This window comes from Streptomyces sp. NBC_00386 (genome assembly GCF_036063235.1).
GTDB lineage: Bacteria > Actinomycetota > Actinomycetes > Streptomycetales > Streptomycetaceae > Streptomyces.
Genome location: NZ_CP107950.1, coordinates 4,717,223 through 4,774,426, shown reverse-complemented (window position 1 = coordinate 4,774,426; position 57,204 = coordinate 4,717,223). Strand labels below are relative to the sequence as shown.

Annotated in this window: 48 protein-coding genes and 2 pseudogenes (2 of these 50 only partly in view); 29 read left to right on the top strand and 21 right to left on the bottom strand. The window is 70.8% G+C overall.

What is annotated here, in order from left to right; translation table 11 throughout:
* A protein-coding gene (locus OG780_RS20975) for a 3-hydroxyacyl-CoA dehydrogenase (protein ID WP_328450402.1) crosses the window boundary here: on the top strand, window positions 1-457 show its final stretch. The gene continues 1,058 nt to the left of window position 1, outside the view; 457 of the gene's 1,515 nt are visible here — the last part of the coding sequence; the start codon falls outside the window, past its left edge; it ends in the stop codon at window positions 455-457.
* Entirely contained in the window at window positions 454-1,044 is a 591-nt protein-coding gene (locus tag OG780_RS20970; protein WP_328450400.1) for a TetR/AcrR family transcriptional regulator, read from the top strand. The genes OG780_RS20975 and OG780_RS20970 overlap by 4 nt, the downstream gene beginning before the upstream one ends.
* A 23-nt stretch (window positions 1,045-1,067) precedes the next feature.
* On the opposite strand, the gene OG780_RS20965 is transcribed toward OG780_RS20970, so the two are convergent.
* A complete protein-coding gene (locus tag OG780_RS20965) occupies window positions 1,068-1,577 on the bottom strand; it encodes an Lrp/AsnC family transcriptional regulator (protein ID WP_443062186.1) in 510 nt (169 codons plus the stop codon).
* A gap of 174 nt (window positions 1,578-1,751) precedes the next feature.
* Here OG780_RS20965 and pdhA (OG780_RS20960) point away from each other — a divergent pair, with 174 nt between their 5' ends.
* From pdhA (OG780_RS20960) to OG780_RS20930, 7 genes are all read left to right on the top strand, one after another.
* On the top strand, window positions 1,752-2,921 hold the full coding sequence (gene pdhA, locus OG780_RS20960; RefSeq protein WP_328450398.1) for a pyruvate dehydrogenase (acetyl-transferring) E1 component subunit alpha: 1,170 nt from the start codon (window positions 1,752-1,754) through the stop codon (window positions 2,919-2,921).
* Complete coding sequence (locus OG780_RS20955; RefSeq protein ID WP_328450396.1) at window positions 2,918-3,922, top strand: alpha-ketoacid dehydrogenase subunit beta; 1,005 nt, start codon at window positions 2,918-2,920, stop codon at window positions 3,920-3,922. The genes pdhA (OG780_RS20960) and OG780_RS20955 overlap by 4 nt, the downstream gene beginning before the upstream one ends.
* Entirely contained in the window at window positions 3,922-5,457 is a 1,536-nt protein-coding gene (locus tag OG780_RS20950) for a dihydrolipoamide acetyltransferase family protein (RefSeq protein ID WP_328458275.1), read from the top strand. Before OG780_RS20955 ends, OG780_RS20950 begins: the two co-directional genes overlap by 1 nt.
* Before the next feature lie 79 nt (window positions 5,458-5,536).
* Window positions 5,537-6,739 (top strand): NTP transferase domain-containing protein, encoded by a 1,203-nt coding sequence (locus OG780_RS20945; RefSeq protein WP_443062185.1) that lies wholly within the window; start codon window positions 5,537-5,539, stop codon window positions 6,737-6,739.
* Complete coding sequence (locus OG780_RS20940; protein WP_328450394.1) at window positions 6,736-8,193, top strand: molybdopterin molybdotransferase MoeA; 1,458 nt, start codon at window positions 6,736-6,738, stop codon at window positions 8,191-8,193. Before OG780_RS20945 ends, OG780_RS20940 begins: the two co-directional genes overlap by 4 nt.
* 40 nt (window positions 8,194-8,233) lie before the next feature.
* Window positions 8,234-9,334, top strand: a complete 1,101-nt coding sequence (locus OG780_RS20935; protein WP_328450392.1) for a potassium channel family protein — start codon at window positions 8,234-8,236, stop codon at window positions 9,332-9,334.
* A gap of 36 nt (window positions 9,335-9,370) precedes the next feature.
* Window positions 9,371-10,351 carry an NAD(P)H-quinone oxidoreductase gene (locus tag OG780_RS20930; protein WP_328450390.1) on the top strand — a complete coding sequence of 327 codons (981 nt, stop codon included), beginning with the start codon at window positions 9,371-9,373 and terminating at the stop codon, window positions 10,349-10,351.
* A 113-nt stretch (window positions 10,352-10,464) separates the two neighbouring features.
* Here the strand turns inward: OG780_RS20930 and OG780_RS20925 are convergent, their stop codons facing one another.
* The gene (locus tag OG780_RS20925; protein ID WP_328450388.1) at window positions 10,465-11,199 is read right to left on the bottom strand and encodes a hypothetical protein; all 735 of its coding nucleotides are present in this window, start codon (window positions 11,197-11,199) and stop codon (window positions 10,465-10,467) included.
* Between the two features lie 228 nt (window positions 11,200-11,427).
* On the opposite strand from OG780_RS20925, the gene OG780_RS20920 reads away from it, so the two are divergent.
* Entirely contained in the window at window positions 11,428-11,970 is a 543-nt protein-coding gene (locus tag OG780_RS20920; RefSeq protein WP_326786689.1) for a bacterial proteasome activator family protein, read from the top strand.
* A 146-nt stretch (window positions 11,971-12,116) separates the two neighbouring features.
* Here the strand turns inward: OG780_RS20920 and OG780_RS20915 are convergent, their stop codons facing one another.
* The gene (locus OG780_RS20915) at window positions 12,117-13,724 is read right to left on the bottom strand and encodes a protein kinase domain-containing protein (protein ID WP_328450385.1); all 1,608 of its coding nucleotides are present in this window, start codon (window positions 13,722-13,724) and stop codon (window positions 12,117-12,119) included.
* A gap of 301 nt (window positions 13,725-14,025) precedes the next feature.
* Here OG780_RS20915 and OG780_RS20910 point away from each other — a divergent pair, with 301 nt between their 5' ends.
* Entirely contained in the window at window positions 14,026-15,582 is a 1,557-nt protein-coding gene (locus OG780_RS20910) for a protein kinase domain-containing protein (RefSeq protein WP_328450383.1), read from the top strand.
* An 84-nt stretch (window positions 15,583-15,666) separates the two neighbouring features.
* On the opposite strand, the gene OG780_RS20905 is transcribed toward OG780_RS20910, so the two are convergent.
* On the bottom strand, window positions 15,667-16,332 hold the full coding sequence (locus OG780_RS20905; RefSeq protein ID WP_328450381.1) for a response regulator transcription factor: 666 nt from the start codon (window positions 16,330-16,332) through the stop codon (window positions 15,667-15,669).
* Window positions 16,333-16,744: 412 nt separating this feature from the next.
* Here OG780_RS20905 and pdhA (OG780_RS20900) point away from each other — a divergent pair, with 412 nt between their 5' ends.
* The 3 genes from pdhA (OG780_RS20900) to OG780_RS20890 are packed head-to-tail and all read left to right on the top strand — an operon-like array spanning window position 16,745 to window position 20,424.
* Window positions 16,745-17,974 carry a pyruvate dehydrogenase (acetyl-transferring) E1 component subunit alpha gene (pdhA, locus tag OG780_RS20900; RefSeq protein WP_328450379.1) on the top strand — a complete coding sequence of 410 codons (1,230 nt, stop codon included), beginning with the start codon at window positions 16,745-16,747 and terminating at the stop codon, window positions 17,972-17,974.
* A 2-nt stretch (window positions 17,975-17,976) separates the two neighbouring features.
* Window positions 17,977-18,957 carry an alpha-ketoacid dehydrogenase subunit beta gene (locus tag OG780_RS20895; protein ID WP_328450377.1) on the top strand — a complete coding sequence of 327 codons (981 nt, stop codon included), beginning with the start codon at window positions 17,977-17,979 and terminating at the stop codon, window positions 18,955-18,957.
* Window positions 18,958-18,966: 9 nt separating this feature from the next.
* Window positions 18,967-20,424: a dihydrolipoamide acetyltransferase family protein gene (locus tag OG780_RS20890; protein ID WP_328450375.1), complete on the top strand. Its 1,458-nt coding sequence runs from the start codon at window positions 18,967-18,969 to the stop codon at window positions 20,422-20,424.
* A 102-nt stretch (window positions 20,425-20,526) separates the two neighbouring features.
* Here OG780_RS20890 and OG780_RS20885 read toward each other — a convergent pair whose 3' ends face one another.
* Window positions 20,527-21,426 (bottom strand): D-alanyl-D-alanine carboxypeptidase family protein, encoded by a 900-nt coding sequence (locus tag OG780_RS20885; RefSeq protein WP_328450373.1) that lies wholly within the window; start codon window positions 21,424-21,426, stop codon window positions 20,527-20,529.
* A gap of 202 nt (window positions 21,427-21,628) precedes the next feature.
* Between OG780_RS20885 and OG780_RS20880 the strand changes: the two genes are divergently transcribed.
* Together OG780_RS20880 and OG780_RS20875 are read left to right on the top strand one after the other, a co-directional pair.
* Window positions 21,629-22,303 (top strand): GntR family transcriptional regulator, encoded by a 675-nt coding sequence (locus OG780_RS20880; protein ID WP_328450371.1) that lies wholly within the window; start codon window positions 21,629-21,631, stop codon window positions 22,301-22,303.
* Complete coding sequence (locus OG780_RS20875; RefSeq protein ID WP_328450369.1) at window positions 22,300-23,598, top strand: MFS transporter; 1,299 nt, start codon at window positions 22,300-22,302, stop codon at window positions 23,596-23,598. The genes OG780_RS20880 and OG780_RS20875 overlap by 4 nt, the downstream gene beginning before the upstream one ends.
* Before the next feature lie 163 nt (window positions 23,599-23,761).
* Here OG780_RS20875 and OG780_RS20870 read toward each other — a convergent pair whose 3' ends face one another.
* On the bottom strand, window positions 23,762-24,586 hold the full coding sequence (locus OG780_RS20870) for a maleylpyruvate isomerase family mycothiol-dependent enzyme (protein WP_328450367.1): 825 nt from the start codon (window positions 24,584-24,586) through the stop codon (window positions 23,762-23,764).
* Window positions 24,587-24,740: 154 nt separating this feature from the next.
* Between OG780_RS20870 and OG780_RS20865 the strand changes: the two genes are divergently transcribed.
* A complete protein-coding gene (locus tag OG780_RS20865) occupies window positions 24,741-25,556 on the top strand; it encodes a carbon-nitrogen family hydrolase (RefSeq protein WP_328450365.1) in 816 nt (271 codons plus the stop codon).
* A gap of 186 nt (window positions 25,557-25,742) precedes the next feature.
* Here OG780_RS20865 and OG780_RS20860 read toward each other — a convergent pair whose 3' ends face one another.
* On the bottom strand, window positions 25,743-26,237 hold the full coding sequence (locus OG780_RS20860) for an LURP-one-related/scramblase family protein (protein WP_328450363.1): 495 nt from the start codon (window positions 26,235-26,237) through the stop codon (window positions 25,743-25,745).
* Complete coding sequence (locus tag OG780_RS20855; RefSeq protein ID WP_328450361.1) at window positions 26,234-27,289, bottom strand: GlxA family transcriptional regulator; 1,056 nt, start codon at window positions 27,287-27,289, stop codon at window positions 26,234-26,236. The genes OG780_RS20860 and OG780_RS20855 overlap by 4 nt, the downstream gene beginning before the upstream one ends.
* A gap of 51 nt (window positions 27,290-27,340) precedes the next feature.
* Here OG780_RS20855 and OG780_RS20850 point away from each other — a divergent pair, with 51 nt between their 5' ends.
* From OG780_RS20850 to OG780_RS20840, 3 genes and pseudogenes are all read left to right on the top strand, one after another.
* The gene (locus OG780_RS20850) at window positions 27,341-27,751 is read left to right on the top strand and encodes a cupin domain-containing protein (protein ID WP_328450360.1); all 411 of its coding nucleotides are present in this window, start codon (window positions 27,341-27,343) and stop codon (window positions 27,749-27,751) included.
* Window positions 27,752-27,825: 74 nt separating this feature from the next.
* The gene (locus OG780_RS20845) at window positions 27,826-29,361 is read left to right on the top strand and encodes a recombinase family protein (protein ID WP_328450359.1); all 1,536 of its coding nucleotides are present in this window, start codon (window positions 27,826-27,828) and stop codon (window positions 29,359-29,361) included.
* 108 nt (window positions 29,362-29,469) lie between these two features.
* Window positions 29,470-30,096: pseudogene (locus OG780_RS20840) on the top strand (alkyl hydroperoxide reductase); the annotation flags it as partial.
* 6 nt (window positions 30,097-30,102) lie between these two features.
* Here OG780_RS20840 and OG780_RS20835 read toward each other — a convergent pair.
* From OG780_RS20835 to OG780_RS20820, 4 genes are all read right to left on the bottom strand, one after another.
* Window positions 30,103-30,348: a DUF6458 family protein gene (locus tag OG780_RS20835; protein ID WP_328450358.1), complete on the bottom strand. Its 246-nt coding sequence runs from the start codon at window positions 30,346-30,348 to the stop codon at window positions 30,103-30,105.
* 127 nt (window positions 30,349-30,475) lie between these two features.
* A complete protein-coding gene (locus tag OG780_RS20830) occupies window positions 30,476-32,116 on the bottom strand; it encodes a hypothetical protein (RefSeq protein ID WP_328450357.1) in 1,641 nt (546 codons plus the stop codon).
* Between the two features lie 121 nt (window positions 32,117-32,237).
* Complete coding sequence (locus OG780_RS20825; RefSeq protein WP_328450355.1) at window positions 32,238-33,533, bottom strand: M18 family aminopeptidase; 1,296 nt, start codon at window positions 33,531-33,533, stop codon at window positions 32,238-32,240.
* A gap of 152 nt (window positions 33,534-33,685) precedes the next feature.
* Window positions 33,686-35,512, bottom strand: coding sequence for an acyl-CoA dehydrogenase (locus tag OG780_RS20820; RefSeq protein WP_326786671.1), 1,827 nt, complete (start codon window positions 35,510-35,512; stop codon window positions 33,686-33,688).
* A 142-nt stretch (window positions 35,513-35,654) separates the two neighbouring features.
* Here OG780_RS20820 and OG780_RS20815 point away from each other — a divergent pair, with 142 nt between their 5' ends.
* The 3 genes and pseudogenes from OG780_RS20815 to OG780_RS20805 all read left to right on the top strand — a co-directional run.
* On the top strand, window positions 35,655-36,146 hold the full coding sequence (locus tag OG780_RS20815; protein ID WP_328450353.1) for an SseB family protein: 492 nt from the start codon (window positions 35,655-35,657) through the stop codon (window positions 36,144-36,146).
* Window positions 36,147-36,323: 177 nt separating this feature from the next.
* Window positions 36,324-37,295 (top strand): pirin family protein, encoded by a 972-nt coding sequence (locus OG780_RS20810; protein WP_328450351.1) that lies wholly within the window; start codon window positions 36,324-36,326, stop codon window positions 37,293-37,295.
* A 152-nt stretch (window positions 37,296-37,447) separates the two neighbouring features.
* Window positions 37,448-38,512, top strand: a pseudogene (locus OG780_RS20805) (AI-2E family transporter); the annotation flags it as partial.
* Here the strand turns inward: OG780_RS20805 and OG780_RS20800 are convergent.
* A complete protein-coding gene (locus OG780_RS20800) occupies window positions 38,464-40,950 on the bottom strand; it encodes a SpoIIE family protein phosphatase (protein ID WP_328450349.1) in 2,487 nt (828 codons plus the stop codon). The pseudogene OG780_RS20805 and the gene OG780_RS20800 sit on opposite strands and share 49 nt — an antisense overlap.
* Before the next feature lie 168 nt (window positions 40,951-41,118).
* Here OG780_RS20800 and aspS point away from each other — a divergent pair, with 168 nt between their 5' ends.
* The 3 genes from aspS to OG780_RS20785 all read left to right on the top strand — a co-directional run bounded on the left by aspS (window position 41,119) and on the right by OG780_RS20785 (window position 45,379).
* Window positions 41,119-42,882 carry an aspartate--tRNA ligase gene (gene aspS / locus OG780_RS20795; protein WP_328450347.1) on the top strand — a complete coding sequence of 588 codons (1,764 nt, stop codon included), beginning with the start codon at window positions 41,119-41,121 and terminating at the stop codon, window positions 42,880-42,882.
* Between the two features lie 179 nt (window positions 42,883-43,061).
* Window positions 43,062-44,024, top strand: coding sequence for an intradiol ring-cleavage dioxygenase (locus OG780_RS20790; protein ID WP_328450345.1), 963 nt, complete (start codon window positions 43,062-43,064; stop codon window positions 44,022-44,024).
* A 359-nt stretch (window positions 44,025-44,383) separates the two neighbouring features.
* On the top strand, window positions 44,384-45,379 hold the full coding sequence (locus OG780_RS20785) for an intradiol ring-cleavage dioxygenase (RefSeq protein ID WP_328450343.1): 996 nt from the start codon (window positions 44,384-44,386) through the stop codon (window positions 45,377-45,379).
* An 81-nt stretch (window positions 45,380-45,460) separates the two neighbouring features.
* Here the strand turns inward: OG780_RS20785 and OG780_RS20780 are convergent, their stop codons facing one another.
* The 7 genes from OG780_RS20780 to OG780_RS20750 all read right to left on the bottom strand — a co-directional run bounded on the left by OG780_RS20780 (window position 45,461) and on the right by OG780_RS20750 (window position 54,564).
* The gene (locus OG780_RS20780) at window positions 45,461-46,210 is read right to left on the bottom strand and encodes a hypothetical protein (protein WP_328450341.1); all 750 of its coding nucleotides are present in this window, start codon (window positions 46,208-46,210) and stop codon (window positions 45,461-45,463) included.
* Between the two features lie 94 nt (window positions 46,211-46,304).
* Window positions 46,305-46,781: a hypothetical protein gene (locus tag OG780_RS20775; RefSeq protein ID WP_328450339.1), complete on the bottom strand. Its 477-nt coding sequence runs from the start codon at window positions 46,779-46,781 to the stop codon at window positions 46,305-46,307.
* Between the two features lie 243 nt (window positions 46,782-47,024).
* Entirely contained in the window at window positions 47,025-47,345 is a 321-nt protein-coding gene (locus OG780_RS20770; protein WP_328450337.1) for an FG-GAP repeat domain-containing protein, read from the bottom strand.
* 397 nt (window positions 47,346-47,742) lie between these two features.
* Entirely contained in the window at window positions 47,743-49,467 is a 1,725-nt protein-coding gene (metG, locus tag OG780_RS20765) for a methionine--tRNA ligase (protein WP_328450335.1), read from the bottom strand.
* A 172-nt stretch (window positions 49,468-49,639) separates the two neighbouring features.
* On the bottom strand, window positions 49,640-51,427 hold the full coding sequence (locus OG780_RS20760; RefSeq protein ID WP_328450333.1) for a VWA domain-containing protein: 1,788 nt from the start codon (window positions 51,425-51,427) through the stop codon (window positions 49,640-49,642).
* A 243-nt stretch (window positions 51,428-51,670) separates the two neighbouring features.
* A complete protein-coding gene (locus OG780_RS20755) occupies window positions 51,671-53,605 on the bottom strand; it encodes an FUSC family protein (RefSeq protein ID WP_328450331.1) in 1,935 nt (644 codons plus the stop codon).
* 59 nt (window positions 53,606-53,664) lie between these two features.
* Window positions 53,665-54,564 carry a hypothetical protein gene (locus OG780_RS20750; RefSeq protein WP_328450329.1) on the bottom strand — a complete coding sequence of 300 codons (900 nt, stop codon included), beginning with the start codon at window positions 54,562-54,564 and terminating at the stop codon, window positions 53,665-53,667.
* Window positions 54,565-54,881: 317 nt separating this feature from the next.
* Here OG780_RS20750 and OG780_RS20745 point away from each other — a divergent pair, with 317 nt between their 5' ends.
* Window positions 54,882-55,433 carry an SH3 domain-containing protein gene (locus OG780_RS20745; protein ID WP_328450327.1) on the top strand — a complete coding sequence of 184 codons (552 nt, stop codon included), beginning with the start codon at window positions 54,882-54,884 and terminating at the stop codon, window positions 55,431-55,433.
* Window positions 55,434-55,497: 64 nt separating this feature from the next.
* Here OG780_RS20745 and OG780_RS20740 read toward each other — a convergent pair whose 3' ends face one another.
* Window positions 55,498-55,950: a hypothetical protein gene (locus OG780_RS20740; RefSeq protein ID WP_328450325.1), complete on the bottom strand. Its 453-nt coding sequence runs from the start codon at window positions 55,948-55,950 to the stop codon at window positions 55,498-55,500.
* A gap of 169 nt (window positions 55,951-56,119) precedes the next feature.
* Between OG780_RS20740 and OG780_RS20735 the strand changes: the two genes are divergently transcribed.
* Both OG780_RS20735 and OG780_RS20730 read left to right on the top strand, forming a co-directional pair.
* Window positions 56,120-56,758, top strand: a complete 639-nt coding sequence (locus OG780_RS20735) for an NAD(P)-dependent oxidoreductase (protein ID WP_328450323.1) — start codon at window positions 56,120-56,122, stop codon at window positions 56,756-56,758.
* Window positions 56,759-56,828: 70 nt separating this feature from the next.
* A protein-coding gene (locus OG780_RS20730) for a PP2C family protein-serine/threonine phosphatase (protein WP_443062323.1) crosses the window boundary here: on the top strand, window positions 56,829-57,204 show its start. 776 nt of this gene lie beyond the right edge of the window; 376 of the gene's 1,152 nt are visible here — the first part of the coding sequence; it begins with the start codon at window positions 56,829-56,831; the stop codon falls past the right edge of the window.

The following is a 57,204-nucleotide window of genomic DNA, read 5'->3' as shown; positions in this document are numbered from 1 at the left end:
CGACGGCCAGACCTCGGTCGAGTTCCGCGACGTCGTCTACTTCGACCTCGCGCTCGACTACCGCAAGGCCACCCGGATCGCCCTGTCGGCGTCCCAGGACACCGCTCCCCAGACGCTCTCCGAGGCCATCGGGCTCTTCCAGGCGCTGGGCAAGGACGTCAGTGTGATCGGGGACTGCCCCGGCATGATCGTCGCCCGCACGGTGGCCCGGATCGTCGACCTCGCGTACGACGCGGTGGCCAAGGGCGTGGCCACCGAGGAGGACATCGACACCGCGATGCGCCTCGGCGTCAACTACCCCCTCGGCCCCTTCGAGTGGAGCCGCAGGCTCGGCGTGAACTGGTCGTACGACGTCCTGGACGAACTGCACGTGCGCGACCCCTCCGGCCGCTACGCCCCGTCGCTCGCGCTCTACCGCCACGCGTACGCCAGCGAGAAGCGGGAGGGCACCCAGTGACCACCGCCAAACGGGACACGTACACGCCCGAGACGCTGCTCTCCGTCGCTGTCCAGGTCTTCAATGAACGCGGCTACGACGGCACCTCCATGGAGCACCTCTCCAAGGCGGCCGGCATCTCCAAGTCGTCGATATACCACCATGTCTCGGGCAAGGAGGAGCTGCTGCGGCGCGCGGTGAGCCGGGCGCTGGACGGCCTCTTCGAGATCCTCGACGAGGAGCACGCGTGCGTGGGACGTGCCGTGCATCGCCTGGAGTACGTGGTGCGGCGCATGGTCGAGGTGCTCACCTCGGAGCTGCCCTACGTGACACTGCTCCTGCGGGTGCGCGGCAACACGGACACCGAGCGGTGGGCCCTGGAACGGCGCCGCGACTTCGACCACAGGGTCGCCGAGCTCCTGAAGGCCGCGGCCGCCGACGGGGACGTACGCGGCGACGTGGAGGTCCGGCTCGCGACCCGGCTGGTCTTCGGAATGATCAACTCGCTCGTGGAGTGGTACCGCCCCGACGCGCGGGGCATGGGCGCGCGGGAAGTGGCCGACGCCGTGGTGGTGCTGGTCTTCGGAGGGCTCCGGCAGGAGCCCTGAGGGCACCCGAAGGGCCGGTGGCGTCAGGCCTCCGGCTCCAGGTCCTCCTCCTCGAAGACCAGCAGTGTCCTGCTGCTGAGTACCTCCGGGATGGCCTGGAGCCGGGTGAGCACCAGTTCGCGCAGCGCCCGGTTGTCCGGCGTGTGCACCAGCAGAAGCACGTCGAAGTCGCCGCCCACCAGGGCGATGTGCGAGGCCCCGGGCAGCACCCTCAGCCGCTCCCGCACCGTGCGCCAGGAGTTCTGCACGATCTTGAGGGTGATGTACGCCGAGGTGCCCTGTCCCGCGCGTTCGTGGTCGACGCGCGCCCCGAAGCCGCGGATCACACCGTCCTCGATGAGCCGGTTGATCCGCGCGTAGGCGTTGGCCCGCGAGACATGGACCCGCTCGGCCACGGAACGTATGGAGGCACGGCCGTCCGCCTGCAGCATGTGCAGGATGTCCTGGTCGATCGCGTCGAGCGGACGGGCGGGCGGCACGGGCGGCGCGGAGGGTCCGGCCTCCGGCGGCTCGGCCATTTGTTCAGGTGCCATGTCCCCCCGCCTCCCTACCATGGACGTACTGCATCCATCTCAGGCTGCGCAGAACCGTTTGTCCACAGCCTGGCGGCGCCTGTAGCCAAAATGTGCCGACGACCGAACAATCGGTAGGTGAGGCGCATCACATCCGTGACGCGCCTGAAGCCGCTCCCACGAGGAGGTGCCGTCATGACGGTCATGGAGCAGCGAGGGGCCTACCGGCCCACGCCGCCGCCCGCCTGGCAGCCCCGCACCGACCCCGCGCCGTTGCTGCCCGACGCGCTGCCCCACCGCGTCCTCGGCACCGACGCGGCCGCCAAGGTCGATCCGGCCCTGCTGCGCCGTCTGCACACGGAACTGGTGCGTGGCCGCCGGTACAACGTCCAGGCCACCGCGCTCACCAAGCAGGGCCGTCTCGCCGTGTACCCGTCCAGCACCGGACAGGAGGCCTGCGAGGTCGCCGCCGCGCTCGTGCTGGAGGAGCGGGACTGGCTCTTCCCCAGCTACCGCGACACCCTCGCCGCCGTCGCCCGCGGCCTCGACCCCGTCCAGGCCCTCACCCTCCTGCGTGGCGACTGGCACACCGGCTACGACCCGCACGAGCACCGCATCGCGCCCCTGTCCACCCCCCTGGCGACCCAGCTCCCGCACGCCGTGGGTCTCGCGCACGCCGCCCGCCTCAAGGGCGACGACGTGGTCGCGCTCGCCCTGGTCGGTGACGGCGGCACCAGCGAGGGCGACTTCCACGAAGCGCTGAACTTCGCCGCCGTGTGGCAGGCGCCCGTCGTCTTCCTCGTGCAGAACAACGGCTTCGCCATCTCCGTCCCGCTCGCCAAGCAGACCGCCGCCCCGTCGCTGGCCCACAAGGCCGTCGGCTACGGGATGCCGGGCCGTCTGGTCGACGGCAACGACGCGGTGGCCGTGCACCAGGTCCTGAGCGAGGCCATCGCCCACGCGCGGGCGGGCGGCGGTCCCACCCTCGTCGAGGCCGTGACGTACCGCATCGACGCGCACACCAACGCCGACGACGCCACCCGCTACCGGGGCGACGCCGAGGTCGAGACCTGGCGCGGCCACGACCCCGTCGCGCTGGTCGAGCGCGAGCTGACCGAGCGCGGTCTGCTCGACGAGGCAGCTCTCCAGGCGGTGCGCGACGACGCCGAGGCGATGGCCGCGGACCTGCGTGAGCGCATGAACCAGGACCCGGTGCTCGACCCCATGGATCTGTTCGCCCATGTGTATGCACAACCCACTCCTCAACTGCTTGAGCAGCAGAGCCAGCTGAGAGCGGAGCTGGACGCCGAGGCGGACGGCACGCTCGGAGCGGGCCCGCACGGCCCGGAAGGAGCCGGGCGATGACCACGGTTGCCCTCAAACCGGCCACCATGGCGCAGGCGCTCGGGCGCGCCCTGCGCGACGCCATGGCCGCCGACCCGGCCGTCCATGTCCTGGGCGAGGACGTCGGCACCCTCGGCGGCGTCTTCCGGGTCACCGACGGGCTCGCCAAGGAGTTCGGCGACGACCGCTGCACGGACACCCCGCTCGCCGAGGCGGGCATCCTCGGCGCGGCGGTCGGCATGGCCATGTACGGCCTGCGGCCGGTCGTGGAGATGCAGTTCGACGCGTTCGCCTACCCGGCGTTCGAGCAGCTGATCTCGCACGTGGCGAAGATGCGCAACCGCACACGGGGTGCCATGCCCCTGCCCATCACGATCCGCGTCCCCTACGGCGGCGGCATCGGCGGCGTCGAGCACCACAGCGACTCCTCCGAGGCGTACTACATGGCGACCCCGGGCCTGCACGTCGTCATGCCCGCGACCGTGTCCGACGCCTACGGACTGCTGCGGGAGGCCATCGCCTCGGACGACCCGGTGGTCTTCCTGGAGCCCAAGAGGCTGTACTGGTCGAAGGATTCCTGGAACCCGGACGAGCCGCCGGCCGTTGAGCCGATAGGCCGTGCGGTGGTGCGGCGCTCGGGCCGGAGCGCCACGCTGATCACCTACGGGCCGTCCGTGCCCGTCTGCCTCGAAGCCGCCGAGGCGGCGCGGGCCGAGGGCTGGGACCTCGAAGTCGTCGACCTGCGCTCGCTGGTGCCGTTCGACGACGAGACGGTCGCGGCATCGGTGCGGCGGACCGGACGAGCGGTCGTCGTGCACGAGTCGGGCGGGTTCGGAGGACCGGGCGGGGAGATCGCGGCCCGCGTCACGGAGCGCTGCTTCCACCACCTGGAGGCGCCGGTGCTGCGCGTCGCCGGGTTCGACATCCCGTATCCGCCGCCGATGCTGGAGCGGCACCACCTGCCCGGCGTCGACCGGATCCTGGACGCCGTGGGACGTCTGCAATGGGAGGCACAGAGCTGATGGCACAGGTGCTGGAGTTCAAGCTCCCCGACCTCGGGGAGGGACTCACCGAGGCGGAGATCGTCCGCTGGCTGGTGGAGGTCGGTGACGTCGTCGCCGTCGACCAGCTCGTCGTCGAGGTCGAGACGGCCAAGGCGATGGTCGAGGTCCCCTGTCCCTACGGTGGTGTGGTCACGGCCCGCTTCGGCGAGGAGGGCACGGAACTGCCCGTCGGGGCACCGCTGCTGACCGTCGCCGTGGGCGCCCCTGCCGAGGACGGCGCGATTGGCGAGGACGAGCGGAGCGACGAGGGCTCCGGGAATGTGCTGGTGGGATACGGCACGGGAGCGCCCCCGGCGCGGCGCAGGAGGGTGCGCCCCTCCGGCGGCGCCGCCGGAGGACCGGCCGGGGCACCGTCCCCGGCGGGCACGGGTGCCTCGCCCGCCCGGTCCGCGCAGGGCCGCCCCGAACCCGTCGCCGCCGTACCGCCGGACACGGCGGGCATAGCGGGCATGGGGCGGACCGCTCGCAACGGCGTCACCCCCTCGCGGGGCGACGGCCCGGTGCCGGTCATATCGCCCCTCGTGCGACGGCTCGCCCGGGAGAACGGCGTGGACCTGCGGGAGCTGGAGGGCTCCGGTCCCGAGGGACTCATCCTGCGGGCGGACGTCGAGTACGCGCTGCGCGCGGCGGCGACCGGACGGCTGAGGTCGTCCGCCACGCCGGAGTCGCGCCCCGCGGCGGCCGGACCCGGTGCTCCCGTCACGGAGCCCGCGTACGAGGGCCTGCCCGGCCAGATGACCTCCTACGCGGACATCGCGTCGGTGGTGCCCGGTGGGTCCGGCGTCTCCCGGGGAACGTCCCCGGGGGGTGTCCGCGTGCCTCTCCGGGGTGTCCGCGGCGCCGTCGCCGACAAGCTCTCGCGCAGCCGGCGCGAGATCCCGGACGCGACCTGCTGGGTGGACGCCGACGCGACGGAGCTCATGCAGGCACGCAGGGCGATGAACGCGGCAGGCGGCCCGAAGATCTCCCTGCTGGCACTGCTGGCCCGGATCTGCACCGCGGCGCTGGCCCGTTTCCCCGAGCTCAACTCGACGGTCGACATGGACGCCCGCGAGATCGTCCGGCTCGGCCAGGTGCACCTGGGCTTCGCGGCCCAGACCGAGCGCGGGCTCGTCGTCCCCGTCGTGCGGGACGCGCACGCACGGGACGCGGAAGGGCTGAGCGCGGAGTTCGGCCGGCTGACCGAGGCGGCCCGGACCGGGACGCTGACGCCCGCGGACCTCACGGGCGGCACCTTCACGCTGAACAACTACGGCGTGTTCGGTGTCGACGGCTCCACGCCGATCATCAACCACCCCGAGGCGGCCATGCTCGGCGTCGGCCGCATCATCCCCAAGCCCTGGGTCCACCAAGGCGAGCTGGCGGTGCGTCAGGTCGTCCAGCTCTCGCTCTCCTTCGACCACCGGGTCTGCGACGGCGGTACGGCGGGCGGCTTCCTGCGGTATGTGGCGGACTGCGTGGAGCAGCCGGCGGTGCTGCTGCGGACTCTGTAGGACAGGCGGCCCGGTCGGCCCGGTACCTGCGCCGTGCCCCGGGGGTGGCGCCGATTCCTCGGACGCCCATACTCGGGGCATGACCGCGTACGAGCCCGAGGGCGCGACCGGGCGGCCCGGCGGCGCCGACCAGCGAGGCACCCCCGGTGCCGATGCCGGGTACGACGCCGTCGTGCTCGCGGGCGGTGCCGCCCGGCGGCTCGGCGGCGAGGACAAGCCCGGCGTGCGGGTGGGCGGCCGGACCCTGCTGGACAGGGTCCTGGCCGCGTGTGCCGATGCCACCCGCACGGTGGTCGTGGCCCGGCCCAGGCCCACGGCGCGTCCCGTGGAGTGGGTCCGCGAGGACCCGCCGGGCGGGGGACCGCTCGCCGCGCTGGACGCCGGGCTGCGTCACACCAGGGCGCCGTACGTCCTCGTGCTCTCCGCCGACCTGCCGTTCCTGGAGGAGAAGACGGTCCGGCGCCTGCTGGACACCCTTCGCGCCGGCACCCCACACGAGATCCCCGGGGCTTCCCGCCCGGCCCGGGACGGGCATGCCACCCGCATCGAGGGGCCTGGCGCCCGTCACGACGGGCATGACATCCGCGCCGACGGGCTTGACACCTGTCACGACGGACCCGGCACCCGTGCCGAGGTACCCGGCGCCCGTGCCGAGGTACCCGGTGCCCGTCACGGCGACCCCGGCAGCCGAGCCGACGGCCCCGGCACCCGTTTGGACGGTGTTCTTCTCACCGACCCCGACGGGCGGGATCAGCCCCTTGTGGCTGTCTACCGCGCTGACGCGCTGCGCCGCGAGCTGGGTGTGCTCGCCGCCGCGCACGGGAGCCTCTCCGGGCTGCCGCTCCGACGGCTCGTCGCCGCCCTCGACCTCACCCGCATCACCGACCCCGTCGCGTCCTTCGACTGCGACACCTGGGACGACATCGCCGCCGCTCGAGCGCGCATCAGGGAGCATGGGCACGTGCTGGATGAATGGATTTCCGCAGTCAAGGACGAACTGGGCATCGACCTGGACGTCGACACCGGAGTGCTGCTCGACCTGGCCCGCGACGCCGCGCACGGCGTCGCCAGACCGGCCGCGCCGCTGACCACGTTCCTCGTCGGATACGCGGCCGCGCGGGCCGGCGGAGGACCGGAAGCGGTCGCCGAAGCCGCCCGCAAGGCGGCCGCGCTCGCGCTCCGCTGGGCCGACGAGGACACTCCCGAAGTCCGGCCGGACAACGGGTCGCCCGCCGCCCCGGCCACGCCCGCCACGCCCGCCACCGAGCCGGACGCCGGATGACCGCCGCCCGCTCCACCCGGGACAGCCAGGACGGCCAGGACACGGACGACTTCGACGTCGAGGAGGCGCTCGCCCTGGTCAAGGGCGCGGGTGCCCGTCCGTCCGGCGAGCCCGGCGGAGCGGAGCGTGCCGTCCCGGGCCCCCAGGGAACCGACCCGGCAGCGGTCCCCTCGCCCGGCGCCCGGAACAGCGGCGAGGGCAAGCCCACCCGTCACCGGTCCACCCCGTGGCCGGAGGCCCGGGCCGTCGCCGAGCGGGCCGCCCGTTCCCTGTCCCGCCGTACCCCCGTCCCGGTCCCCCTCGACGCCTCCCTCGGCCTCGTCCTCGCCGCCCCCCTGACCGCGCTCACCGACCTTCCCTCCTTCGACACCTCCGCCATGGACGGCTGGGCGGTCGCCGGACCCGGGCCCTGGGAGGTGCGGGAGGACGGCGTGCTCGCCGGGCACGCGGAACCGGAGCGGCTCAGCGACGGCGAGGCGGTCCGGATCGCCACCGGGGCGCGGGTCCCGCGGGACGCGACCGCCGTCCTGCGCAGCGAGCACGGGCGCCTCGACGACAAGGGGCGGCTGCACGCGGGCGTCGGGCAGGAGCCGGGTTCCGCCCGGTCCCGGGGAATCCTGGCGCTCACTCACGGGCAGGACATCCGCCCGCGCGGCCAGGAATGCCGCAGCGGTGACCAGTTGCTGCCGCTCGGAGCCCTGGTCACCCCCGCCGTGATGGGCCTCGCGGCGGCCGCCGGGTACGACACGCTCGCCGTCGTCCCCCGCCCGCGCGCCGAAGTTCTCATCCTCGGCGATGAGCTGCTCACCGAGGGACTTCCCCGGGAAGGGCTCATCCGGGACGCGCTCGGCCCCATGCTGCCGCCGTGGCTGCGGGCGCTGGGCGCCGAGGTCGTCGCGGTGCGCCGGATCGGCGACGATGCCAAGGCGCTGCACAAAGCGATCACCGGCTCCCGGGCCGATCTGATCGTCACCACCGGCGGCACCGCCGCCGGCCCCGTCGACCATGTCCACCCCACCCTGCGCCGGATCGGCGCCGAACTGCTGGTGGACGGCGTCAAGGTGCGGCCGGGGCATCCGATGCTGCTGGCCCGTATCCAGGAGAACCAGCACCTCGTAGGGCTGCCCGGCAACCCCCTCGCGGCCGTCTCCGGACTGCTCACGCTCGCCGAGCCGATGCTGCGCACGCTGGCCGGGCGCATGGCCCCGGAGTCGTACACCCTGCCCCTCGGGGAAGCCGTGCAGGGGCATCCGTACGACACCCGGCTCATCCCCGTCTCGCTGCGGGGCGAGCGGGCCGCGCCGCTGCACTACAACGGCCCGGCGATGCTGCGGGGCATCGCCGCCGCCGACGCGCTCGCGGTCGTACCGCCGGGCGGTGCGCGCGCCGGGCAGGAGCTGGAACTCATCGATCTGCCGTGGGCCGTCGCGGGGATCGACGCGTGCTTCGTCTGAGCAGGTCCGAGGGCATGGTCGGCATGGATCCGAGCGGGGAGTGTTTCACGTGAAACTTCCGGGCGACGACACGATCGCCCGCCAGGCGGACGAACATCTGATGACTCACCAGGTGAAACTGCCGCAGAAGGTAGTACAGCGTCCGATTCGGCAGGTGGCGAAGCGGCTGTCGATGGCGCTGCTGCTGCTTGTGTTCACCGCGCTCATCGTCTGGTTCGACCGCGGTGGCTACACCGACAACTCCGACGGCAGCGTCGACCTGCTCGACGCCTTCTACTACGCGACGGTCACCCTCTCCACCACCGGATACGGCGACATCACCCCGACCAGTGACGTCGCCCGGCTCATCAACATCCTGGTCATCACGCCCCTGCGGGTGCTGTTCCTGATCATCCTGGTCGGTACCACCCTGGAGGTCCTCACGGAACGCACCCGGGAGGAGTGGCGACTGAACCGCTGGAGGGCGACCTTGAGGGAGCACACCGTCGTTGTCGGCTTCGGGACCAAGGGACGGTCGGCCGTCGAGACCGTCTGCGCGACCGGGCTCAAGAAGGAACAGGTCGTGGTCGTCGACCCGAGTTCCCGGGTGGTCGACGCGGCGACGGCCGAGGGGTACGCGGGAGTGATCGGGGACGCCACGCGCAGCGATGTGCTGATGCGCGCCGAGCTCCACAAGGCGCGGCAGATCATCGTCGCCACCCAGCGGGACGACACCGCGGTCCTGGTCACCCTGACCGCGCGGCAGCTCAACCGCGGGGCGAAGATCGTCGCCGCCGTCCGCGAGGAGGAGAACGCGCCGCTGCTCCGGCAGTCCGGCGCCGACGCGGTCATCACCAGCGCCAGCGCGGCCGGCCGGCTGCTCGGCCTCTCCGTGCTCAGCCCCGCCGCGGGCATGGTGATGGAGGACCTGATCCATCAGGGCAGCGGGCTCGACATCGTGGATCGGCCCGTCACGAAGGCCGAGGTCGGTATGAGTGCCCGGGACACCACCGACCTCGTGGTCAGCGTCGTACGGGGGCATCGCGTGCTCGGATACGACGAACCGGACGTCGGCACACTGCAGTTGACGGACCGGCTGATCACGATCGTCCGGGTCACCCCGAGCACCCGGACGGCGCCGGACATCCGGCACCTGCCGTAGGAACAGGCGACACCGCGCAGGAGTAGCGTCCACCTCATGTACGCGATCACGATTCCCGAACCTGGTGGGCCCGAGGCGCTGGTGTGGGACGAGGTTCCCGATCCGGTGCCGGCCGAGGGCGAAGTGCTGGTCGAGGTGGTGGCCAGCGCCGTCAACCGCGCCGATCTGCTGCAGCGGCAGGGTTTGTACAACCCGCCGCCGGGAGCCTCCCGCTACCCCGGACTCGAATGCTCGGGGCACATCACCGCGATCGGTCCGGGCGTCCTCGGCTGGTCGGTCGGCGACGAGGTGTGCGCGCTGCTCGCGGGCGGCGGATACGCTCAGAAGGTCGTCGTCCCCGCCGGGCAGCTGCTCCCCGTTCCCGCGGGCCTGGACGTCCTGCGGGCGGCGGCGCTGCCCGAGGTGACGTGCACGGTCTGGTCGAACGTCTTCATGGTCGCCCATCTGCGCCCTGGCGAGACCCTGCTCGTGCACGGCGGCTCCAGCGGCATCGGCACCATGGCGATCCAGCTCGCGAAGGCCGTCGGTGCGAAGGTCGCGGTCACGGCGGGCACCAAGGAGAAGCTCGATTTCTGCGCGGAGCTGGGCGCGGACATCCTGATCAACTACCGCGAACAGGACTTCGTCGAGGAGATCGAGCGGGCCACCTCAGGGGCGGGCGCCGACGTCATTCTCGACAACATGGGGGCCAAGTACCTCGACCGGAACGTGCGCGCCCTCGCCGTCAACGGACGGCTCGCCATCATCGGCATGCAGGGCGGCATCAAGGCGGAGCTGAACATCGCCGCGCTCCTGAACAAGCGTGCTGCCGTCAGCGCCACCTCGCTGCGGGCCCGGCCGCTCAGCGAGAAGGCGGCGATCGTGGCGGCCGTGCGGGAACACGTGTGGCCGCTGATCGACTCCGGTCATGTCCGTCCTGTCGTCGACCGCGAGCTGCCCATGAGCGACGCGGCGGGTGCGCACCGGGTGCTGGAGGAGAGCAGCCACATCGGAAAGGTGCTGCTCGTCGCCCCCTAGCGGCCGACCAGCCTGCGGTGGCCGATCCGCCCCCTGGGGGATCGGCCACCGCACATCGCAGCTTCCTGTGGGGTGGCTCGGCCGCGGCACGTCGGCGCTTCCTGAGGGTGGGCTCAGCCGCGGCGTACCCGCAGGCCCAGGAAGGCCAGGGCCAGGCCCAGACCGACGAGGATCAGGCCGCTGCCCAGCGGCAGGAGCGCCAGGTCACCGCCGGGCGTGGAGCCGGGGCCCACGACGCTCTGCTGGACGGGGGCCGCGTTGTCGCGTGAGGGGGCGGGGGTTTCGCTCGGCTCCGTGATCCCGGTGTCCGCGGCGGGGGCCGTGTCCTGGAGGTCCGGGGTGTCCTGGCTGCCGGGGTCCTGGCTGTCCTGGCCGTCCGGCGCCGTGCGGCCGGGACGTTCACGTCCCTCCCCCGCGTAGCTGCCCGCACGGGACGGGTCCGCCGTAGGGGTGGGGCGGGCCGGATCGGAGGCCGTGGGGCCGGCCGCGTCCGAGGCGCTGGGCCCGTGCGCGGACGGGCCGGGCGGGTTGGACCGTCCGGGGGACGGAAGCGGTGAGCCGGCCCCCGAGGTGGACGGGGCGGGCGTGGTGGTCCCTCCCGGGGAGGGGGCGGAGGGAGTGGGCGAACCGGGCGGGCTGGTGCTCTGGGCGGGCGGAGCCGGTGAGGCGGTGGCTCGGGCGGACGGAACCCATGAGGCGGTGTACGAGAGGCCTCCGGAGCGGGCCGGGGCGGGGGGAGCGAGGGCGCCCGGGCCCGTCGGCGCGGCGATCGCGAGCGGGCCGGGGCCGTTCAGCAGGGCGGCCGCGAGGAGTCCGGCCGTGGGCAGGGTGCGCAGCCATGGAGTCACGTCGGTGACCCCCTCCCGGAACGGTTCGCCAAGACGGGTGCCGTGATCGACGCAACCAGCCTCACATGACGCCGTGATCCCGGCATCTCGACCGAAAGTGGCGTCATTCGCGCACTTCAGAGGCTGTGGAACCCCTTCCTGTCGCCAACTGGGCCGACGGAGGTGGTGGATCACTGTGTATGGGGGGCACCACCGTGATGGAGTACGTGGGTGCGAGAGAATGGCGGCATGGAGATGCCGAGGAACGAACGGTCGCCGGAGAACCCTCAGATCCTGGTCGTGGGCCAGGACGGAATGGCTCTCGGCGGCACCGGGGACGAGGACTCCCGCGAGATCCCGGTGACGGAGATGGTGGAACAGCCGGCCAAGGTGATGCGCATCGGCAGCATGATCAAGCAGCTGCTGGAGGAAGTGCGCGCGGCACCCCTGGACGAGGCCAGCAGGGTCCGCCTCAAGGAGATCCACGCGAGTTCCGTCAAGGAACTGGAGGACGGTCTCGCTCCGGAGCTGGTGGAGGAGCTGGAGCGGCTCTCGTTGCCCTTCACGGACGAGGGGACTCCCAGCGACGCCGAACTGCGGATCGCGCAGGCTCAGTTGGTGGGCTGGCTGGAAGGGCTCTTCCACGGGATCCAGACGACCCTGTTCGCCCAGCAGATGGCGGCCAGGGCGCAGCTGGAGCAGATGCGCCGTGCCCTTCCGCCGGGTGTCGGCGGTCTGGAGGGCGACGAGGACCTCCGTACGGGAGGCCGTTCGGGCGGACCGTACCTGTAACCACGCGGGGTCGGGCCACCGCCTCCGTCACCCGGCGACACGCGGTCACCCCGACGGGAAGGGGCCCGGCACTCACGTGCCGGGCCCCTTCCCGATTCCGCTGCCGGAGCGTCCGCGGTCACTCCCGTCCGGAGCGTCCGAGGATGCTAGGAGGGGTCGCCCGAGGACACCTTGAGCTCGATCTGGGGCATGTCCTTGGGGTCGACGTCTTCACCGGCGGAGGGGAACTGGTCCATGACCGTGTCCTCGCCGTACGTGTTCTCGTCCACGCGCGTGACCTTCATCTGCCAGCCGGCGGCCTGGAAGCAGGACTTCACCGAGCTGAGGTTCTTGAAGTGGAAGTCGGGGACCTCGATCTTCTTCGGGTCGTTGTACGACTCCGTCGGGTCCGTGCACTTCTCGGTGTCGATCTTCTTCGACGTGTCCGGACCCTTGTGCCCCGTGACCGCGGTGGGCGACGAGCCGGCGGTGCTGTCGCCGCCGCCCTTGTTGTCGTCGCCGGTCCCGCCGTTCAGGACCAGCGCCGTGATCAGGCCGCCGACCGCCAGGAGCGAGACCAGGACCGCGCCGATCACGACCGACTTGCTGCCCCGCCCGCCGCCGGCGGGCTGGGGCGAGAGGTTGTACGGGGGAGGCGTGGAGGTGCCGTGCTGCCCGGCGTACGCGGCGGTCTGCGGCGGAGTCGGGTAGCCGCCCTGCTGCGGGTAGCCGTACGCCGGGGCGGGGGTCGGCGTGCCGTACGGGCCGGGCTGGTACGGCGTCTGCACGGGGCCGGGCGCCGGGGTGCCCTGGTCGACCGGCGGGAACACGGCGGAGCCGACGCCCGAACCGCTGGGTGTCTGGGCGCCCGGCACGATGTTCGGCGCGGCGGGCTGGAACGACTGCGCGACCCGGAGGCACTCGTCGCGCATGATTTCGGCGCTCGGGAAGCGTTCGTTCGGGTTCTTCTTCAGCGCGCGGGCGATCAGCGCGTCCACCGCCGGGGGCAGCGAGCGGTTGACCGAGGAGGACGCGACCGGCTCCTCCTGGACGTGCGCGTAGGCGATGGCCAGCGGGGAGTCCGCCTCGAAGGGCAGCCGTCCGGTGACCAGCTGGAACAGCATGATGCCGACCGAGTACAGGTCGGACCGGGCGTCGACGCCCCGGCCGAGGGCCTGCTCCGGGGAGAGGTACTGCGGGGTGCCGACGACCATGCCGGTCTGGGTCATGGAGGTGACGCCGGACTGCATGGCACGGGCGATGCCGAAGTCCATGACCTTGACGACGTTGCGCTTGGTCATCATCACGTTGCCCGGCTTGATGTCCCGGTGGACCAGGCCCATCTCGTGGCTGATCTCCAGGGCCGCCAGCACGTCCGCGGTGATCTTCAGGGCCTTGTCGGCGGGCATCGCGCCGTACTGCTGGATGTCCGCGTCGAGGACCGAGCCGAGCGGCTTGCCCTCGATGTACTCCATGACGATGTACGGCGTCGTCATGCCGTCGAGGTCGTCCTCGCCGGTGTCGAACACCGAGACGATGTTCGTGTGGGTGAGCTTGGCCACCGACTGAGCCTCGCGGCGGAAGCGCTCGCGGAAGGCTTGCTCCCGGCCGAGTTCGGTGTGCAGTGTCTTGATCGCGACCTGGCGGTCGAGCACCGAGTCGTACGCGAGGTGGACCGAGGCCATGCCACCCTCGCCGAGCAGATCGCGCAGCTGGTAGCGGCCGCTGGCGACCGCACGCCCCGCGTACCGGCCCTGTGCGCCGTCCTGGCTCATCTTCTGCGTCCCCCGCGGCCGTGATCGATTGGCTTATTCCGGGCCAAGTCTGCCCGAGGGCACGGACACGTCAAGCTCGGTGCCCGTTCCGTGACCGTCTGAGAAAGAAGCGTCGCGGAAGCGTTACAGGTGACGTACGGCCGGTACACGGAAATTGCACCGACGGCACTCCGACGGGTTGGATGGCCGGTCCACTCACGCTCATCCCGGACCGGCGTCCCGCGCGAAGCCTGTAGCGTGGCCCGACGGAGACCGTAACAACCACCGCGCAGACCGCGGGCAGAAACGACGGCGAGGACTGATGGCACAGCAGCAGCGCGCTCAGGGCCCGTCCGACCCCGAGGCGACTGGCGGCGGTATGTCAGATGCGCCGGAGATGTGGGGTAACGGCGGGCTGGTCGGCGACGGCCGATATCGGCTGACACACAGGCTCGGCCGGGGCGGCATGGCCGAGGTGTTCGCCGCCGAGGACGTGCGCCTCGGGCGGACCGTGGCGGTCAAGCTGCTCCGTGCCGACCTGGCCGAGGACCCCGTGTCCAAGGCCCGTTTCACACGCGAGGCACAGTCGGTCGCGGGGCTCAACCACCACGCGGTCGTGGCCGTGTACGACTCCGGCGAGGACGTCGTCGGGCACGGGGTCGTCCCGTACATCGTCATGGAGATCGTCGAGGGTCACACGATCCGCGATCTGCTGATCAACGCCGAGGCCCCCGGGCCCGAGCAGGCGCTGATCATCGTCTCCGGTGTCCTGGAGGCGCTGGCCTACTCGCACCAGCACGGGATCGTGCACCGGGACATCAAGCCGGCGAACGTGATCATCACGGAGACCGGCGCGGTCAAGGTGATGGACTTCGGCATCGCGCGTGCCCTGCACGGCGCGCAGTCGACGATGACCCAGACCGGCATGGTCATGGGCACCCCGCAGTACCTCTCCCCGGAGCAGGCGCTCGGCAAGGCCGTCGACCACCGCTCCGACCTGTACGCGACCGGCTGTCTGCTCTACGAGCTTCTCGCGCTGCGGCCCCCGTTCACCGGCGAGACGCCGCTGTCGGTGGTCTACCAGCACGTCCAGGACATCCCGATGCCTCCCTCGGAGGTCTCGGGCGAGGTGCCGCCGGAGCTCGACGGGCTCGTCATGCGCGCCCTCGCGAAGGATCCGGACGACCGGTTCCAGACCGCCGAGGAGATGCGCGGACTCGTCCAGTACGCGCTCCAGATGCTGTACGACCAGGGCAGCCACACCGGCACCTGGAACACCGGCCCGGTCACCATGCACGAGGGGTCGCACGGGCCCGGTTTCGCGGGTACGGCCGCGCTGCCGCACCCCGGTGACTACGGCACCACGCAGATCCCGGCACCGCTCATCCCGCCCTACGGGGGCGGCGACGACGGCGGCTTCGAGGGGCACGGCAACCGGGGCGGCGGCCGCGGCAAGCTGTGGATCCTCGCGGTCTTCGCGCTGATCGCCATCGTCGCCGGCGTCGCGCTGGCGCTCAAGACCACCGGTAACGGCACAGGTTCCGGGACCGGGACCACGCCGTCGCCGACCGTCTCGCACTCCAGCAAGAACGACGGCTCCAGCGAGCAGCCCAGCGACGACTCGACGGACCGGTCCACGGACGACGACACGTCGGACGACTCGACCAACACCGGCGACAATACGGACTACCCCCCGTCGTACGAGCCGACGCGGAGCGTCACCAGCGAGCCGACGACGGACCAGCCGACCGACGAGCCGACGAAGACCGCGCCGACCACGGCGGCCCCGACCACACCGGCCACACCGACGGCGGAGCCGACGACCGAGGATCCGGCCGATGGCGGTACGGAATCCCCCGCCGTGGGGGGCGGGCTCTGATCCTGCTCTCCAGGGTCCGCTGGACCCTGGAGAGCAGGGCGCTTTCGCCCGCTCTCGGAAGAGGGGCCACAAGCCCCGCATCAATCAGTGGCGCTGCTGTTCGGCCTGTTTGCGCGCCACATAGGCGGCCGCCTGCGACCGGCGCTGCATTCCCAGTTTGGACAGCAGGCTCGACACATAATTCTTGATCGTTTTCTCGGCGAGGTGCAACCGCTCGCCGATCTGGCGATTGGTGAGCCCTTCGCCGATCAGGTCGAGGATCCTGCGTTCCTGGTCGGTGAGGCGGGCGAGCCGGCTGTCGTCCTTGGTGCCGCCGCCGTCCCGCAGCCTTTCCAGGACGCGCGCGGTGGCCACCGGGTCGAGCAAAGATTTTCCGGCCGCGACATCCCGGATCGCCGTGAGCAGCTCCTGGCCGCGGATGGCCTTGAGGACATAGCCCGAGGCGCCCGCCATGATCGCGTCGAAAAGGGCCTCGTCGTCGGCGTACGAGGTGAGCATCAGGCATCTGATGTCCTCGTTCGCGGAGCGGATCTCGCGGCACACCTCCACGCCGCTGCCGTCCGGGAGGCGCACGTCCAGGACGGCCACGTCCGGGCGGGTGGCCGGGATCCGAACCAGTGCGTCGGCCGCCGTGCCCGCTTCCCCGACCACTTCGATGTCGTCCTCGACCGAGAGCAGTTCGTGGACACCGCGGCGGACCACTTCGTGGTCATCGAGGAGGAATACGGTGATTTTCCCGATTTCGCGCACGGTGTCAGTCTCACACACGGTCATGGGCATTGCCCCAAGTGAACTCTTCCCGAGCCCGGGGTGGCCGGGATAACGTGCCGGTGTTCCGGCCCCCTGCAAGGCTGTGACCAGTGCTGTGACCAGCGACTGTTCCGATCTGCTCGATCTAGTAGGAAATCCACGTTTCCAAGTACTTGGATTTCCTATCAAAATCGCAGGTCAGGAGGGGTTTCACAGAATTGTGAAGCACTGGGTAACGTGGCAGTTGCAGGGCGCTCGCCGGGGCACCTGTCACGCCTGTTCCCGGCCGAGTGGCACCCACCCCGTGCACGGGTGCCGGAACAGGCGAGCCGCTCTCCCGAGCTCGAACCGCGAGCGAGGGGGACCCCAGCCTTCCGGCAACCCCGGGGGCCGGACCGACGGAGGAGCACACGTGACCGTGGAGAGCACTGCCGCGCGCAAGCCGCGACGCAGCGCCGGTACGAAGAGCGCCGCGAGCGCCAGTACGACCGGTACCAAGAGCGCCGCGAGCAGGAGCGCCGGCGCGGCCGCCAAGAAGTCGCCCGGGGCGACGGGCGGCGAGCCGGAGCTCGTTCAGCTGCTGACCCCGGAAGGCAAGCGGGTCAAGGACGCCACGTACGACCCGTACGTCGCCGACATCACCCCCGAGGAGCTGCGCGGCCTGTACCGGGACATGGTCCTGAGCCGCCGCTTCGACGCCGAGGCCACCTCCCTCCAGCGCCAGGGCGAGCTGGGCCTGTGGGCCTCGATGCTCGGCCAGGAGGCCGCCCAGATCGGTTCGGGCCGGGCCACCCGCGACGACGACTACGTCTTCCCGACCTACCGCGAGCACGGCGTCGCCTGGTGCCGCGGGGTCGACCCGACCAACCTGCTCGGCATGTTCCGGGGTGTGAACAACGGCGGCTGGGACCCGAACGGCAACAACTTCCACCTGTACACGATCGTCATCGGCTCGCAGACGCTGCACGCCACCGGCTATGCCATGGGCATCGCCAAGGACGGCGCCGACTCGGCCGTGATCGCGTACTTCGGTGACGGTGCCTCCAGCCAGGGCGACGTCCTGGAAGCCTTCAACTTCGGGGCGGTCTACAACGCTCCGGTGGTGTTCTTCTGCCAGAACAACCAGTGGGCGATCTCCGAGCCGACCGAGCGCCAGATGCGCGTGCCGCTGTACCAGCGCGCGCAGGGCTTCGGCTTCCCGGGCGTCCGCGTGGACGGCAACGACGTGCTCGCCAGTCTCGCGGTGACCCGCTGGGCCCTGGAGCGGGCCCGCAACGGCGAGGGTCCCACCCTGGTCGAGGCGTACACCTACCGCATGGGCGCGCACACCACCTCCGACGACCCGACCAAGTACCGGGCCGACGAGGAGCGCGAGGCGTGGGAGGCGAAGGACCCGATCCTGCGCCTGCGCGCCTACCTGGAGGCCGCGAACCACGCCGACGAGGCGTTCTTCGCGGAACTCGAGACCGAGAGCGAAGCGTTGGGCAAGCGGGTGCGCGAAGTCGTACGGGCCATGCCGGACCCGGACAAGTTCGCCATCTTCGAGAACGTGTACGCGGACGGGCACGCGCTCGTCGACGAGGAGCGCGCCCAGTTCGCCGCCTACCAGGCGTCGTTCGCGGACGCAGGGGAGGGCAAGTAGCCATGACGACGGAAAAGATGGCGCTGGCCAAGGCGATCAACGAATCGCTGCGCACGGCTCTCGATGCCGACCCCAAGGTCCTCATCATGGGCGAGGACGTCGGAAAGCTCGGTGGTGTCTTCCGGGTCACCGACGGGCTGCAGAAGGACTTCGGCGAGGAGCGGGTCATCGACACCCCGCTCGCCGAGTCGGGCATCGTCGGCACCGCGATCGGTCTGGCCCTGCGCGGCTACCGCCCGGTCGTGGAGATCCAGTTCGACGGTTTCGTCTTCCCCGCCTACGACCAGATCGTCACCCAGCTCGCGAAGATGCACGCGCGGGCGCTGGGCAAGATCAAGCTGCCCGTCGTCATCCGTATCCCCTACGGCGGCGGCATCGGCGCGGTCGAGCACCACTCGGAGTCCCCCGAGGCGCTGTTCGCGCACGTGGCGGGCCTGAAGGTGGTCTCTCCCTCGAACGCGGGCGACGCCTACTGGATGATGCAGCAGGCCATCCAGAGCGACGACCCGGTGATCTTCTTCGAGCCCAAGCGGCGCTACTGGGACAAGGCCGAGGTCAACAAGGACGCCATCCCCGGTCCGCTGCACAAGGCCCGGGTGGCGCGCGAGGGCAGCGACCTGACCCTGGTCGCCTACGGTCCGATGGTGAAGGTCTGCCTGGAGGCCGCCGCGGCCGCCCAGGAGGAGGGCAAGTCGATCGAGGTCCTGGACCTGCGCTCGATGTCCCCGATCGACTTCGACTCCATCCAGGCCTCGGTCGAGAGGACCCGCCGCCTGGTCGTGGTGCACGAGGCGCCGGTGTTCCTCGGGACGGGCGCGGAGATCGCGGCCCGCATCACCGAGCGGTGCTTCTACCACCTGGAGGCGCCCGTTCTGCGGGTCGGCGGCTATCACGCCCCGTACCCGCCGGCCCGCCTGGAGGAGGAGTACCTTCCGGGCCTGGACCGGGTGCTCGACGCCGTCGACCGCTCGCTGGCGTACTAGGAGAGAGTCGTGACGACGATGACTGAGAACGCGTCGGGACTCCGCGAGTTCAAGATGCCCGACGTGGGCGAGGGACTCACCGAGGCGGAGATCCTCAAGTGGTACGTCCAGGTAGGTGACACGGTCACCGACGGCCAGGTCGTCTGCGAGGTCGAGACCGCCAAGGCGGCCGTCGAACTGCCGATCCCCTACGACGGTGTGGTGAGCGAGCTCCGCTTCCCCGAGGGCACGACGGTGGACGTCGGCCAGGTGATCATCGCGGTCGACGTGTCGGGTGGCACGGCGCCCGCGCAGGCCGCCCCGGCCGCCGAACAGGCACCGGCCGCTCCCGCCGCTCCGGCGGCGGCCCCCGAAGAGGAGGCCAAGCCCACGGGCCGCAAGCCGGTCCTCGTCGGGTACGGCGTGGCGGAGTCCTCCACCAAGCGGCGCCCCCGCAAGGGCGCCGAGGCCCCCGCCCAGCAGGGCGGGACGCTCTTCGCGGCCACCGCGATCCAGGGCGAGCTCAACGGCCACGGGACCGCGTCCGCCCAGCAGCGGCCTCTCGCCAAGCCCCCGGTCCGCAAGCTGGCCAAGGACCTCGGGGTCGACCTGGCGACGGTCACCCCGTCGGGCCCGGACGGCATCATCACGCGGGAGGACGTGCACGCGGCGGCAGCCCCGGCGCAGGCGCCCGCTCCCCTCGCGGCCCCGGCTCCCGTAGCCGTCCCGCAGGCCCCGGTCCAGGTCCAGCCGCAGGTTCCGGCCCCGGCCGCGTCGTACGACGGCGCGCGTGAGACCCGGATCCCCGTCAAGGGCGTCCGCAAGGCGATCGCCACCGCCATGGTCGGGTCCGCGTTCACCGCGCCGCACGTCACCGAGTTCGTGACCCTCGACGTGACCCGCACCATGCGGCTGGTCGAGGAGCTCAAGCAGGACAAGGACATGCAGGGGCTGCGGGTCAATCCGCTGCTGCTCGTCGCCAAGGCCCTGCTGGTCGCGATCAAGCGCAACCCGGGCATCAACGCGTCCTGGGACGAGGCCAACCAGGAGATCGTCCAGAAGCACTACGTGAATCTGGGCATCGCCGCGGCCACGCCCCGGGGTCTGATCGTGCCGAACATCAAGGACGCCCACACCAAGACCCTGCCGCAGCTGGCCGAGTCGCTGGGCGAACTGGTGGCCACGGCCCGCGAGGGCAAGACCTCGCCGGCCGCGATGCAGGGCGGCACGGTGACGATCACCAACGTCGGCGTCTTCGGCGTCGACACGGGCACGCCGATCCTCAACCCCGGCGAGTCCGCGATCCTCGCGGTCGGCGCGATCAAACTCCAGCCCTGGGTCCACAAGGGCAAGGTCAAGCCCCGCCAGGTCACCACGCTGGCGCTCTCCTTCGACCACCGTCTGGTCGACGGCGAGCTCGGTTCCCGGGTCCTCGCCGACACCGCCGCCGTCCTGGAGCAGCCCAAGCGGCTGATCACCTGGGCGTGAGCCGACGGGGCAGGGGGATCTGAGTCCCCCTGCCGACCCGTGACACAGGAAAGGGGCCTGCCGCGCGAACCGCGCGGCAGGCCCCTTTTCTGTTCGGGTGCGTTACCTGGCGAAGCTGTAGTCCAGCAGCTTCTTCGCGTCCGCCGTACGGACGGTGACCGAGGTGGAGGCGAGCACCGTGCCGATGATCGTCTTGCCGTTACGGGTGGCGGCGAAGACGAGGCAGTACTTCGCCTCGGGGCCCGAGCCGGTCTTGATGCCGATCGTGCCGGAGTAGCCGGTCAGCAGCGGCTTGTTGGTGTTCTCCCACGTGTAGTAGCGGTAGCCGCCACTCGCGGTCGTCACCTTCTGCTTCGTGGAGACCGTCTTGACGACCGTCTTGAACGTGGTGCTCTTCATAGCGCTGCTGGCGAGCTTCGTCAGGTCGCGCGGCGTCGAGTAGTTCGCACCGTGGCCGACGCCGTCGAACGAGTCGAAGTGGGTGTTCGTCATGCCGAGGCTCCGCGCGGTGGTGTTCATCTTGCCGATGAACGACTTCACGCGGGCGGCGCGCGTCGTGCCCGAGCCGAACTTGTCGGCGAGCGCGTAGGCGGCGTCGCAGCCGGACGGCAGCATCAGACCGTAGAGGAGCTGACGGACGGTGACCTGGTCGCCGACGATCAGGTTGGCCGAGGAGACGTAGCCACTGTCGACGATGTAGTTGCTGTACGCGCTCGAGATCTTGACCGTGGCGTTCAGGTTGAGGTTCGACTGCGAGAGCACGACCTTGGCGGTCATGATCTTCGTGGTGGAACCGGTGGACAGCTTGGTGTCCGCAGCCTTCTTGTAGAGGGTCGTACCGGTGCCGTTGTTCATGGTGTAGCCGCCCTTGGCGGCGATCGTGGGCGTGGCGACGGCGCCCGCGGGTGCGGCGCCGAAGGCTCCGGCTGCCAGCACGGCGCCGGTCGTGAGGGTCACAGCGGCGGCCCTGCGGAAACGCGTGCCCTTAATGCCGGTAATCAAAATGAACGCTCCGTATGCGCGAAATGCCCCTGGGAGAACGGCACATAGGGGTGCCGTCCCACGTTCAGACTCGCGGAGCGCGCAAAGGGATGTGCGGCGAACGGAGGAAATTCATGTGACCTGGGTTACATGCGGGGGTTGTTGGGGTCCGCATGCTGAAATGCCGCCGGGCATGCGTACGTGTTGTATCTATGATGTGCGCATGCCTTCAGCCCCACCCGCGCCGATGCGGCCTCCCGTGAAACAGCCGCCCGCCGCGGACCGCGTCTACGCACACGTCAAACAGGGTGTCCTGGAACGCCGTTACGAGGGCGGATCCCTGCTGACCGAGGGCGAACTCGCCGACGCGGTGGGTGTTTCGCGCACCCCGGTCCGCGAGGCGCTGCTCCGCCTGGAGGCCGAAGGGCTGATCAGGCTCTACCCGAAGAAGGGCGCGCTCGTCCTGCCGGTCTCCGCCCAGGAGATCGCCGACGTCGTCGAGACCCGCCAGCTCGTGGAGGAGCACGCCGCGCGCAAGGCCGTACCGGCGTCGCCGCGGCTCCTGGCCCGTCTGGAGGAACTGCTCGACCAGCAGAAGGAACAGGCCGCCGCCGGGGACCTGGCCGCCGCCGCCGTCACCGACCGCTGCTTCCACGCCGAGATCGTCCGCAGCGGCGGCAACGAGATCCTCTCCCGGCTCTACGACCAGCTCCGCGACCGCCAGTTGAGGATGGGGGTCGCCGTGATGCACGCGCACCCCGACCGGATCACCAAGACGCTCGTCGAGCACGAGCAGATCCTCCAGGCGCTGCGGGCCGGTGACGCCGACGCGGTCGTCGCCCTCATCCACGGCCACGTGAGCTGGTTCTCCAACCTGGCGCGGGGCGAGGTCCGATGAGCTCCTCGGCCACCCTGCCCGGCGACCCGCCCGGCGGCCGGCGCGCGATCGCCGTCTGGGGCATCGGTGTCTCGGTGTACTTCGTCGCGGTCATCTTCCGTACGTCACTCGGGGTGGCCGGGCTCGACGCGGCGGACCGCTTCCACGTGGGCGCCTCCGCCCTGTCCACGTTCTCCATCCTCCAGCTCCTCGTGTACGCGGGCATGCAGATACCGGTCGGCCTTCTGGTCGACCGGCTCGGCACCAAGAAGGTGCTGACCATCGGCGTCCTGTTGTTCACGGCCGGGCAACTGGGCTTCGCGTTCTCCTCGTCGTACGGCATGGCGCTCGCCTCGCGCGCCCTGCTGGGCTGCGGTGACGCGATGACGTTCATCAGCGTGCTGCGGCTCGGCACCCGGTGGTTCCCCGCCCGGCGCGGTCCGCTCGTCGCGCAGTTCGCGGGTCTGGCCGGCATGGCCGGCAACCTCGTCTCGACGCTCGTGATCGCCCGGCTGCTGCACGGCGTGGGCTGGACGGCCGCGTTCGCCGGCAGCGCCGCCGCCGGTGTACTCGTCCTCGTCCTCCTGCTGTTGTTCCTGGAGGACCACCCCGAGGGCCACCGGCCGGAGCCGTTCCCGCACCGGGGTGCCGCGTACGTACGCCGGCAGATCGCCGCGTCCTGGCGGGAACCGGGTACCCGGCTGGGTCTGTGGGTGCACTTCACCACGCAGTTCCCGGCGATGGTGTTCCTGCTGCTGTGGGGGATGCCGTTCCTCGTCCAGGCGCAGGGTCTGTCGCGGGCCACGGCCGGTGAGCTGCTGACACTCGTCGTCCTGGCCAACATGGGTGCCGGGCTGGTGTACGGACAGATCGTCGCCCGGCACCACACCGCGCGGCTGCCGCTGGCGCTGGGCACGGTCGCGGCGACGGCGGTCGTGTGGGCGGGGGTGCTGGTGTACCCCGGCGAACACGCGCCGATGTGGCTGCTGGTCGTGCTGTGCACGGTGCTCGGGTTCTGCGGGCCGGCCTCGATGCTCGGCTTCGACTTCGCGCGCCCGGCGAATCCGCCGGAGCGTCAGGGCACCGCGTCCGGGATCACCAACATGGGCGGTTTCACCGCCTCGATGACGACGCTGCTGGCCATCGGTCTCCTGCTCGACGCCACCGACGACAACTACCGGGTCGCCTTCGCCTCCGTGTTCGTCCTCCAGGCGGCCGGGCTGAGCCAGATCTTCCGGCTGCGGAAGCAGGCGGCCCGCCGCGAGCGGGAGCGGCTCGTGGCCAGCCGGGTGGAGACGGTGCACGTACCGGCGTGACCGCCGCCGCCACACCGCCCCGCTGTCGCTACCGCCGGCGTTCGCCGTCCGGGACGTGCAGGACGTGCAGGGCGTGACGTGAGGGACTGGGGGACGTGCGGAGCGGGGCGGAGGGCGGGGGAACGCCCCCGCCCCGTCGCCGCGTACGCGGCCGCCCCGTCCGTTACGGCGTGACGGCGAGGCCGCGCAGGATCGCCGCGGTCAGTTCCGGGTCGCCCTCGGCCTTGATGCGGTCGGACACGGCGTCGGGGCTGACGCGGCCACAGGTGAGCCGGACGAAGGTCTCCCAGTCGAGGGCGAGGCTGGCGGCGGGACCGAGGGAGGGCGAACCGTTTATCGAGCCGCGCCCGTCGGCGTCGACACGGACGGTGCGCAGGAACTCGACGGGCCCGTGCACGTCGAAGACGACCGCGGAGTTCGCCGGTGCCCCCGCGTTCTTGGCGACGATCTTCGGCAGCGCGGCCAGCAGCTGGTCCCGCACGATCTGCGAACCGGGGGAGTCGAGGTTCCCCGGCCGGCCCAGCGTGTACCGCAGGTCCTGCTCGTGCACCCACACGTCGAACGCGCGGTTGCGCATCGCGTGTTCCAGGGTGACCTCGGTGCCGAGCGGGCCCCGCACCTTGGCGTCGGGCTGCCGCGACTCGTTCCGCAGCTGCCGGTTGCGGCGGATGATCGTGTACTCCAGCTCGGAGGTCATCTCCGGCGCCGTGTGGTGGCGGCGCACGTCGACCTGCATCTCCATGTACCGCTGGTGTTCGTTCGTCACGTGGTAGAGATCACGGGGAAGGGTGTGGATCGGCCGCGGGTCGCCGAGCATCTCGCAGTCCAGCCCGATGACATGCGAGACGATGTCACGGACCGACCAGCCGGGGCACGGGGTCCGCCGGTTCCACTCGCCCTCCACAAGCGGCTGCACCAGCTCGGATATCGCTTCGATCGAGTGGGCCCAGGCGTCGGCGTAGGACTGAAGACTCGGATGCAGACTCACGGAACGGGACCCCTCGGGCGGTTGGACGCGGGCATTTCACAGGCAGCGGGTGTCTTGGGACGCTAAGTTACGCTGCTGTGAGGCACCCCGGCAGTGCTTTCGTGTGACGATCGTAGGCCGGTATCGACGGCTCGAATGCCAGGACGGTGGTAGTGTGCGCGCCTCGCTCCTCCAGATCGACGTAAACGATGATGAATCGGTCGCATCCCGCAGGCGCCGTGTGGCGGACCTGGTACGTGATCAGGCCGGAGTCGATCTCGTCGTGCTCCCCGAACTGTGGACCACCGGCGCCTTCGCCTACGAGGGGTTCGGGGCGTGGGCCGAGCCGCTGGACGGGCCGACCCACGAGGCGATGAGCAAGGCGGCGAGCGACGCGGGCGTGTGGCTGCACGCCGGGTCGATCCCCGAGCGTGCCGCGTCCGGGACCGGCTCGGCGGCCGAGGCTCCCCTCTACAACACCTCCCTGGTCTACTCCCCCGACGGTGAACGCGTCGCTGCCTACCGCAAGATCCACCGCTTCGGCTTCGACGAGGGCGAGGCCGTGCTCATGGGCGCGGGCACGGAACTGGTGACGGTGCGGCTGCCGGAGACCGTCCTCGGCCTCGCCACCTGCTACGACCTCCGGTTCCCCGAACTCTTCCGCGGACTCGTGGACGCGGGGGCGCAGACCTTCGTCCTTTCGGCGGGCTGGCCCGAGCGGCGCCGCGCCCACTGGACCCTGCTCGCGCAGGCACGCGCCGTCGAGAACCAGGCGTACGTCCTCGCCTGCGGAACGGCCGGTACGCACGCGGGAGTTCCCCAGGCGGGGCACTCGATCGTGGTCGACCCGTGGGGTGAGGTTCTCGCCGAGGCGGGGCCGGACGAGGAGATCCTCACGGTGGAGTTCGACCCGGCCAAGGTCGCGGCGACCCGGGAACAGTTCCCGGCCCTGAAGGACCGCCTGCTGGGCCTGGACACGCCCACCCGCTGACCGGGCTCCCGCCTGCCCGGCCTGACTCCCCACTCGCTGACGACGCTCCCGCCCCGCTGACCTGCGGTGCCCCGCCGCGGACCGGCATCCCGCCGCGGGGCCTGTCGGCCGCCTCTCCGCCGGCACGCGGCCCCGCCGCCATCCGTCCCCGGCACCGCTTCCGGGTGCCGTCGGCGGACCGTGCCGTCAGTCGTCCCTCCGTTCCTTCTCCGCCAGATGGATCACGCACACCGCGACCGCGATCAGCAGCGCCGGATCGGCGTCCTCCCGTACGACGTCGACGCCGTAGGTGTCGCGGACGTGGAGCCAGCGCCGGGAGATCTGCGCGAGGAGTTCGTTGTCGTAGTCCACGGCGAACTCGCGGTCGAGGATCTTGCCGCTGACGTCGAGCTCGGTGCCGTCGACCAGCGACACGCGGTAGTGGTTGCGGAGCAGGGACAGGCGCTTGCGCTTGATGGTCGCGAGCGGATCGCCGTCCCGCTCGATGATCATCGTGTCGCGCAGCGCGAGCATCTTCTGGTGGATGTCGATCAGGACGCGTCCGCGGGTGTCCTTCAGCTGGAAGGTGTCCCGCAGCCGCATGGCCTTGCCGTCGACGAGGAAGACCTTGTCGCCGTGGTCGTCCTCGATCCAGTAGTCCTCACCGAAGCCGAGCAGTCGGTCGCGTACGAGGTATCTCATGCCGTCACCGGTTCCCCGGTGGGCGTTCCGAAACGCCGCCGGTAGGCCGACGGGCTGAGTCCGGTCGCCCGGCGTACCCGTTCGCGCAGGTTCGCGGCGGTCCCGAGCCCGCTGCGGTCCGCCACCACGTCGAGCCGGGCCTCCCCGCGCTCGATGAGCCGGCAGGCGAGGGCGACCCGCTGCGCCGTCAGCCATGCCAGCGGAGTCGTGCCGAGCTGGGCGCGGAAGCGGCGGTGCAGGGTCGCCGGGCTCACCGCGGCGTGCGCGGCGAGGTCCCCGACCGTCAACGGCTCACCGAGCCGCTCCTGCGCCCAGACCAGCAGGGGCGCCAGCGACGCGTCGGGCACGTCGGGCAGCGGCTGTCGCACGAACTGGCGCTGGCCCCCGTCGCGGTGCGCGGCGAAGACCAGCCGCCGCGACACCGCGTTCGCGGTCTCCGCGCCGTGATCCTGCCGCACGAGGTGCAGCCCGAGATCGAGCGCGGCCGCGCTGCCCGCCGCCGTCAGCACGTCCCCCTCGTCCACGAACAGCACGTCCGGGTCCAGCAGTACGTCCGGGTGCAGTTCCCGGAAGACGTCCGTCCAGCGCCAGTGCGTGGTGGCGCGGCGCCCGTCGAGCAGCCCCGCCTCGGCGAGCGCGAAGGACCCGGTGCAGAAGCTCACCACCCGGGCCCCGCGCGCGTGGCCGCGCCGGATGGCGTCCAGGACGACGGCCCGGCGCGGGACGACGTTGTCGGGACGCCCGGGAACGACGAGCGTGTCGGCGTCGTCCGTCGCGTCGAGGCCGGGCACCCCGCTCAGCGTGAAGAACCCGTGGTTCATCCGGACACCGGGCGTGGGGGTGCACAGGGTCAGCTCGTAGAGCGGCTCGGGCCGCCCCAGTTCGGGTCGGGCAAGCCCGAACAACTCGGTCGCGACGCCGACTTCGAAGGGGTTCGTACCCTCGTCGACGATCACGGCGACGCGATGCGGCCGGCGGGACGAAGGTTCCGCCGGCCCGTGTGCGCCGGGGTGCTCCGGGGATGCGGGACGTTGCGAGGATCCTTGCGGCATACGCGATTTCTAGCACTCGCGGGGGTGCCGGAAGACGCGGACGATGAACGCATGACCAGTGCACCCGCCCGACGTGGCGAACCCGTCTCCCTCTCCGCCGCCCTCGCCTCCTTCACCGACCTGTGGAGCCCGCGCATCGTGACCACCGTCAACGACTACGACGTGCGCGTCGCGAAGGTCGAGGGCGAACACGTCTGGCACGTGCACGAGCACACCGACGAGTTCTTCCTGGTCCTGGAGGGCGAACTGACCATCGCGCTCCGGGAGCCGGCCGGCGAGCGGACCGTCGTCCTCCCCAAGGGCTCGGTCTGCACGGTCCCGCGTGGCACCGAACACAAGCCGTACGCCCCCGGCGGCGCGTCGATCCTCCTCTTCGAGCCGACCGGCACCCTCACGGTCGGCGACCGCCACGACGAGATCCCCGCCCACGTGGACGCGACGACGGGGCACGCGCTGGACTGACGAACGTGCGTGTATCGATCCAGCATTTCGGGAATTCACCTATGAAGAACGGAAATTCCAGACACTCTTGAGTCGTGCATCAAGAAGCATTCTGTGATCTGTATCTGCGTCTGTCTCTCGACCGTGACGGCAAGACCGCAATCGAACGGCAGGAAGCCGACTGCCGTGCATGGGCCGAACGCAACGGACTCACCGTTCGCAAGGTCCATACGGACAGGGGGCGCTCCGGCTACAAAGCGGTTGAGCGCAAGGGATTCGATGCCGCGCTCGCGGCCGTCACCGCCGGAGTCGTCGGCACGCTGATCGTCTGGAAGCTGGACCGCCTCTCCCGCAAAGGCATTGGTCAGGTGGGCAGGGTTCTCGACGGCATTGAGGCGGTGGGGGGTCGTCTCGTGTCCGTCGTGGAAGGGCTCGACACCTCGGACGACTCCGCCCGCACAATTGTCGCGACGCTCGCGGAACTGGCGCGATCGGAGTCAGAAGACCTTGGTGCGCGCGTGGGACATGCGAAGAAGTACCTGCGCAGCAAAGGCCAGTGGATCGGCGGACAGCCGCCCTATGGGCTCGGGGTAGACCCGAAGAGCAAGAAACTCGTCCATGATCCTGAGTGCGCCGTGTACGCCCGGCTGATCGCGGACGAGGTGCTGGCGGGTGCTTCCCTGGTGAAGACCGCACGGTTGCTCAACGAATACGAGATCCCTTCACCGCGCGGCGGGCAGTGGAACGCGGCGAGCATCATGCAGCTTCTGAGGTCTCCGGCCTTTGCGGGCCTCATGCCGGAGACGGAATCCGTTGAGACGGACAACGGGGAAAAGAAGTACACGGGGCGAGTCTTCCCCTACCGCGATCCCGCGACGCTCGACACCGTGGAGATCGGCGAAGGCATCATCACGGTCGGCGAACGAGACAGCATCATCCGCCAATTCGAGGAGCGTACCTTCGAGTACGCGGGCAGGCGCCGCCCGAAAGCACAGGGCGCGGCTCTGCTCACCGGCCTGGTGTTCTGTGGTGTACCGGGCTGCGGAAGCCGTATGCACCGCGTGGGCCGCAGCTACCAATGCTGGTCCCACCGTTCGGGCAATCAATGTGTCGGCGCGTCCGCGCTGGCAGACGCCGTGGATGCTCACGTGGCTGAGAGCTTCCTGACCAAAATTCCGGCGCTGGAACCCGATGACGCGCTGCTTGCCACGATTGCGGATCGCTGGGTCCACCGTATCGATCCGGAGGCGTTCGCGAAGTGGGACGCCATCGCCTCCGAAATCCGCGACGAGGAAGCCCGTTTGGCCGATCTTGAAGAAGCCCGATATGTGCGCGGTGAGTTCAAGGGGGCGGCAGCGATCGGCCGCTACGACCGTCTGACGGAGCGCTTGCGGAGCCGCATCGACGGTCTGCGCGGCGATCTCTGCAGACTACCGATGCCGTCCATGGACGTATCGCCCATGCTCGACCGTCGCCTGTTCCGGGAAGCATGGAAGGACGCCACGGACGAAGACCGGCGTGATCGCCTGTCGCTCGCCATCGACCGAGTGGAAGTCAGCAAGGGCAGACGCGGGCAGCGGATCATTCCTGAGCAGCGTGTTCAGATCCATTGGGCCAGGCTCTCCGCGTGAACGACGCGTTCGCTGGTTTGACCGGGATCACTCGTGGTGCGTTGCCATGGGCTGGCCGTTGCGTCGGTCATGCCGCTTCGTGTGTGCGCTTCTCCGTGGTGGCACGGACAGGCCCTGCTCCAGCACCCGTTGGGGGTCACCGCGCTGCCCGACGGTTCGGTCGCGGTCAGCGACACGTACAACCACGCGCTGCGCCGGTACGACCCCGCGACGGGTGAGGTGACCACGCTGGCCACGGACCTGCGGGAGCCGAGCGACGCCGTGCTCGTCGGGGACGGCATCGTGGTGGTGGAGTCCGCCCGGCACCGGCTGACCCGGCTGCGGTTGCCCGAGGAGGCGGTACGGGTGGAGTCGGTCGCCCACCGCACCCGGCGCGCGGCCACCGAGGTCACCCCCGGAGCCGTCCGGCTGGACGTGATCTTCCAGGCTCCCGCAGGACAGGAACTGGATTCGAGTCACGGCCCGGCCACCCGGCTGCTCGTGTCCGCCACCCCGCCCGAGCTGCTGCTCGCGGGCGAGGGGGCCGGCACCGATCTGTCACGGGCCGTCGAGCTGAACCCGGCCGTCCCGGCGGGCGTGCTGCACGTGTCGGCGATGGCCGCGTCCTGCGACGACGACCCGTCCACCGAGTACCCGGCCTGCCATGTCCACCAGCAGGACTGGGGCGTGCCGGTCCGCCTCACCGAAGGCGGTGCGGACCGGCTGCCCCTGGTTCTCGCAGGCATGGACGCCTGACCCGGCTCACACGCCGTAGCCGTCCGAGTAGCCGTCACGGCGGCGCCGGTCGTCGTCCACGACGGTCGCGGTCGGCGGTACGACGACGCGCCTGCGCCGCGCGATGCTGCTGAAGGTCGTCACGCCGATCAGTCCGACGATCATGAGGATCACGCCGACGAGGTGAAGGTTGACCCCCTGCATGTGCCAGTCGGTCGCGAACGTGAGGATCGCCCCCGCGGCGATCAGGATGATGCATCCGCCCAGGCCCATGGGTGTCGTCTCCTTGGAATAGCAACGCCGGGTCGTTCAGGACCTGTTCCGGGTACCCGGGACCTCGCGAGCCATGCGGAGGAGGCTCCTCACGTCTGCCCGCCGCCGCTTCCGACGGCGGCGCGCGTCACGTCACGTCGACGTAGTCCTCGCGGCCGGAGCTCACCAGGTGGGTGCTGTTCGGGTAGAGCAGCACCGCGACCCAGGTACCGTCCTTCGACGCCGTGAAGCCCCTGCTGAACGTGCCGTCCGTGCGGGTGGTCGCGTTGCCCATGTCGTACCAGCTGCTGGAGCCCTTGGGCTTGAAGAGGATCTTCACCGCCTGGCCGGCGTAGGCCTTCCAGACGCCCGAGGTGTAGTGCTGCAGCTTCCCCTTGTAGGTGATCGTGCGGCCCTTGCGGACCGGTTCCGGCGCGGCGTTGCCGTCGGTGATCCGGGTCGGGGTGCGTGTGGCGTGCACGACGGAGCTGTACGACTCCTGGAAGCTTCTGGCGGCCTTGAAGTGCGCCCGGTAGTAGCCCTTGTAGGACGTGGTGAAGGTGCCCTTGAAGGTCGCGCCGACGTTCGGCTCGAAGCTGCCGGGTGTGACCGTCTTCATCGTCTTCCAGCCGGTCTTCCCGTCGGCCGAGTACTGGAGGTCGACCTTGTTGTCCACGCCCGCCGGGATGGATCTGCCGGTGTTCAGCAGGCCCTTGGCGGTCAGCTGGGCGTACTTGTCCAGGCTCGCGGTGAAGTTGGTGATCGACGTCTTCTCGGCGACGTACACCTTGACGGTCCGCAGCTCACCAGTCCTCATGAAGGTGCCGGCGCGCACCTGCACCTCGACCGTGCCGGACTTCGGCAGCGTCAGCTGTCCGCTGAAGCGGCCGTCGGCGCCCGTGACGGGCCGTGAGGCCACGCCGCCGAACTCGTCGGACCAGATCTCGTCCACCGTGGCTCCGGCCAGCGGTTTCCACGCCCCGCCGACGTACACCTCGGCGGTCCCGGAGACCTTCGCCGCCTGTCCGGCCTTGACGTCCAGTTCGGCGGCGTCCAGGGTCACGCGCGTGTCCGACTGCACGGCCCTGACCTCGACGCTCTCGTTGGCCCTGGACTGGTACCAGGGCTCGTCCGGCCGCAGCCAGGCGTTGACGCTGTCGCTGGACGGGTTGTCGACGTGGTAGGTGTAGGTGAAACGGCCGTCGGCGCCGGTCCTGGTGGCCGCGTCCGGGTCGCTGGAGATCTCCAGGTCCACGCGCTCGTTCGCCGCGGGCGTGGTCTTGCCGGTGCGCGGGTCGGTGACCGTGAAGCCGCCGGTGACGGTGACGTCCTGGTGCTCGTAGTCCGGGTTCTGCGGTGTGGCCCGCAGATCCGTGAGGTTCGCTTCGAGCTCGTACTCGTACCCGTACGTGCCCTGGGCGGTGGTGGTGTCCCCGTCGGCGTCGGTCAGGTCGACCACGACGCGGTAGGTGCCGAGGTCGGCCAGGCGCAGCGGGGCGCCGCTGTTCCACACTCCCGACTGCGCCGTGCCCGATTTCAGGGTGAAGTCGCCGACCTCGGCGACCTCCGGGTCACCGGCGCCGGAACCGGGGGCGTACAGGTGCGCGGTGATCGAGGTGACGGCGCTGTCGGAGTGTGCGGACAGGGCCATCACGCCGCTGGCCGGCGAGTCGGCGAAGCCCACCCAGGACAGCTGCGGCGCGACCGCGGCGTGTGCGGCCGGCAGCGGCCCGAGCATGACGCCGGCGACGACGGAGGCGCAGGCGAGCGCCAGGGATCTCTTTCGCACGTAGTCCCCCACGAGACCGGATTCACAGATCATTGAAGATTGAAGCGCATCGTACGTTGCGTCAATCCCGTTTGAACAGGTTCAAAAAATAACGATCTCACGGGGGAACGAGCGGCGGAACTCAGCCCTCCAGGAACGCCACCAGCGCGTTCGTCAGCAGGAACGGGTCGTCGGCGGCGCAGAGTTCGCGGGCGCTGTGCATCGACAGGATGGCCACGCCGATGTCGACCGTCTTGATGCCGTGCCGTGCCGCCGTGATGGGGCCGATGGTGGTGCCGCAGGGCATGGAGTTGTTGGAGACGAAGGACTGGAACGGCACGCCGGCCTTCTCGCAGGCGGCGGCGAACACGGAGCGGCCCGAACCGTCGGTGGCGTAGCGGTTGTTGACGTTCACCTTGAGGATGGGGCCGCCGCCCGCGCGCGGGTGGTGCGTCGGGTCGTGCCGCTCGGCGTAGTTGGGGTGCACGGCGTGGCCGGTGTCGCAGGAGAGACAGACGGTGCCGGCGAAGGCGCGCGCCCGGTCCTCGTAGGAACCGCCGCGGGCGAAGACAGAACGTTCCAGCACACTGCCGAGCAGCGGTCCGTCGGCGCCGGTGTCGCTCTGCGAGCCGTTCTCCTCGTGGTCGAAGGCGGCGAGGACCGGGATGTACGACAGTCCGGGGCCGGCCGCCGCGACCGCCGCCAGCGCGGCCGTGGCCGCGTGCACGGACAGCAGGTTGTCCATGCGCGGCCCGGCGAGCAGCTCGTTGTCGCGGCCCAGGTAGGAGGGGCGCTCGATGGAGTGGGTCATCAGGTCCCAGCCGGTGACCTCGCCCGCGGACAGTCCCGACTCCTCCTCCAGGAAGGCGATCAGATCGCCCTCGCGGGCGTCGCCGAGTCCCCAGACGGGCTGGAGGTGGCGCTGCTTGTCGAGCTTGAGCCCTTCGCTGCTGACGGAACGGTCCAGGTGGATGGCGAGCTGCGGCACGCGCAGCAGGGCGCGGTCGACGTTGACCAGACGGGTCGAGCCGTCGCGCAGCGACAGGCGTCCGGCCAGGCCGAGGTCCCGGTCGAGCCAGGAGTTCAGCAGCGGGCCGCCGTAGATCTCCACGGCGACCTGGCGCCAGCCGTGCGCGCCGGTGTCGGGCAGGGGCTTGACCCGCAGGTTCGGGGAGTCGGTGTGCGCGCCGATGATCCGGAAGGGTGTGTGCGGCTCGGCGCCCTCGGGCACGTACCAGGCGATGATCGCCCCTCCGCGCAGCACGTACTTCCCGCCGCTGCTCCCGTCCCACGCGTCGGTCTCGGCGACCTGACGGAACCCGGCCTTCTCCAGCCGCTCGGCGGCGGTCGCCACGGCGTGGTACGGCGTCGGGCTCGCCGCGAGGAAGGACATGAGGTCGTCGGTGTGGCCGCGGTCGAAGCGGGTGGGTGCACTCATGGGTTCACCTTAACGACGCACGAGGGCCCGCTCCCGGGGTTGGGAACGGGCCCTCGTAAGGGGGATGTGAAGGGCGGACACCTCGGGACACCTGAACGCGGGGACAGGTGCCCGGATCGGTGCCCGCCCGTCGGGACAGGGGCCGGCGGCTCTTAGAAGGCGGCCTCGTCCAGCTCCATCAGGTCCAGGTCGACGCCCTCGGCGAGCTTGCGGGCGCCGGTGACGCCCGGCAGCACGTTGGCGGCGAAGAACTTCGCGGCCGCGATCTTGCCGGTGTAGAAGGGCTTGTCCTTGGCGGAGGCGGTCTCCAGCTTCTCCGCGGCGACGGCGGCACCGCGCAGCAGGAGGTAGCCGACGACCACGTCACCGGAGGCCATCAGGAGGCGGGTGGTGTTGAGGCCCACCTTGTAGATGTTCTTGACGTCCTGCTCGGTGGCGGCGAGGTCGGTCAGCATCAGGCCGACGATGGCCTCCAGCTCGACGGCGGCCTTGGCGAGCTGCTCGCGGGCGGCGGACAGCTCCTCGCCGCCCGTGCCGATGGCCAGGAACTTCTTGATGTCCTCGGCGAGGGAGTTCAGCGCCGCGCCCTGGTTGCGGACGATCTTCCGGAAGAAGAAGTCCTGGCCCTGGATCGCGGTGGTGCCCTCGTACAGGGTGTCGATCTTGGCGTCGCGGATGTACTGCTCGATCGGGTACTCCTGCAGGAAGCCGGAGCCGCCGAAGATCTGGAGCGACTGGGCGAGCAGCTCGTAGCCCTTCTCGGAGCCGTAGCCCTTCACGATCGGCAGGAGGAGGTCGTTCATGGCCTCGGCGGCGGAGGTGTCCTCGCCGGTGGCCTCCAGGACCTGGATCTCGTCCTGGACCGCGGCGGTGTGCAGGACCAGGGCGCGCATGCCCTCGGCGTACGCCTTCTGCGTCATGAGCGAGCGGCGCACGTCCGGGTGGTGCGTGATGGTGACCTTGGGCGCGGCCTTGTCCATGAAGTCGGCCAGGTCGGTGCCCTGGACGCGCTCCTTGGCGTACTCCAGCGCGTTCAGGTAGCCGGTCGACAGCGTGGAGATGGCCTTCGTGCCGACCATCATGCGGGCGAACTCGATGATGCGGAACATCTGGCGGATGCCGTCGTGCTTGTCGCCGATCAGCCAGCCCTTGGCGGGGTGGCGGTCGCCGAAGGTCATCTCGCAGGTGTTGGAGGCCTTGAGGCCCATCTTGTGCTCGACGTTCGTCGCGTACGCGCCGTTGCGCTCGCCCAGCTCGCCGGTCTCGAAGTCGAACTCGTACTTCGGGACGAGGAACAGGGACAGGCCCTTGGTGCCGGGGCCGTGGCCCTCGGGGCGGGCGAGGACGTAGTGGAGGATGTTCTCCTCCATGTCGTGCTCACCGGAGGTGATGAAGCGCTTCACGCCCTCGATGTGCCAGGAGCCGTCGTCCTGCTGGATCGCCTTGGTGCGGCCGGCGCCCACGTCGGAGCCGGCGTCCGGCTCGGTGAGCACCATGGTGGAGCCCCAGCGCTTCTCGACGGCCATCGTCGCGATGTGCTTCTGGACGTCGTTGCCCTCCTCGAAGAGGATGCCCGCGAACGCGGGGCCGCTGGAGTACATCCAGACCGCCGGGTTCGCGCCGAGGATCAGCTCCGCGTAGGCCCAGATCAGGGAGCGGGGCGAGGTGGAGCCGCCGATCTCCTCGGGCACGCCGAGACGCCAGTACTCGGAGTCCATGAACGCCTTGTACGACTTCTTGAAGGAAGCCGGGACCGGCGCGGTGTTGGTCTCAGGGTCGAAGACCGGCGGGTTGCGGTCGGCGTCCGCGAAGGACTCGGCGAGCTCGTTCTCCGAGAGGCGGGTCAGCTCCTCGAGGATGCTCTTGGCGGTGTCCGTGTCCATTTCCGCGAACGGGCCGGTGCCGTACAGCTTGTCGCGCCCGAGCACCTCGAAGAGGTTGAACTCGATGTCGCGGAGATTCGACTTGTAGTGCCCCATGGCGACGGCTCCGTAAGGGATCGGCGAGGCACTGACTCCTCGCATATTTGTCACGTACCAGCAAGTAGCTACGATGATGCTACCCGCCAGTAATAAGAAGCAACCCCGGGTGGGCCATATGTGGCCCACTACTCTTTGACGCATGTACGGCTACGAGCAGAACGCAGGCGCCCAGCAGGGGTACGTCCCGCCGCAGCAGCAGATGCCCGGCCAGATGCCGGACGGGCAGATGTCCGGCGGGTACGGCCAGCAGCCGCCCCTGTATCCCGAGCCGTCCCCGCCGTCCCTGCCGGACGCGGTCCGGGCGTTCACCACGGGCGCCATGGCGGCCGAGGACTTCCAGCAGGTCTTCGCCACCTCGAAGGTCTACTGCCCGCGCGGTGACAACCCCGGATTCCTGGCGCTGCACAACACCCAGCAGCCTGTCATCCCGATGTTCAGCTCGCTCAAGGAGCTGCGCCGGTACGCGGGCAAGGAGTCCAAGTACTTCGTGATCACCGGAGCCGAGGTGATCGACCTGCTGCCCACGGGCTACGGCTTCGTGATCGACATGGAGGGCAAGCACCGCATGGTCTTCGACGCGAAGGCCGTGGAGCAGATGGTGGACTTCGCGATGCGCCGTATGTACGGCTGACGGTCCGCCGCGGGCGCCCCGGCGCCCGGCGCCTGGTGTCCCGGCGCCCCGGTGTCCGCTCGACCGGATGCCTCTCGAACCTGTGCCGCCCGGAGGGAATGTCCTCCGGGCGCGCGTCGTTACGGGTAGCAGAAAGTTCAACTCTCAACTAAACTCGAAGCACAAGGAGGTACCGACATGCCCGCAGTGACTGTCGAGAACCCGCTGGCCCTGCCCCGTGTGGCCGCGCCGGCCGAGGCGGTGGACCGTCCGGTGCTCACCGTGACGACCGCGCCCCAGGGCTTCGAGGGCGAGGGTTTCCCGGTCCGCCGCGCGTTCGCCGGGATCAACTACCGGCACCTGGACCCGTTCATCATGATGGACCAGATGGGTGAGGTGGAGTACGCGCCGGGCGAGCCGAAGGGCACCCCCTGGCACCCCCACCGCGGCTTCGAGACCGTGACCTACATCATCGACGGCATCTTCGACCACCAGGACTCCAACGGTGGTGGCGGCACGATCACCAACGGCGACACCCAGTGGATGACGGCCGGGTCCGGCCTGCTCCACATCGAGGCGCCGCCGGAGCACCTCGTGATGTCGGGCGGCCTCTTCCACGGGCTCCAGCTGTGGGTGAACCTGCCGGCCAAGGACAAGATGATGGCCCCGAGGTACCAGGACATCCGGGGCGGCACCGTGCAGCTGCTCAGCACCCCGGACGGCGGCGCGCTCCTGCGGGTCATCGCCGGTGAGCTCGACGGCCACCAGGGACCGGGCATCACGCACACCCCGATCACCATGGTCCACGCCACACTGCGGCCCGGCGCCGAGATCACCCTGCCGTGGCGCGAGGACTTCAACGGCCTCGCCTACGTGCTGGCCGGACGCGGCAGCGTGGGAGCGGACCGCCGCCCGGTCCACACCGGTCAGACCGCCGTCTTCGGCACGGGCTCCTCGCTGACCGTCCGGGCCGACGAGAAGCAGGACTCCAACGCGCCCGACCTGGAGGTCGTGCTGCTCGGAGGGCAGCCGATCCGTGAGCCGATGGCCCACTACGGCCCCTTCGTGATGAACACCCGCGACGAGCTCCAGCAGGCCTTCGAGGACTTCCAGAAGGGCCGCCTGGGGACGATCCCGGCGGTGCACGGGATGTCGGAGGGCGGGCTGTAGGCCCTCGCGATCGACAGCGCTCGCGGAAGCCCCGTCCGGCGGACCGGACGGGGCTTTGCCGTGCGCCGTGCGCCGGGGGCTCCTCGCGGAGTTCCTCCCCCGTTCGGACTTCCCGGGGCGCCGGCCCGGCTGACGCATGGTCAGCTGGCAGGGTGCAGCTACTCCCCGAGGGTGCCCGGCGGTTGGCGGCCTGGTGTGCCGTGATCCTGCTGGCCGCCGGGGTCGGATGGGTGGGGATCCTGCTGTGCGGGGAGTTCCGGACGGCGGTGGTGCCGGTGCTGCTCGCGCTGCTCGGGACCGCGCTGCTCGGACCGCTGTACCGGCGGATGGTCAGGGCGCGGATCAACCGCTCGCTCGCCGCCGCCCTGACCTGCGTCGCGGTGGCCGTCGTGGTCGGGGGCGCCGTCTACGTCGTCGTCGCCGCGCTCTTCCACACCGGCGCCCAGATCGTGTCCTCGCTCCGGCAGGCCTCGCGTTCCGTCGCCGAGCACTTCGGCGCGGCGGGCACCTCGCTCGACGACATCGCCGCCAACTCCAAGGACCTGCTGGCCAAGTTCGGCGGCACGGCCGCGTCCAACGTCGTCAGCGGCGTCAGCGTCGTGGCCGAGACCCTCGCCATGTGTTTCCTCGCCCTGCTGCTCGTGTTCTTCTTCCTGCGCGACTCGCACAAGGTGGCCGGATCACTGCGGTCGCTCGCGCCCCGGGGGACCGCCGACGTCGTCGAGGCCATGGCCCGGCGCGCCTACGCGGCCGTCGAGGGCTTCATGCGCGGGACGACGATCATCGCGCTCATCGACGCCCTCTGCATCACCGTCGGACTCCTGGTCCTGCGCGTCCCGGGCGCCGTCGGACTCGGCGCGCTGGTCTTCGTGGGGGCGTACATCCCGTATCTCGGCGCGTTCCTCTCCGGCGCGGTGGCCGTCCTGGTCGCGCTCGCCGACCGGGGGTTCGTCATCGCCCTGTGGACGCTCGGGCTCGTGCTCGCGATCCAGATGCTGGAGGGATACGGCCTCCAGCCGATGATCCAGAGCCGGCAGGTGCAGATGCACCCGGCGGTGGTGCTGCTCGCGATCACTGCGGGCGCCTCCGTGGCGGGCGTCCTCGGCATGCTGCTCGCCGTCCCCCTGACGGCGGCGGCCTTCGGCGTCCTGCACGAACTCCGCGTGCGCTACGAGCCGGAAGGACCGGACGGGCCGCCGCCCGGGCCGGAGGGTTCGGAAGGACCGGGCACACCAGGATTCCCCGGATTCCCCGGATTCCCCGGAGTACCGGGAGCGCCGGGACCGTCCGCGGATTCGTAGCCGCCGACGGATTCCTGGGACCCGGCGGATTCGCAGCCGGCGGACTCGTGGGCCTCGGCGGACCGGTAGCCGCCCGAGGAGCCCCGGGCCTCTGTGGGGCGCGCGCCCGTCGGTCCGGTGGCGTCCGTCGCCTCGGCGAACGCGTCCCACGCTCCCAGCGGCGCGGAGTCGTCCGAAGCCGCGGACTCGCCGGAATCCGTGTCCGCCGCCTCGGAGAACTCGAACCAGATGCTCTTGCCCTGGCCCCGCGGGTCCACCCCCCACGCGTCCGCGAGCATCTCGACGAGCACCAGTCCCCGTCCGGACGACGCCAGCTCCCCGGGATGGCGCCGGTGCGGCAGGGCGTCGCTGCCATCGGTGACCTCGGCCCGTATCCGCCGCTTGCCCGGCTCGCCCGTCACCTCGGCGACGAGCAGCGCGTCCACGTCGGTGTGCACGAGGACGTTGGTGACCATCTCGGAGACGAGCAGGACCGCGGAGTCGAGCTGGTCGGCGGAGGCCCAGTCGTGCAGGAGCTCCCGCAGCTGCTGACGGGCGTCCGCGATCCGCTCGGGCTCGGCCTGCGCCACGGTCAGCATCGTGCGGCGCAGCAGCGGCCGTACGGGTGGCGCCGTGTCGTCGCCGGCACCCTCCAGGGGCAGCCGGGACAGCAGCAGCACCGCTATGTCGTCCTCGCGCCGGTCGGCCAGCGGACCGGTGGTGTGGTGGGAGGAGGGCCCGTGCACGGCCTGGACGAGCGCGTCGGCGAGGCCCTCCATGTCGCCGTCGTGGGATTCGAGCGTCCGGCGGATCCGGCGCCAGCCGGTGTCGAGGTCGTGGCCGCCGGTCTCGATGAGCCCGTCGGTGCAGATCAGCATGGTCTCGCCCGGCTCCAGGACGAGCCGGGTGGTCGGGTAGTCGGCGTCCGGGTCGATGCCGAGCGGCAGCCCGCCCGCCGTGGGCCGCATCAGCACGGTTCCGTCCGCCATCCGTATCGCGGGATCGGGATGCCCGGCGCGCGCGATGTCCAGCGTCCCGGTCGCCGGGTCGACCTCGACGTACAGACAGGTCGCGAAGCGCACATCGGCGGGGTCCGCCGGTTCCTCGTCCGCGTCGGCGCCGCCGCTCGACCCGTAGGTCACCGAGTCGGTGACCCCGTAGAGGAAACGCGCCGCCCGTGACAGCACCGCGTCGGGGCGGTGGCCCTCGGCGGCATAGGCGCGCAGGGCTATCCGGAGCTGGCCCATCAGGCCCGCGGCGCGGACGTCGTGGCCCTGCACATCGCCGATGACCAGGGCGTAGCGGCCGGCCGGCAGCGGGATCACGTCGTACCAGTCGCCGCCGACCTGGAGGCCGCCGCCGGTCGGGACATAGCGCGCGGCGACGCTCATGCCCGGCATCCGCGGGCCGAGCGTCGGCATCATCGAGCGCTGGAGGCCGTCGGTCAGCTCCCGCGCGGTCTCGGCGGCTCCGGCGCGCGAGAGGGCCTGCGCGAGCATGCGGGCGACGGTCGTCAGGACCGAGCGTTCGTCGGGAGTGAAGGTGACGGGGTAGGTGAAGGCCGCCATCCACGCGCCCATGGTGCTGCCGGCGACCGTGAGCGGCAGGAACGCCCAGGACTGCCGGCCGAAGTGCTGGGCGAGGGGCCAGGACGCCGGGTAGCGGTCCTTGTACTCGTCGGGCGAGGAGAGGTAGACCGCACGGCCCGTACGGACGACCTCGGCGGCCGGATAGTCCGTGGCCAGCGACATGTGGGAGAAGGGGCCCTCGTCGCCCGGCTGGTGCCCGTGGTGGCCGATGATCGTCAGCCGCTCGCCCTCCGCGCCGAAGACGGCGAGTCCGTCCGGGGAGAATCCGGGCATCGACAGTCCCGCCGCCACCCGCAGCACCTCCGCCGTGGACCGGGCCTCGGCCAGCGCCCGTCCGGCGTCCAGCAGGAAGGCCTCCCGCGAGCGGCGCCAGTCCCCGATGACAGGGGTGCGCGCGGCGGCGTCCGGGGGCTGCTCGCTGACCTCCTGGAGGGTGCCGATCAGCTCGTACTGCCCGGTCTCGGGGTCGACGAGCGGCTTGGAGCGGCTGCGGACCGTGCGGAGCACCCGGCCGTGCTCGTCCATGATCCGCATCTGGGCCTCGGCGAGCGTTCCCTCGGCCACCGCGAGGTGCACCACCCCGTCCATCTCGTTCCAGTCGACGGGGTGGACATGCGAGCGCGCACCCGCCTCGGTGAGGGTCGTCAGCTCCGCGGGCACGCCGATCAGCCGTGCGGCCTCCGCGTCGAAGGTGACGAGTCCCGAGGCGTTGTCCCAGCGCCACACGCCGGTGGCGAGTGTGGACAGGACGTCCCCCACGGCGGGCAGGGGCTCACCAGTGCGCATGCGCCCACTGTAGGAACAGGTGATCGGTGCCTGCCACCGATGCCGTCCCAGGGCGCCGAGCCGTGGCGGAGCGGTTAATGATGGGGAGGCGGTCCTGGGCTGCCCGGTACCCTGGGGGTGTTTCACGTGAAACACGCCCTCAATCCGCGAAGACTGGATGAAACGACGATGCATCGGTACAGGTCCCACACCTGCGGCGAGCTCCGCGCCTCTGACGTCGGCACCGACGTCCGGCTGAGCGGCTGGCTGCACAATCGCCGAGACCTGGGTGGCATCCTCTTCATCGATCTGCGCGACCACTACGGCATCACGCAGCTCGTCGCCCGCCCCGGCACCCCCGCCTACGAGGCCCTCGACAAGGTCTCGAAGGAGTCGACCGTCCGCGTCGACGGCAAGGTCGTCTCGCGCGGCACGGAGAACGTGAACCCGGAGCTGCCGACCGGCGAGGTCGAGGTCGAGGTGAGCGAGGTCGAGCTGCTCGGCGCCGCCGCCCCGCTGCCGTTCACGATCAACGCCGAGGACGGTGTGAACGAGGAGCGCCGCCTGGAGTACCGCTTCCTCGACCTGCGCCGCGAGCGCATGCACCGCAACATCCTGCTGCGTACGGCCGTGATCTCCGCGATCCGTCACAAGATGACGGCGCTGGGCTTCAACGAGATGGCGACCCCGATCCTCAGCGCCACCTCCCCCGAGGGCGCGCGCGACTTCGTGGTGCCCTCCCGGCTGAACCCCGGCAAGTTCTACGCGCTTCCGCAGGCGCCGCAGCAGTTCAAGCAGCTGCTGATGATCTCCGGCTTCGACCGGTACTTCCAGATCGCGCCCTGCTTCCGCGACGAGGACGCCCGCGCGGACCGTTCGCCGGGCGAGTTCTACCAGCTCGACGTGGAGATGTCCTTCGTCGAGCAGGAGGACGTGTTCCAGCCGATCGAGAAGCTCATGACGGAGCTGTTCGAGGAGTTCGGCGGTGACCGTCACGTCACCTCGCCCTTCCCGCGCATCCCGTTCCGCGAGTCGATGCTGAAGTACGGCTCCGACAAGCCGGACCTGCGGGCTCAGCTGGAGCTCACCGACATCACCGACATCTTCGAGGGCTCCGAGTTCAAGGCCTTCGCGGGCAAGCACGTGCGCGCCCTCGCGGTGCCGGACGTCGCCGGTCAGTCGCGGAAGTTCTTCGACGGCCTCGGTGACTACGCGGTCGAGCAGGGCGCGAAGGGCCTGGCCTGGGTGCGCGTGGGCGAGGACGGCTCGCTGACCGGCCCGATCGCCAAGTTCCTCACCGAGGACAACGTCGCCGAGCTGACCAAGCGCCTCTCCCTGGCCGCCGGTCACGCGGTGTTCTTCGGCGCGGGCGAGTTCGACGAGGTCTCGAAGATCATGGGCGCGGTGCGGGTCGAGGCCGCGAAGCGCTCGGGCAACTTCGAGGAGAACGTCTTCCGCTTCTGCTGGATCGTCGACTTCCCGATGTACGAGAAGGACGAGGACACCGGGAAGATCGACTTCTCGCACAACCCGTTCTCCATGCCGCAGGGTGGTCTGGAGGCCCTGGAGACCCAGGACCCGCTGGACATCCTCGGCTGGCAGTACGACATCGTCTGCAACGGCGTGGAGCTGTCCTCCGGCGCGATCCGTAACCACGAGCCCGAGATCATGCTCAAGGCCTTCGAGATCGCCGGCTACGACCGGGAGACCGTCGAGGAGCAGTTCGCCGGCATGCTGCGCGCCTTCCGCTTCGGCGCCCCGCCGCACGGCGGGATCGCCCCGGGCGTCGACCGCATCGTCATGCTGCTCGCGGACGAGCCGAACATCCGCGAGACGATCGCGTTCCCGCTCAACGGCAACGCGCAGGACCTGATGATGGGCGCGCCCACGGAGCTGGACGAGACCCGTCTGCGCGAACTGCACCTCACGGTGCGCAAGCCGCAGCCGAAGTAGCCGATACCGAGGTGGTCACGGCCGAAGTGGCCGCGGCCGAGGTAAGGCAAGCCTTTCAACTGGCCTGATCGCAAAGGGACTTGAAGTCGACGTCGATTTCAGGTCCCTTTAGCGTGCCCGCAGCAAAGACCGCTGTTTTCTCAGCCTGCTGACAGCCTTCTTGCCTAACTTCCGGGCGCATGACAGTGAATGGACAGCACCAGGAACCTCAGGTCCCCCAAGTGCCCCAGGAAAGCGGTGAACTGACGCGCCGCAAGGTCGTGGTCGTCGGCGCGGGTGCGCTCGCGGTGGCCGGCCTCGGCGGCAGCGCCTTCGCGGCGAACGCGGTCGCGCAGGACAGAGAACCGGCGGCCGGGGAGAGCGCCGAGGCCTGCTACCGACTGACGTCGGAGGCGGTCGAGGGCCCGTACTACATCGACGCCGACAAGATCCGCCGGGACGTCAGAGAGGACCGCGAAGGCATCCCCCTGCTCCTCAGCCTCAAGGTGATCGACTCCGAGACCTGCAGGCCGATCCGGAACGCGGCCGTCGACATCTGGCACTGCGACGCCGCAGGCGTCTACTCCGGCTACGAGAACCAGGGCAACGGCGGCGGTGGCGGCCCCGCTCCCACCGGCGAGCCGCCGACCGGTGCGCCCACGGGTGCGCCCCCGACCGGTATGCCGGGCGGCGGCCACCAGGAGCCGACGGACGACACACGCTACCTGCGCGGCACCTGGCGTACGGACCGGCACGGCCATGTCTCCTTCAAGACGGTCTTCCCGGGCTGGTACCGGGGCCGCTGCGTTCATATCCACACCAAGGTGCACGTGGACGGCGAGTGGACCGACGCCGGTTACGAGGGCGGGCACACGTGCCACACCGGCCAGTTCTTCTTCGACGAGGAGTCCGTCCTGGCCTCGGCGGTGGTGGAGCCGTACTCCGCCAACGCCGCCGAGCGCACCACGCTCACCGAGGACACGATCTACGACCAGAGCGGTACCCAGGGCGGCCTGCTCAGGCTGCACTACGACAAGCGGGACATCACCAAGGGCGTCCATGCGTCGCTCACGGTCGGCGTCGACCCGGGAGCGACGGAGGACGGCCAGGGCGCGCCGCCCCAGACGAGTGCGTCGGCGTCGCCATCGGCTTCGGCGAGCTGACGGACTGACGGACTGACGGACCGGCGGTCTCCGGTCCCCGCCCTTCACGGCCGGGGACCGGACCCTCCTGGAAACCTCACCGGAGCCCCATAGGAATCCAGAGGGGCCGCCCCACAGGTCCGCCCGCAGGCTCTGGGTCGTCTCCGGCGGCGCTGACGGCAACTCGTGCATCGAGCTCGCTCGCGGACAGGTTTTGCTCCTCCTCCGCACTGATCTAAATAAAGTAAGGCAAGCCTTGCTTTATGTTTACTGGAAAGGCCTGGAAACAGGGCTTTCCCGCGACGCTCTTTTGCGTGCGCATGGGATTCCATAGGCCTTTCTCACGTCCCTGACAGGCCCGCCTCCTAGCGTCCCTGCCCATGACGGGAAACGCCGAGAACAGCCATGAGAACGAGCAAGGACCCAAGCACAAACGCGATTTGACGCGTCGTAAGGTCGTCGTCGCCGGTGCCGGTGCGGTCGTCGCTGTCGGTGTGGGCGGGACGGTCGCCGCCGGCGCCTTCGCCGGGGAGACGAAGGGGAAGGGTGCGACCGCCTCGGCGAGCGCCACCGCCTCCGAGCTCTGCTACAAGCTCACCTCCGAGACCACCGAAGGCCCTTACTACATCGACGCGGACAAGATCCGCCAGGACATCACCGAGGACGAAGAGGGCATCCCCCTGACCCTCAAGCTCAAGGTGATCGACGCGGACACCTGCAAGCCGGTGAAGAACGCGGCGGTCGACATCTGGCACTGCACCGCACTGGGCATCTACTCCGGTTACGAGGCGATGGGCAGCGGCGGTGGCGGTGGCGGTGGGACCCCGCCCTCCGGATCCCCCTCCGACGCGCCCTCCGACGCTCCCTCGGGCACGCCCACAGGTGAGCCCCCGTCGGGTGCTCCCTCCGGCGGCACCGGCGGCGGCCACTCGGAGCCGACCGACGACGAGCGCTACCTCCGGGGCACCTGGAAGACCGACAAGCACGGCTACGTCACCTTCAAGACGGTCTTCCCGGGCTGGTACCAGGGCCGAGCCGTCCACATCCACACGAAGGTCCACGTCGACGGCACCTGGACCGACGCGGGCTACGAGGGCGGCCACACCTGCCACACCGGCCAGTTCTTCTTCGACGAGAAGTCGGTCCTGGCGTCGGCCGAGGTGTCCCCGTACTCCACGAACACCGCCACCCGCACCACCCTCACCGAGGACACGATCTACCCCCAGAACGGCCATGAGGGTGGCTTGCTGTACCTCAAGTACGACAAGAAGAACATTGCCAAGGGCGTCCACGCCGACCTGACGATGGGCGTCGCCCCGGACGAGACCCACGACAGCACGGACACCCAGCCGAGCGCGTCGGCCTCGGCGTCCTGACCTCTCGGCAGCCGGCGGCCCGGAGCACAACGGGTTCCGGGCCCTCGCCCCCTGACGGGCGAGGGCCCGGAACACCAGTGGTCAGGCGTGCTGGGCCTTGGCCATGCGGGTGACTTCCTCGCGGACGAGGGCCAGGGGGAAGTGGTCCTCGTGGTCCATGTCCAGCATCGTGAAGTGTGCGGTGACAGCGCCGACTCTCACCAGGATGTGCTGCTCGTTCCGCACGGAGACCCGACGGCCGCTGCGCAGGCCGGGATCCTGCTTCACCGGGACGGTGATCCGGAAGGCGATCGACTCGTCGCCGAGACGGGGGATCTCCTCCGGCTCGGCGTGAGCGGTGTACTTCCCCATGAAGCCGACGCCTGTGTAGTCGTGGCAGGCCGGCAGTGACGTACGGACACGGGTGAGGACCTGCTCCGATTCCGTGCCTTCGTAGGAGGCCAGAGTGCTGACGCCGGCCCAGATGCTGCCCTTCCAGTTGAAGACCTGGTCCACGACAGCCGATGCGTCGGAGGCGTCGAGCGCGTCGAGCAGCTTCTCGCAGGAGGCGGCCGAGACCGGTGGGAAGGTGCTCGCCGCGTCGTCGGGCAGACGCTCGTCCGCCGAGACGCCGTTGCTGCCCGCGACGTCGTCATCGGTGAGGGCTATGGACTTCAGGGCCTGGGCGGAGAGCGGTGGTCCCGGCGCGGTGGACGCGGTCGAGGCGCCGCCGGGTGAACTGCTCGCCGCCGGGGAGCCGGGCGTTCCCCCGCCCGTCCCGGCGCAGGCGGTGATCCCCCACGCGGTCAGTGCCGCGCCCGCCAGCAGCCACCTGTTTCCCCGCACCCGCATCCGCACTCGTGCCCCCCAGCCCCTCGTGACTCAAGGGACCCGATGCTAACGGCCGGGGGCGCTTGTCAGGGTCACGTCGGAAAGGAGGATCCGCTCAGGTGTCGTACGTGCCGTCCCACGGTTCGGAGAATCCGAGGCCGTCCGGGTACAGCTCGGCCCAGGCCTCGCCCTCGTCCACGCCCGTCACGAGGCCGAACCGGACGCCGTCGACGGTGAGCTGGAACGGCCGTATCGCGATGTCCGTGTACGAGCGCCGGGGCAGACTGCGGAGCAGTTTCGCCAGGTGGACGCGGGCGCGTGACAGCACCGAGTATTCGCCCTGGACGGCTCGCTGCTGTTCGGCCCAGGTGCCGGCGCACCAGACCTCCGAGTCGCGGTAGCGGCCCTCGGCATCGAAGGTGTGGAGCACCACGTACAGACGTTTGTGCTCTTCCCAGCCGTCGTCGGGACGGAACCCTTCAGGGAAGGCGTACGTGATCGACGCCAGGAACTGACCGTCCGCGTACCGGCCGATGGTCTCGGTGCGGTGCTTCGGTTCGTAGGCGATCGGAATGACCTCGGGGACTGCCATGGCGGAAACCATACGGGTGACCGAGGGCCTTGTGGCGCCGGGGTCCATTACGGATCGGCGGCATCGGGCAGAGGGTTGCTTTCCCGGCTCTTTGCCGGGTCTTCACCGGGCTCTCACCTGGTCTTCCGTGGTGTCCGGCCGGTCCCGGGCGCCGGGGCGGCGGCCTCGGCGGGCAGGGCCCCGAAGACGCGGAAAGGGGGCACGGGACGTGTCGTCCGTGCCCCTTTCCGGAGGTGAGGAGCTTCAGGAGATCGACCGGTATCCGCCCCAGCCGGTGGCGATCCTCGTGCGCGAGCCGAACGATCCCCTGCCGTCCCCGCTGTTGCGGTACGGATTGCCGCTGGTGTCCCGGGAGACCAGGTCGGCCCTGCCGTCGCCGCTCACGTCGCCGGGCGAGGTCAGGACGTCGTACTGAGTCCAGCCGCTCGTCGCGAGCGTCGTGTACGTCGTCGTCGGTTTGACGGCCGCGTTGCAGCCCGGCCTGTACAGGCGCAGGGCCCCGCTGCTCAGCCGGACGAGCACGTCGTTGCGGCGGTCGCCGTTCGCGTCGCCGAAGAGGACCACCTTGGCGGACGTGGACCAGCCGGTCGGAGCGGGGAGCCTCGCTGCGCGGATCGTGCAGCAGGATCTCCGTCGCTCCGGCCGTACCGGCCGCAGGGGCGGCGTGCGCGCTGCCGGCGCCGTCCGGGGTGGCGGCGAACAGGGTGATGGTGCCGGCCGCCAGAGCGATCCCGGGTGTGGAGTCGAGGGCGGCCGTGCCGCTCCGTCTCGGGGCGTGCCCGCCCACGTGAACTGTCCCTCCCCACGAGGACCCCCGCCCTCGCGCAAGCGTGCGGATGGTGGCAGGAGGTGACGGTTGCACGGATCGTGAGGTCGGGATGTCGTCGCAGGTGAGCGCGGTTTCCGGCAAGCGAAGAGCCCGGGAACCGTTCGTTCCCGGGCTCCTGTCGAGCGGCCGCTGTTACTCGGGTGCGCCGCCGAAGCGCTCCTTGTACGACTCCAGGTCCTCGTCCGTGATCTTGGCGAAGAGGACCGGGGGAACGGTGAAGGGGGTTCCGGCGGGCAGGAAGGACAGGGCGCGGGCCTCGTCGGCGCTCACCCAGGTCGCCGTGTCGTCCGCGAGGGCGAAGGCGGAGCGCATCGCGCGGGCGGACGCCGGGATGAAGGGTTCCGAGACCACCGAGTACAGGTGGATCAGGTTCATCGCCGTACGGAGCGTCAGCGCGGCGCCCTCGGGGCTGGTCTTGATCTCCAGCCAGGGGGCCTTCTCCTCCAGGTAGGAGTTGCCCGCGGACCACAGGGCGCGCAGCGCGGCGGCCGCCTTGCGGTACTGGAGGGCCTCCATCTGGGTCTCGTACTCCGCGAGCAGGCCCGCGATCTCCACGCCCAGCTTCGTCTCGGCCTCGCCGGCCTCCGAACCCGCCGGGACCTCCTCGCCGAAGCGCTTCTTGGAGAAGGACAGGACGCGGTTGACGAAGTTGCCGAGGGTGTCGGCCAGGTCCTTGTTGACCGTGGCCGTGAAGTGCTCCCAGGTGAACGACGAGTCGTCCGACTCGGGGGCGTTGGCGATGAGGAAGTAGCGCCAGTAGTCGGCGGGCAGGATGTCCAGCGCGTGGTCCGTGAAGACACCGCGCTTCTGGGACGTGGAGAACTTCCCGCCGTAGTACGTCAGCCAGTTGAAGGCCTTGACGTAGTCGACCTTCTTCCACGGCTCGCGCACGCCCAGCTCGGTGGCCGGGAACATCACGGTGTGGAAGGGCACGTTGTCCTTCGCCATGAACTGCGTGTAGCGGACCGGGTTCTCGCCGGAGTCCGCGTCGTACCACCAGGACTTCCAGTCACGGTTCTCCGTGTCCTGGTCGGACCACTCCTTCGTCGCGCCGATGTACTCGATCGGGGCGTCGAACCAGACGTAGAAGACCTTGCCCTCGGCGGCCAGCTCCGGCCAGGTGTCGGCCGGGACCGGGACGCCCCAGTCCAGGTCACGGGTGATCGCGCGGTCGTGCAGGCCCTCGGTCAGCCACTTGCGGGCGATGGAGGAGGCGAGCTGCGGCCACTCGGACTCGTGCCGGGCCACCCACTCCTCGACCTCGTGCTGGAGCTTCGACTGGAGGAGGAACAGGTGCTTCGTCTCGCGGACCTCCAGGTCCGTCGAGCCGGAGATCGCCGAACGCGGGTCGATCAGGTCCGTGGGGTCGAGGACACGCGTGCAGTTCTCGCACTGGTCGCCGCGGGCCTTGTCGTAACCGCAGTGCGGGCAGGTGCCCTCCACATAGCGGTCCGGCAGGAAACGGCCGTCGGTGGGCGAGTACACCTGACGGATCGCGCGCTCCTCGATGAAGCCGTTCTCGTTCAGGCGGCGCGCGAAGTGCTGCGTGATGTCGCGGTTCTCCGGGCTGGAGCTGCGGCCGAAGTAGTCGAAGGCCAGCTCGAAGCCGTCGTACACGGCCTTCTGCGCGTCGTGCGCCTGCGCGCAGAACTCGTCGACCGGCAGGCCGCGCTCCTTGGCCGCCAGCTCGGCGGGGGTGCCGTGCTCGTCCGTCGCGCAGATGTACAGGACGTCGTGGCCGCGCTGGCGGAGGTACCGGGAGTACACGTCCGCCGGGAGCATGGACCCCACCATGTTGCCCAGGTGCTTGATCCCGTTGATGTACGGAAGGGCGCTGGTGATGAGGTGTCGAGCCATCGCGGGCTGCTCCCAGGTCGCTGCGTGGGGCGACGATCGCCTCGGATTTCCGGTGGGCGGGTCGTCGCCGGTGAACCTTGAAATCGTAGCCGACATGGGTGGGCCGCCCGCTTCCCGTTTTAAGGCGTGGGAAGGGGGCGGCCCGGTGGTGCGGTGTACGCGGGCGTACGGGTTACGGGCGCCAGTTCTCCAGGACGCCGTCGTAGACCTCGACGTCCGTCAGCTCGCGCGGGGCCGGGCCCGCGTGGAAGAAGGCCGTGTTCCCGGTCTTCAGCTTGCGCAGGTAGTCGAAGGCCTTGTTGTCGTGCTCGCCGAAGGCCACGAACGAGAAGAAGACGCCCGGGTGGTTCTCCGCCGCGTCCGTGAGGGACTGGGTGGCGGGGGTCTTGGCGTCCGGGGCGCCGTCCGCCTGGAAGATCACCAGGGCGGGGTCGCCGGCGCCCGACCGCTGGTGGTGGGTGACGACTTCCTCCACGGCGACGTGGTAGCTCGTACGGCCCATGCGGCCGAGGCCGGCGTGCAGGTCGTCGACCTTGTTCTCGTGCTCGGTGAGCGTGAGGGTGCCGGTGCCGTCCAGCTCGGTGGAGAAGAAGACGACGTGGACGGTCGCCTCCGGGTCCAGGTGGGCGGCGAGGGCGAGGGCCTGCTCGCCGAGGGCCTGGGCGGAGCCGTCCTTGTAGTAGGCGCGCATGGACGACGAGCGGTCGAGTACGAGGTAGACCTTGGCGCGCTTGCCGGTGAGGTCCCGCTTCTGGAGCGCGGTACCCGCTTCCTGGTACGCCGTGACCAGGCCCGGAGCCTGGGCCTTGACCTCGCTCAGCGCGACGGCGGAGTCTCCTGCGGGCTGGGGCTGGGGCTGGGGCTGGGGCTGGGGCTGGGGCTCGGGCTCGGGTTCCGCCTCGGCTTCGTCTTCGGCTGCGGGTGCCGCCTGCGGGGCCTCCTCGCCGTCGGCGGCCGCGGGCTCGTCGACCTGCACGGTCACGGGGACCTCGGCCTCAGCCTCGGCCTCGGCCTCGACCGGGGCCTCAGCCTCGGCGACCGGCTCGGCCGGGGTCTCCGCTTCCGCCTCGGCTTCGCCTTCGGCGTTGTCGTTCCCGCCCGCACCACCCGTGCTGGTCTCGTCTTCGGCTGCGGGTGCCGCCTGCGGGGCCTCCTCGCCGTCGGCGGCCGCGGGCTCGTCCACCTGCGCGGCCACGGGCACCTCGGCCTCAGCCTCGGGCTCGACCGCGGCTTCCGCCTCGGCGGCGACCTCGGTCTCGGCGACCGGCTCGGGCTCCGCCTCGGCGACCGGAGTCGCGTCCGCGGCAGGCTCGGCCTCAACGACGGGCTCGGGCTCGACGACGGGTTCGGCGATGACCTCGGCCTCGGCCTCGACGGTGGGCTCGGCGATGATCTCGGCCTCGGGCTCGACGGCGGCGACGGGCTCCGTCTCTTCCGCGGTCACGGGCTCGTCCTCGGGCTCCGCGACCGACTTGACCTCGGCCTCGGCGGCGGGCTCGGCTTCCGGGACGGCTTCCGCCTCGGTGGCGGGCTCGGCGACCGGCTCCTCAGCCTCGGCGGCCGGTTCGGCCTCGGCGACCGGCTCCTCCGCCTGCTCGGCGACGGTCTCGGCCTCGGTGGTGGGCTCGGGTGTGGGTTCGGCCTCCGGGGTGGGGGGCGTCTCCGGTGTCGGGGTCTCCTCCGGGGAAGAGGCCGTGTTCTGCTTCGGCACCGTCACGTTGTCGAAGGCGGCCGACACCAGCTCCTCGACGACGGAGGGCTCGGACGCGGGAGCCGGAATCTTCGGCTCGGCCTCCGGGGCGGCGGTCGAGGCCGGCTCGGCCTCGGGAGAAAGTGTCGGCTCCGCGGCGGGAGCCGGGACCGTCGCGGTCGACGTGGCCTCTCGCGAGGTCTCCGCGTCCGCGTCACGACCCTTGCGTGAGCGGCCGAACGCATTCCGCAGGAGAGTGAGAATGCCCATGTGCGCAACCCTTCGCGTGAGTTGATCCCGTCAATCCCTGGCCAGGACGGACACGTAAGGTTAGCGGCCATAGATGGTGATCTTCGGCAGGGGCTGCGCACCGGACAACCGCCGCGTCAACCCCCTTACAGCGCCCACGGGTTCACTTTCCTACCACGGTGATTTGTCGGAATTCTGAGTTCCGTCCGTCCCGCGCGTGGAGTCGGGACGATGGCCGAATAGTCGGTGCCGACGCCTCCCGTGTCAATGCGGTGAGGTGATCGCCCTGGCCGCCGCGACCTCCTGCCGCACCGGTTCGAGGACGCCGGCCTCGGGTCCGGTGAGGTCGGCGCGGACGGCGAAGAGCACGTCCGTCTCGCGCAGCCCCTCGGACAGCTCCCGCAGCTGGCGCGCGATGGTGGAGATCTCGGCGGCGGACGGCTCGGCCGCGCCCTGGCGGACACGGACCCGGGCCGCGGTCGTCGCGTCCACGATCCGCTCGACGGCGACGACGAGCGGCATCCAGGCCGCGGCGCGGCGTCCGTTCGGCGGCGGTTCGGTCAGCGCGCGCTGGAACTCCGTACGGATGGAGGAGAGGTCGCGGTACAGCCGGCGCCTGCTCCGGGCGCGGGCCGCCGGCTCGGCGGCGTCCCCGAAGGCCAGCTCGACATAGCCGGCGGTGTCGGCGACCGCGTCCGCGAGCCGGTCGCCGACCCGGGCGTGCCAGCTCTCCGGCCACAGGAGGTACCCGGCCACCAGGGCGATGGCGCAGCCGATGAGGGAGTCGACGAGGCGGGGGACGATGAGCCCGGTGCCCTGGTGGTTGAGGATGTCGGACAGCAGCAGGATCACCGGGGTGATGGCGGCGGTCTGATAGCCGTAGCCGCGCGGGGTCAGGGCCGGGATGAGCGCCCCGAGCACCATCAGCACGGGCACGTCCCACCAGCCGCGCGGCACCAGGGTCAGCACGGTCGCCGCGACCACGAGGCCCGCGACCGTGCCGAGGGCGCGCAGCAGGGCCCGGGAGAAGACGGAACCGTAGTCGGGCTTCATGACGAAGGTGATGGTGAGCGCGACCCAGTAGGAGCGCGGCACCTCGACGGTGGAGACGAGTACCTGGCCGAGGCCGATGCACAGGGCGAGGCGGGTGCCGTAGCGCCAGGAGGCCGCCGACAGCAGGACGCCGCGGGTGGCGCGGGCGGCGCGGACGCGCAGGCGGGCGGGCCGGCCGAGGCGGTCGTCGAGGGTGCGCGGGTCGGGGGACCGGTCGGTGACGACACCGGCGGCGTGACGCAGGGCGTGGTCGACGGCGCGCCCTGTCTCGTCGGCCGGGGCGGGCAGCCGCAGTTCGAGGGGGCCGGTGCCGCCGGTCTCGATGGTGTCGGCGAGCAGGCTCACGGCGGCGGGGATCGCGGCGGGCAGCGGTTCGCCCCGCTGGTGGGCGGCGGGGGCGGCCTCGACGACCGGCGTGACGGCGTTGAGCTGGGCGAGCAGCCGGACGAGGTCGGGGCTGCGGCCGTGGTGGAACGCCCGCCGGGCGAGGACGAGGTCGTACGACTCGTTCAGGGACTGGGTGACGGCGATGCGGAGGCGCTCGTAGTCGTCGGTGCCTCCGGCGGCGAGCAGGTCCGCGACCGTGCGGTAGGTGCTCGCGACGGAGGACCGCTCCGGCACCCCCGAGCGCAGCGGCCAGGCGAGCAGGGTCAGCGCGAGGACGAGGAGTCCGCCGCCGGACATCAGCAGCGGCGCGAGCCACCAGGCGCCGGGCAGCGGAAGTCCGGCGCCGATCACGCAGTTGAGGAGCAGCAGCAGTCCGGTGACGGAGGCGACGGCGCCGATCGACGAGATCATCCCGGAGACCAGGGCGATCAGGGTCACCGTCACGACGGCGGTCCAGCCGTGCCCGAAGACCGCGGCGCCGATCGTGACGCCGATCGCGCCGAAGAACTGCGGGACGGCGATGTTGAGGATCCGCATGCGGTACGCGTCCGCGGTGTCGCTGATGACTCCGGACAGCGCTCCCATGGAGGCCAGGGCGCCGTACGCGGGCTGTCCGCAGGCGAGGCCGATCGCGAGGGGGAGCGACAGGGCCACGGCGGCGCGGGCGGCGGCGGCCCGGTTGACGGGGACCCGCTGCGGTTGGAGGTTCCTGACCAGCCAGTCGGGAGGGGTGAGGCCGATGGGGAACTCGCGGGACATGCCCCAAGTATGTCGGTTTCCCCGGGGCGGCCCCGGGCGCGGTCCCGCCGGGTCCCGGGTCAGGCGCCCACGTGGGTCGACTGCTCGGCGGGAATCTGACGGGGTGCCTCGGCCGGCCGCCGCCGACGGGCGTACACGCCGGCGAGCGCGGCGGTCAGAGCCACCGTCAGACCCATGGCCAGCAGCAGCCAGCTGACGAACCGGAGGGTCTCGGTGAGAGCGTCGTACACCGCGCCCGCGGCCGTGCGGGACACATCGGGCGGCAGGTCGTCGAGGGTGAGCCTGCGGCCGACGGTGATCGCGACACCGAGCAGCGCGGCGCCCAGAGCGGTGCCGAGGCCCGTCGCGAGGACCGCCCGGCGGCGGCGCACGGCGATGACGATGCCCGTCGCCGCGAAGACGACCGACGCCGACGGGAGCCAGAATCCGGCGACTTCGAGCACGTGGAACCCCTTCCGGAGCCGGGCCAGGTCCTCGGCCTCGAGCACGGTGACCTCGGTGTGCGCGACCGGGATCCGGCCGGCCAACGGCATGTGGTCGTCGGCGAGCCGGCGCTTGACTTGCTCGGTGACGGGCGCGAGATCGACGGTCACCGCACCCTCGCGGTCCTCGCGCAGCGCCCGCATCACGGCGTCGTGCGCGGCCATGTTGGCGGCCTCCCACGCCGTGCGGTACGCCTCGGTCTCGGTGAACGAGCGCACGGCGTCCCGCACGAAGTGGTTCACCGGCCCCTGGAGTCTTGGCCGTACGTGGACCTCGCGCAGGATGTCGTCGGTGACGCCGGCCGCGATGGCGTCCCGGACGTCGTCGTCGCCGGCGAGCGGCGCCATCGTGGCCTCGTACCGCTCGGAGTCGCCGAGGCCGTACGTCGCCCACGCCGACAGCGCGCCGAGCGGCGCGAGGAGGCAGGCGAGCGCGATCAGCACGGCCGACAGGGCGCTCCGGACACGAGGGGACACCCCTTCAGGCAAGGCCTCCCGGACCCCGTACGCGACCGGGACGACTGCAAATGGGCGCATATGACAAGCCGTACGGGGAGCTGCCGCGCCCGTCCCGCAGGGCCGGACCACGGCCCCCGCCGGCAGCCCGCCCGGCTCCGGCGGCACCCGGTCCGTGCCCCGCCGGTACGCCGTCGGACGGCCGTCCGGGTCCCGCCGGCACCCTCCGGGGCTGCCGCTCACCCCCGTGCATCCCTGTGGCCCCAAGGGCTTTGGCCGCTCAGGTGGAGCCCTCACCCGAACGGGTGTTTCCTGGATCTGGGGAAAAGGAGGCCGATATGCGCACCACCCCAGCCCCGCGGATTCTTGCCGCGGCCCTGCTCAGCGGCGGTGTACTGACCGTCCTGGCCGCCGGTCCCTCCATGGCGGCGACCGAGTCGGCGTCGACCGGCGACGGCTCCGGAAGCTCCGTGTGGGGCACCGTCATCTCCCGTGGAGAACTGAACCTGCGGCTTCAGCCCAGCACGAACTCGCCCGTCGTCGGCGCGCTCTCGCCGGGCAGCCAGGACCGCGTCCAGTGCGCGGTGAACGGCCAGAGCGTGCTCGGCACCTCTGTCTGGTACTGGCTCGTCGGCGCCCATGCCTGGGCCAGCGCGGCCTTCGTCGACACCGACGGCCGGTGGGTGCCGAGTTGCTCGGACCCGTGCCCCGACCAGAAGGACGGGACGTGGCACAACGCGCACTGGGACGACGGGCGCAACCCGCGCAACGACCCCGGATGGAGTGTGACCGCCTCCGGCTCCTGGAGCTTCACCGTCTCCAGCGCGTGGAGCTGGACCGTGTCTGGCTCCTCCTCGAACTCCTGGGACTGGGTCCCAGGTGGTGGGTGAGCAGGTGAGTGAGGGAGACGCATGAGGCCCCGGCGGTGCCGGGGCCTCATGTGCGTGGGCGCCGTCAACGGCGCGCTACGACGTCAGCCGTCTTTCCCGCCGCGTCCTCGCGGGTGTAATAGCGGTAGAAGGCCACCGCGTACACGCCCACCGCCACCGGCAGCGACATGAACACGGACCGCAGAACGGTCGCGTCGGTCTGGCTGTACAGGAAACCGAACGCGCAGCCCGCGAACACGGCCCACACCAGCGCGTGCGCCTCGCGCCGCATCAGTGGTGCCACCGTCCGGGCGCCCATGTAGGCCGCCGCGAACGCGATGGCGCACACGAAGCCGAACAGCACGTTCCAGCCCGTGATGGCACCCGCGTCCCGGTTGATGGCGGCGGCCCAGTAGCCGTAGACGAGTCCGCCGACGACGGGCACGGCCCACTTCGCCATCGTGTGGGTCTGTTCCCCGAAGACGTCGGTCGATCCGGATGTACCTGGTGTCCCTGACACGGGTGCGGCTTGAGCCATGGAAGGACTCCTCTCTGCTCGCCCCCGCCTTCCAGGTCACACCTCGCCGCAGCCCCTGGCAAGTCGGGGCCCGACCGCCCACGGAACCCCCCACGGAACCCCCCACGGCACCCCTCCACGCCGCTTCGCCGGGATGCGGTGATCATGGTCGCGTGCTTCGCTGAGGTGCATGAAGCTCGTACTCTTCGGTGCCACCGGCATGGTCGGCAGCCGTATCGCCACGGAGGCGTCGGCGCGCGGACACCAGGTCGTCGCGGTCAGCCGGTCCGGCCAGTCCCCGGTTCCCGGGGTCACCGCGGCGGCGGCCGACGCCGCGGACCCGGCGAAGGTCGCCGAGCTGGTGGCCGGCGCGGACGCGGTGGGGTCCGCATGCGTCCCGCCCCGGGACGTCTCGGATCCCCGCGAACCCTTCCTCGCCCTCAACCACTCCCTGGTGGAGGGCGTCCGTGAGGCCGGGGTGCACCGGCTCGTGATCGTCGGCGGGGCGGGGACCCTGGAGGTCGCCCCCGGCGAGGCCGCGTGCGACCAGCCGGACTTCCCCGAGGCCTACCTTCCCGAGGCCCTCGCCCACCGCGACGCCCTCACCTATCTGCGGGCCGACGTCGACGATCTCGACTGGACCTACATCTCACCCGCCGCCGAGATCGGCCCCGGCGAGCGCACGGGCGAGTTCAGGATCGGCGGTGACCGCATGCTCACCGACGCGGGCGGCCAGAGCAGGATCAGCGCCGAGGACTACGCGATGGCCTTCGTCGACCAGCTGGAGATGCCCGTCCACCCGCACGGCCGTATGTCCGTCGCCTACTGAGACAACGAGACGGAGGCGGTACGGCGAGGTGGCCGACCGGAGATCCGTATACGACCGGTTACGGCACGCCCTGCGGCCGCTCGCCGGGGTGCAGGAAGCCTCCCGGCGGTCGACGCCGCTGCGGGTGCACGGGCGCAGCGTCGTCTGGCTGCCCCCGCTGCTGCTGCTCATCGGCATCGCGCTGCTCGACGTCAACACCTCCGGCCGGTTCCGGATCATCTCCTGGCTCGTGCTCGTGCCGGTCATCGCCGCGGCGATCTGCGGAGTGCTGGGCACGATGGTGTTCGCCGCGCTGTCGCTGCTCGTCTACGGCGCCGTGGACACGTCGTGGCCGCACCAGTACCAGAACGGCCTGCCCGATTTCATCCTGGTCGTGGTCGGCAGCGGCCTGGCGGCCCTCGCCTGTTCCGTGCGGCTGCGCGCCGAGCGGCGCATGCTGCACATGC

Bases quoted from the DNA above. Each gene is read 5' to 3' on its own strand.
- OG780_RS20965 (WP_443062186.1), bottom strand. From the start codon at position 1,577: ATGGCACCTGAACAAATGGCCGAGCCGCCGGAGGCCGGACCCTCCGCG.
- pdhA (WP_328450398.1), top strand. From the start codon at position 1,752: ATGACGGTCATGGAGCAGCGAGGGGCCTACCGGCCCACGCCGCCGCCC.
- OG780_RS20955 (WP_328450396.1), top strand. From the start codon at position 2,918: ATGACCACGGTTGCCCTCAAACCGGCCACCATGGCGCAGGCGCTCGGG.
- OG780_RS20950 (WP_328458275.1), top strand. From the start codon at position 3,922: ATGGCACAGGTGCTGGAGTTCAAGCTCCCCGACCTCGGGGAGGGACTC.
- OG780_RS20945 (WP_443062185.1), top strand. From the start codon at position 5,537: ATGACCGCGTACGAGCCCGAGGGCGCGACCGGGCGGCCCGGCGGCGCC.
- OG780_RS20940 (WP_328450394.1), top strand. From the start codon at position 6,736: ATGACCGCCGCCCGCTCCACCCGGGACAGCCAGGACGGCCAGGACACG.
- OG780_RS20930 (WP_328450390.1), top strand. From the start codon at position 9,371: ATGTACGCGATCACGATTCCCGAACCTGGTGGGCCCGAGGCGCTGGTG.
- OG780_RS20920 (WP_326786689.1), top strand. From the start codon at position 11,428: ATGGAGATGCCGAGGAACGAACGGTCGCCGGAGAACCCTCAGATCCTG.
- OG780_RS20915 (WP_328450385.1), bottom strand. From the start codon at position 13,724: ATGAGCCAGGACGGCGCACAGGGCCGGTACGCGGGGCGTGCGGTCGCC.
- OG780_RS20910 (WP_328450383.1), top strand. From the start codon at position 14,026: ATGGCACAGCAGCAGCGCGCTCAGGGCCCGTCCGACCCCGAGGCGACT.
- OG780_RS20895 (WP_328450377.1), top strand. From the start codon at position 17,977: ATGACGACGGAAAAGATGGCGCTGGCCAAGGCGATCAACGAATCGCTG.
- OG780_RS20880 (WP_328450371.1), top strand. From the start codon at position 21,629: ATGCCTTCAGCCCCACCCGCGCCGATGCGGCCTCCCGTGAAACAGCCG.
- OG780_RS20875 (WP_328450369.1), top strand. From the start codon at position 22,300: ATGAGCTCCTCGGCCACCCTGCCCGGCGACCCGCCCGGCGGCCGGCGC.
- OG780_RS20860 (WP_328450363.1), bottom strand. From the start codon at position 26,237: ATGAGATACCTCGTACGCGACCGACTGCTCGGCTTCGGTGAGGACTAC.
- OG780_RS20855 (WP_328450361.1), bottom strand. From the start codon at position 27,289: ATGCCGCAAGGATCCTCGCAACGTCCCGCATCCCCGGAGCACCCCGGC.
- OG780_RS20850 (WP_328450360.1), top strand. From the start codon at position 27,341: ATGACCAGTGCACCCGCCCGACGTGGCGAACCCGTCTCCCTCTCCGCC.
- OG780_RS20835 (WP_328450358.1), bottom strand. From the start codon at position 30,348: ATGGGCCTGGGCGGATGCATCATCCTGATCGCCGCGGGGGCGATCCTC.
- OG780_RS20825 (WP_328450355.1), bottom strand. From the start codon at position 33,533: ATGAGTGCACCCACCCGCTTCGACCGCGGCCACACCGACGACCTCATG.
- OG780_RS20820 (WP_326786671.1), bottom strand. From the start codon at position 35,512: ATGGGGCACTACAAGTCGAATCTCCGCGACATCGAGTTCAACCTCTTC.
- OG780_RS20815 (WP_328450353.1), top strand. From the start codon at position 35,655: ATGTACGGCTACGAGCAGAACGCAGGCGCCCAGCAGGGGTACGTCCCG.
- OG780_RS20810 (WP_328450351.1), top strand. From the start codon at position 36,324: ATGCCCGCAGTGACTGTCGAGAACCCGCTGGCCCTGCCCCGTGTGGCC.
- OG780_RS20800 (WP_328450349.1), bottom strand. From the start codon at position 40,950: ATGCGCACTGGTGAGCCCCTGCCCGCCGTGGGGGACGTCCTGTCCACA.
- aspS (WP_328450347.1), top strand. From the start codon at position 41,119: ATGCATCGGTACAGGTCCCACACCTGCGGCGAGCTCCGCGCCTCTGAC.
- OG780_RS20790 (WP_328450345.1), top strand. From the start codon at position 43,062: ATGACAGTGAATGGACAGCACCAGGAACCTCAGGTCCCCCAAGTGCCC.
- OG780_RS20785 (WP_328450343.1), top strand. From the start codon at position 44,384: ATGACGGGAAACGCCGAGAACAGCCATGAGAACGAGCAAGGACCCAAG.
- OG780_RS20780 (WP_328450341.1), bottom strand. From the start codon at position 46,210: ATGCGGGTGCGGGGAAACAGGTGGCTGCTGGCGGGCGCGGCACTGACC.
- OG780_RS20775 (WP_328450339.1), bottom strand. From the start codon at position 46,781: ATGGCAGTCCCCGAGGTCATTCCGATCGCCTACGAACCGAAGCACCGC.
- metG (WP_328450335.1), bottom strand. From the start codon at position 49,467: ATGGCTCGACACCTCATCACCAGCGCCCTTCCGTACATCAACGGGATC.
- OG780_RS20760 (WP_328450333.1), bottom strand. From the start codon at position 51,427: ATGGGCATTCTCACTCTCCTGCGGAATGCGTTCGGCCGCTCACGCAAG.
- OG780_RS20755 (WP_328450331.1), bottom strand. From the start codon at position 53,605: ATGTCCCGCGAGTTCCCCATCGGCCTCACCCCTCCCGACTGGCTGGTC.
- OG780_RS20745 (WP_328450327.1), top strand. From the start codon at position 54,882: ATGCGCACCACCCCAGCCCCGCGGATTCTTGCCGCGGCCCTGCTCAGC.
- OG780_RS20740 (WP_328450325.1), bottom strand. From the start codon at position 55,950: ATGGCTCAAGCCGCACCCGTGTCAGGGACACCAGGTACATCCGGATCG.
- OG780_RS20735 (WP_328450323.1), top strand. From the start codon at position 56,120: ATGAAGCTCGTACTCTTCGGTGCCACCGGCATGGTCGGCAGCCGTATC.